Source organism: uncultured Oscillibacter sp., from assembly GCF_947654275.1.
In the GTDB taxonomy this organism is placed as follows: Bacteria; Bacillota; Clostridia; order Oscillospirales; family Oscillospiraceae; genus Oscillibacter.
The window spans coordinates 1-57671 of the sequence record NZ_CANTJS010000011.1; the positions used below are offsets into that span (position 1 = coordinate 1).

Genomic DNA, 57671 nt, shown 5'->3' on the forward strand with positions numbered 1-57671 from the left:
AGGAATTAGGAATGAGGAATTAGGAATGAGGAATTAGGAATGAGGAATTAGGAATCATTGGGGCCATTCCTCATTCCCCGTAAAATCCGGCCTGCGCCCTTGACCGCTCTCCCGGTTTATAGTACAATAAATTCATATTCCGGAGGATATTCCTAATAGTCAGTACTATCATTTCTTCACTTTCCGGCGGGAGAGGCCTACAATAAAAAGTAAAATAAAGGAACAGGCCGGGAAAGACCGGAAGAGATTTTCGGCGAATTTGAAAGGAGCGTTTTTTTATGTCGATTCTTGTGACCGGAGGCGCGGGCTACATCGGGAGCCATGCCTGTGTGGAGCTGATCCAGGCGGGCTATGACATCGTGGCGGCGGACAACCTCTGCAACGCCAGCGAGGAGGCCCTGCGCCGGGTGGAGACCATCACGGGGAAGAAGGTCCCCTTTGTCAAGGCGGAGCTCTGCGACGAGGCCCAGGTGGAGGACCTCTTCGTCCAGCACCCGGACATCGACGCGGTGATTCACTTTGCCGGTCTGAAGGCCGTGGGCGAGAGCGTGGCCAAGCCCCTGGAGTACTATTACAACAACCTCACCAGCACCCTGCTGCTGACGGCGGCCATGCGGCGTCACGGCGTGAAGAAGCTGGTCTTCTCCTCCTCCGCCACGGTTTACGGCGACCCCGCCACCGTGCCCATCCGGGAGGACTTCCCCACCGGCGGCACCACCAATCCCTACGGCACCACCAAGCTCTTCATCGAGCGCATCCTGACGGACATCTGCAAGGCGGACCCCAGCCTGAACGTGGCCCTGCTGCGCTACTTCAACCCCATCGGCGCCCACGAGTCCGGCCTCATTGGAGAGGACCCCAACGGCATCCCCAACAACCTGGTGCCCTACATCGCCCAGGTGGCCGTGGGCAAGCGGGAGAAGCTCCATGTCTTCGGAGACGACTACAAGACCCCCGACGGCACCGGCGTCCGGGACTACATCCACGTGGTGGACCTGGCGCGGGGCCACGTGGCGGCGCTGAAAAAGCTGGACACCAACTGCGGCCTCTTCGTCTGCAACCTGGGCACCGGCAAGGGCTACAGCGTGCTGGACGTGCTCCACGCCTATGAGAAGGCCTGCGGCAAGACGCTGCCCTACGCCATCGAGGCCCGCCGCCCCGGCGACATCGCCGTCTGCTACGCTGACCCCGCCAAGGCCCGGGACGAGCTGGGCTGGGAAGCTCAGTACGGCATCGAGGAGATGTGCGCCTCCTCCTGGAAGTGGCAGTCCATGAACCCCGACGGGTACAAGGGATAAAACCGTGAAGACCGTCCGGCAGTCCGGGCCGGCTCCGGCTTTGCCGCTGTGTGAACGATTGTGTGGAATCTATAGAAAGGGAGCAGCATCATGAACAAACCGGTTCTTGTCATCATGGCCGCCGGCATGGGCAGCCGGTACGGCGGACTCAAGCAGCTGGACCCCGTGGGGAATCACGGCCAGCTCATCATTGATTATTCCATTTACGACGCCCGCCGGGCGGGCTTTGAGACCGTGGTCTTCGTCATCAAGCCGGAAATCGAGGCGGATTTCAAGTCCGCCATCGGTGACCGGGTTTCCGGAGTGATGGACGTGAAATATGCCTATCAGCTGAAGGAGGACCTGCCGGAGGGCTATTCCGTTCCCCCGGAGCGGACAAAGCCCTGGGGCACCGCTCACGCGGCGCTGTCCGTGCGGGAGCTTGTGGACGGCCCCTTTGCCGTCATCAACGCCGACGACTACTATGGTCCCGAGGCCTTCCGGGAGATTTACACCTATCTCTCCCAGCATCCCGACGGGGCGCTGTACGAGTATGTCATGGTGGGTTACCTGCTGAAAAACACGGTGACGGAAAACGGCACCGTGGCCCGGGGCGTGTGCGAGGAGACGGCGGACTGCTTCCTCACCCAGGTCACCGAGCGCACCAAGATTGAAAAGGGGGAGCCCCCCCGCTTCACCGAGGACGACGGGAAGACCTGGACGGAGCTGCCCGGGGACACCATCGTATCCATGAATATGTGGGGCTTCAACCGCAGCTTCCTGGAGGAGGCCTGGAAGCGGTTCCCCGCCTTTCTGGACAAGGCCCTGGCCGAAAATCCCGCCAAGGCGGAGTATTTCCTGCCCACCGTGGTCAGCCAGCTGATTGACGAGGGCAGGGCCCGGGTGAAGGTTCTGCGGAGCGAGGACAAATGGTATGGCGTCACCTACCGGGAGGACAAGCCCGCCGTAGTGGCCGCCATCGCGGAGAAGACGGCCGCCGGACTGTATCCGGACAGTCTGTGGGGGGAGGCGTGACATGGGCGCAGCGGAGGAGAGACTGAGCGAGGTCCTGGAGGCCTTTGACTTCGGCGCGCCGGTGGTGGGCGCCATCCGGTACGGCCAGGGACATATCAACGACACCTTTTGCGTACACACCCAGCCGGAGGACGCCTGCTGCCGCCGCTTCATCCTCCAGCGGATGAGCGCCGCGGCCTTCAAGCGGCCGGACCAGCTGATGGAGAACATCATCGGCGTGACGGAGTACCTGGGGAAAAAGATTCAGGAGAACGGCGGCGACCGGAGCCGGGAAGCCATGGAGGTTCTGCGGCCCCGGAACGGCGGGGCCTTTTACACCGACGCCGCCGGCGGCGCCTGGCGGGTGTACCCCTTTGTGGAGGGGACCGTCTGCCATCAGTCGGCGGACACGCCGGAGCTGTTCGCCGCCTCGGGACGGGCCTTCGGACGCTTCCAGCGGCTGCTGGGGGACTATCCGGCGGAGACCCTTCACGAGACCATTCCCAATTTCCACAACACCGAAGACCGGCTGAACAAATTCAGAGCCGCCGTGGAAGCCGACGCCCTGGGCAGGGCGAAGGACTGCGGGCCGGAAATCCGCTTTGTCCTGGACCGGGCCCAGGACTGCTCCGCGGCTCTGGACGCCCAGCGGGCGGGAAAGCTGCCCCTGCGGGTGACCCACAACGACACGAAGCTGAACAATGTCCTGATGGACGGGACCACCGGCGAGGGCATCTGCGTCATCGACCTGGACACGGTGATGCCCGGCCTGGTGATTTACGACTTCGGGGATTCCATCCGCTTCGGAGCCAACCACAGCGCCGAGGACGAACGGGACCTCAGCCGGGTCAATTTGGACCTGGGTCTGTTCGAGGCCTATGCCGCCGCCTTTCTGGAGGGCGTGGGCGGCGCGCTGACGGAGGACGAGATTGCCTATCTCCCCTGGGGGGCCAAGCTGATGACGCTGGAGTGCGGCATGCGCTTCCTGACGGACTACCTGGAGGGGGACCACTATTTCCACACCAGCCGGCCGGGCCAGAATCTGGACCGATGCCGCACGCAGTTCAAGCTGGTGGAGGACATGGAACGCTGCTGGGCGGAGCTGGAGGCCATTGTGGCCCGCTGCCGGGCGTGACAAAATGACGCGGTTCATACGGGTCCCGTTCCGCGGGACCCCAGAGAGGGGGGCGGCGCTTTGCCTGAGATGAATACACTGTTTGACGAGGAGCGTCTGCGCAGGCTGATTGCCAACCTCAATTTCCTCACCGGCCTGCCTGCCAATATTCTGGACCCCAAGGGCAGGGACATCAACCTGTTCAGAGGACACCCGCCCTTCTGCCGGATGATGAACGATCTCCCGGAGGGACACCGGCGCTGTGTGGCCTGCGACGAGTGCAAAATCCGCCGCTACACCGCCGACAGGGGCTTTCAGTTCTATCGCTGCCACGTGGGCATCTGCGAGGCCGTGATGCCTCTGTTCGACAAAAAACGGCCCCTGGCCTATCTGGCCTTCGGCTGCTATCTGGACGAGACCCCCATAGAAGAGCAGTGGGAATACAGCCGGTCCCTGCTGGACTGGTATCCCGGCGGGCCGGATGCTCTGAAGGACGCCTTTTTCCAGTTCCGCCAGTATTCCCAAAAGGAGATTCAGGCCTACGCCGAGATTCTGGAGGCCCTTTCCGCCTACATCCAGATTCAGGGCATGATCCTGTCCACGGAGCAGACGGATCTTCAGCGCCTGGACCTCTATCTGGAACAGCACTATATGGAGCATCTCTCCCTGGCCTCCATCTCCCGGGAGCTGCACATGGGCCGGACGAAGCTCTGCACCCTGGCCAAGCAGCTTTCAGGGGGGCGCACGCTGTCCTATCTCATCGCCCAGCGGCGCATCACCGCAGCCAAGAAGCTGCTGCTTCAGACCAGCCTTCCCATCTCCGAGGTGGGCGAGGCGGTGGGCGTCAGCGACTATAATTACTTCTCCAAGGTTTTCCGTTCCGTGGCGGGGATGACGCCCAGCGCGTTCCGCAAGCAGGGGCAGAACGGCGGAGACGGGCGGGGACAGCGTCCCCGTGAGGCGGAGGAGGACTGAGCGCAGCACCGAAAAGAGTATACGGGGCCCCCGTTTGCAGGCGACTGGAAACGGGGGCCCCGGTCTGTCCTCCGGGGGTCCGGCGCCTCCGGAAAACGGGGCGGGAGGGAGCCCGTTCCCTCCGCCCCGGGGCCCCGGGAGGGGGGCGGAAAATTCTCCGGCCGAGGCCCCGGCATTTTTTGAGCAGGGCCTAGACGGGGACTTTGTTTTGTGCTAGAATCATGCCAGATATATCTGCCATGTGGGTCCGGGGCCCGAGAGCGGACGGAGCACAGGCGAAGGAGGATTCTGAGATGGAAACCCATTTTGAATGGCGGGACGAGTTCAACATCGGGGTAGACGTCATTGACCGGGAACACCAACGGCTGTTCAAGATCATCAACAAGATCGTGACCCTGAAGGAGGAGGAGGGCAACGGCCAGTGGGCCTGTCAGGAGGGCGTCAAGTTCTTCAAGGGCCACACCGTGAAGCACTTCGCGGATGAGGAGGCCTATATGGCGTCCATCCAGTACGGGGGGCTGGAGCAGCACCGGCAGATTCACAGGAGCTTTCGGGAACATACGCTGCCCGCCCTGGAACAGGAGCTGGAGCGGACCGATTATGCGCCTGACGCGGTGGACCACTTCCTTGGGGTCTGCGCCGGGTGGCTGATTGGCCACACGCTGACGGAGGACCAGGCCATCACCGGGGAGCAGGTGAGCAAATGGGAGCACCTTCTGCCCAGCGAGGAGGTGGCGGCCCTGAAAAAGGTCATCATTCAGCTGGTGTTTGACATGTTCCAGCTGGAGTCCCAGATGGTCAGCGACGCCTATGGCGGCGAGAAGTTCGGCAGGGGCGTCTACTGCCGCCTGGTCTATGGGGCCGGCGGGGAGAAGCGGCAGGAAATCCTGATGGTCTTCGAGGAAAAACTGCTGATTAACACCGTGGGCAAGGTCCTGGGTCTCCAGACCAACAAGCTGGACACCATGCTGGTCAATGCCGCCCGGTATACCGTCCGGCAGTTTGTGGGCCGGGTGATGGAGCACTATCCGGACGGGGAGGACTACGAGCTGAAGGAGGAAAACCTTCTGACCTACAGCCAGTTCCGGAAAATCTTCCAGCGGGAGAAGCCCCAGGTCAGCCTGCTGTTCAATACCGGCGGCGCGGGCTATTTCTCCTACTGCGTCATTGCCCCCCATCTGCTGGAGCAGGGGGAGAGCGCCACGCCTCTGGAGCCGGAGAACGCCATGGAGGAAGTGGAAAAATATCTGGCGAAGCGGGAGAAGAAGGAGGCCCAGGAGGAGGCCAACCCCAGAAAGAAGATTCTGGTGGTGGACGACTCCGCCACTATCCGCCAGGCCATGAAGAAGCTGCTGGGAGAGGAATACAGGGTTGACATGGCGGAGTCCGGCGTGGCGGCCATCCGGGCCATCACCTTGAACCGGCCGGACCTGGTGCTGCTGGACTATGAGATGCCGGTCTGCGACGGGAAACAGACCCTGGAAATGCTCCGCTCCGAGGAGGCCTTCGCGGATATCCCGGTGATTTTCCTCACGGGCCGGAGCGACCCGGAGCTGGTGCGGACGCTGCTGTCCCTGAAGCCGGCGGGCTACCTGCTGAAATACCTGAAGCCCGACGACATCAAGCAGAAAATCGGCCGGTTTTTTGAGACGGGCAGAATGACGGACCGGAGCTGAGAAATCATGGAGGACCGTGCGGGAGGGACCCATCCGGGCCCCTCCCGCATTGCCAAAAACCCCCTTCCGGACAAAGGCCCGGGGGAGCGGGGCCTGAGAGCCTGTTTAAAATCCATCGAAACGCCGTCACAGGGCATCTTTTTCCGCCGGTGCTGCGTTGGTTTGACTTGAAATCCGCCAGGATTCCTGCGTCAAACCGCCTTGCCCGACAATTGGATAGCCGTTGGCGGCTCTGCCGCCTTACGGATATCACATGCCCATTGGGTAAAAAATCTGCCCCACTCCGGCACTCCGCCGGATTTTAAACAGACTCTGAGAGAGACGTGCATCTTCCTGCCCGGCGGTGGAAAAAATTCCCGCCCCTCCGGCATCCCCAGGCGGTGAATATATAGCAGCCTTCATCATTGCTGCCGGCGGGCCGCCCAGGGCGGCGGCCCCTGCGGGGGTTGCAGGGGCCGGCCCGTTTGCCGGGAATTTTAATGCTTGCTATAGGTTCTTAGTTTTTTTATAGATTTTCCAAGAATTTTCTATCGTTTTTTCGGCCGTTCCCCGTTAAAATAGGAAACGGTGTGGGGCACAGACCTTTCCCGGCTCTTTCCCAGGCCTTTCCGCCCCACAAAAAGAATGAGGAGGAACTACGATGAAAAAGACTCTTGCCTTGCTTCTTGCCGCTGTGATGATGCTGGCTCTGCTGACCGCCTGCGGCGGCGGGGACAAGCCCGCCGACACCAACGGCGGCGACCAGCAGCAGACTCAGGAACCCGCCGGCACCCCCGAACCCGCCCCCGAGGCTCCCGCCGAGGCCGGCACCATCGGCGTGTGCATCTACCAGTTCACCGACGCCTTCATGACCACCTACCGCAACGCCCTCCAGGAGATTCTGGAAGGCAAGGGCTATAAGGTTACCACGGCGGACGGCGCCAATGACCAGGCCAAACAGAATGAGCAGATCAATACCTTTATCACCCAGGGTGTGGACGCTCTGATCATCAACCCGGTCATGACCTCCGCGGCGGACCAGATCATTGCCACCGTGCAGGCTGCCGGCATCCCCACCGTGCTCATCAACCGGGAGCCCACTCCCGAGCAGATGGCCGTCTATGACAAGCTGGTCTACGTGGGCTGCGATGCCCGCCAGTCCGGCACCATGCAGGGCGAGCTGATTCTGGACACCCCCAACAAGGGCGACATCAACGGCGACGGAAAAATCTCCTATATCATGGTTCAGGGCGACCCCGAGAACGTGGACGCTCAGTATCGTACCGAGTACTCCGTCAAGGCTCTGACCGACGCCGGCATGGAGGTTGAGGAGCTGAACCTGACCCGCGGCGACTGGATGCGCGAGCGCGGCCAGGAGATCGTGGCCAACGACCTGGCTCAGTTCTCCGATCAGATTGAGGTTGTCTTCTGCAACAACGACGACATGGCCATCGGCGCCCTCCAGTCCATCCAGGCCGCCGGCCGGAAGGTCAACGAGGACATCTACCTGGTGGGCGTGGACGCTCTGGACGCCGCTCTGAACGAGGTCAAGGCCGGCAACATGACCGGCACCGTGCTGAACGACGCCGTGGGCCAGGCCACCGCGGCTGTGGAGCAGATGGAACTGCTGCTGGGCGGCAAGACCTACGCCGCCGGCGAGCAGAGCGTGTATGTCGACTATGTGAAGGTGACTCCCGATAACGTGGGCGACTTCATGGGCTGATTTCCGGCAGACATCAAACCGAAATGAGAGTCCGGGGTGCGTGTGCGCAGGCGCACGCACCCCCTTTTCCATAGCTGACGGAGGGCGCGGCCCCGCCGCCGGTTATGGAAAAGGGATATAATACTAGAATCCATTCAAAAGCTTTTAAAAGCTTTTGATAGCGCTGAAAGCGCGTTGGATTCTTATGAGACGTGTTTTGCGCCATTCCGGCGCAAAACGGAAACGCAGAATACGGTTCTGTTTCAAATAAAACGAAATCGTTTTATTTGAAATGAGTATAACAATCAAGGGGGGAACAGTAAATTGTCAGAATATCGTTTGGAAATGACGGGCGTGGTGAAGACGTTCCCCGGCGTGAAAGCGCTGGACCACGCGCAGCTGAAGCTCCGGCCCGGCTCCGTCCACGCCTTGATGGGAGAGAACGGCGCGGGCAAGTCCACACTGATGAAGTGCATGTTCGGCATCTATCACATGGACGAGGGCGAGGTTGTCTATGAGGGGGAAAAGGTCCAGATCAAGGGCCCCCTGGATGCCCTGAACCGGGGCATCGCCATGGTGCACCAGGAGCTTCAGCCCATTCCGGAGCGGAGCATCGGAGAGAACATCTATGTGGGCCGCTATCCCATGAAGCACGGCATTATGGTGGACCACGAAAAAATGTACGCGGACGCCGCCAAGGTTCTGGAGGAGGTTCACCTGAACTACGACCCCAGGGCCAAGCTGGGCAGCCTCAGCGTGTCTCAGATGCAGCTGGTGGAGATTGCCAAGGCCGTGTCCGCCGACTGCAGGGTCCTGATTCTGGATGAGCCCACCAGCTCCCTCACCGCCGCCGAGGTGGAGGCCCTGTTCACCATCGTAAACGAGCTGCGGGAGAAAGGCGTCTCCATCGTCTACATCAGCCACAAAATGGACGAGATTCTCCGCATCAGCGACGAGGTCACCATCATGCGGGACGGCCAGTATATCGGCACCTGGGACGCCAAGGGCCTGACCACCGACTTCATCATCACCAAGATGGTGGGCCGGGAGCTCTCCAACCTCTTCCCCAAGCGGGAGAATGTCCCCGGCGAGGTGGTATTCGAGGTGGAGGACTTCACCTCCATCAACCCCAAGAGCTTCCGCCATGTGAATTTCCAGGTCCGCAAGGGCGAGATTCTGGGTGTGGCCGGTCTGGTGGGCGCCCAGCGGACAGAGCTGATGGAGGGCCTGTTCGGCCTCCGGAGCCACACCACAGGCAAGATTACCTATCAGGGCCGGGAGCTGAAAATCAGCCAGCCCAAGGACGCCATCAACGCCGGCATCGCCATGCTGACGGAGGACCGCCGGGCCACCGGCATCCTGGGCGTTCTCTCCATTGCGGACAATGTATCCATCGCCTCGCTGAACCAGTACCTCATCGGCGGAATTATGCTGGACGACGGGAAGATTGAGAAGCTGGTGCAGGACAATGTGGCCAAGCTCTCCATCAAAACCCCCTCCTCCAAGACGCAGATTCAGTCCCTCTCCGGCGGCAACCAGCAGAAGGTGCTGATCAGCCGGTGGCTGGCCAACGACCCGGATGTGTTCATTCTGGATGAGCCCACCCGGGGCATCGACGTGGGCGCGAAATATGAAATCTACTGCATCATCGCGGAGCTGGCCAAGCAGGGCAAGAGCGTCATCATGATTTCCTCGGAGATGAGCGAGCTCATCGGCATGTCCGACCGGGTCATGGTCATGTGCGACGGCCGGGTCACCGGCTTCATCGACGGGGCGGAGGCCAACCAGGAGAACATCATGGCTCTGGCCACCCAGTTTGAATAAGGAGGAGAGAACAACATGGGAGAAATTAAAGGAAGGACGCTGAACTCCAATAGCGCCGTCAAATTTGTTTCCGATCACGCCATTGTGTTCCTGATTATCCTGCTGGCCATCATCACTGCGGCCAACAGCCAGAACTTTATCAGCAAAGACAATGCGGGCAACCTGATTTCCAACGTGGCCCCCCGGTTCATCATTGCCTGCGGCGTGTCCGGGTGCCTGATTACCAAGGGCACGGACCTGTCTGCCGGCCGCCAGGTGGGTCTGGCCGCCTGCTTCGCCGCCATGATGCAGCAGACCCTGGACTACAGCGCCCGGGTCTTCCCCTGGATGCCCGACATGCACTGGGTATTCGCTCTGCTGATCACCGTGGCTATCATGGCCTGCTTCGGCGCGGTCAACGGCTGCGTCATCGCCTTTTTGAAGGTCCCCCCCTTCATCGCCACCCTGGGTATGCAGACCCTGGTCTACGGCATCTGCCAGATCATCACCGGCAACCAGCCCATCGGCGGCTTCAAGGAGAGCTACCGGGCCCTGGCCAGCGGCAACTTCTTCAGCGGCGTCCTGGGCAGCTGGAGCCGCCTCCTCCCCTATCTGCTGCTCCCCGCCCTGCTGGTAGGCCTGTTCATGTGGTTCCTGTACAACAAGACCCGCCACGGCAAATATATGTACGCCATCGGCGGAAATGAAAACGCCGCCCAGGTGGCGGGCGTCAACGTCCCCGCCACCCTGATCCGCATCTACGTGCTGGCCGCCGTCATGTACGCCCTGGCGGGCTTCCTGATCGGCTCCAAGGCCGGCGGCGCGTCTACGGCTACCGGCCAGGGCTATGAGCTGGAAGCCATCGCGGCCTGCACCATCGGCGGCGTGTCCGTCAACGGCGGCGTGGGCAAGGTCTCCGGCATCCTCATCGGCGTGCTGGTGTTCGAGGTTCTGAAAATCTGCCTCCAGTTCCTCCGCTTCGACCCCGCCTACACCTTCATCGCTCAGGGCCTGGTCATCATCGTGGCCGTCGCTCTGGACCTGCGGAAGTATCTGGCCAAGAAGTAAGAAGAGCATATCCGACAGATCGGGAAGAAGTAAGAAGAGCATATCCGACAGATCGGGAAAAGGGGCCGGCGCACGCCGGCCCCTCTTTTCAAACTGCGGAATTCCGGCTATACTGGAGAAAGGACCCGCCTGTTTCGCGGGCTGGAAGGAGGGCGTTTTCATGGGGACATACCGGGTGCTGCTGGCTGACGACGAGGCGGAAATCCGCACCGGCATCAGCCGGAAAATCGACTGGGCCTCTCTGGGCTTTTCCCTGGTGGGGGAGGCCGCCAACGGAGAGGAGGCCCTGGAGCTGGCGGAGCAGCTGCGGCCCGACGTGGTGCTGACCGACATCAAGATGCCCTTTATGGACGGTTTGGAGCTGTGCCGCCGGCTGCGGATGTCCCTGCCCGGGGCGGGGCTGGTGGTGTTCTCCGGCTTTGACGACTTTGAGTATGCCCGGCAGGCGGTGGGCATGGGGGTCTTCGAGTACATCCTCAAGCCCATCAACGCCCCGGAGCTGGGGGAGGTCCTTACCCGCCTCCGGGAGCACCTGGACCGCCAGCGCATGGAGCGGCGGGACATGGAGACCCTCCGCCGCCGCTATGAGGAGAGCCTGCCGGTTCTCCGGGAAATCTTCTATACCCGGCTTCTGAGCGGGCAGCTCCGGCCGGACCAGGTCCGGGAGAAGGCCGCCCGGTATGAGATCGACCTGCCGGAAGGCCTGTGGACCGCCGCCCTGGTCCATGTGGACATTCTGGGGCGGGACGAGCTGCTTTTGCTGTCGGTCCAGTCCTTCCTCAGCGAGCATTTCAGTCTGGAGGGCGGGCAGAGCCGGGTGGTGCTCTACGGGGACATGCCGGCCCTGCTGGTGCGCCTGGAGGGGGAGGACCGCCTCTACCACCTGCTGGAGGAGCTGGAGCGGCTGAGCTGGCTGTCCCAGAGCTATCTGGGCATCCCCCTGACCACCGGCGTGGGCCTGCCCTGCCGGGGGGCGGAGGAGCTCCACCGCAGCATGGAGGGAGCCCGGTCCGCCCTGGACTACCGGGTGCTGATGGGAAGCAGCCGGGTCATCTACATCGGGGACCTGGAGCCCAAGGCCACCGCCGCCCTGTCCTTTGGAGAGGAGGACCAGAGGACCCTGTCCTCCGCCGTCAAGATGGGGACCCCGGAGCAGGTGAGGCAGATGGTGCGGGTCCTGACGGGGCGCATCCCCCAGGCGGGTCTGGCGCTGCATCAGGGGCAGCTGTTTCTGCTGGAGCTGGTGACCTGCCTGCTGCGGCTGGCCCGGGCGGCAGGCGTGGAGGTGGACGAGGTGTTCGGCCCCGGCTTCACCGGCGCGGTGTCCATCAGCGACTTTTCCAATCTGGAGGAGCTGGAAGGCTGGCTGGAGGAGCGCTGCCTGCGGCTTCACGAGCAGCTGGGCCGCCGGAGAACGGACATGGCCTGGCGGCTGGTGGACCGGGCCAAGGACTACATCGCCGGGCACTACGCCGACGAGGACCTGAGCGTGGAGTCCCTCTGCGCCCACATTCACCTCTCGCCCACCTATTTCTCCACTCTGTTCAAGAGGGAGGTGGGCATCTCCTTCACCGCCTACGTGACCCAGGTCCGCATGGAGGAGGCGGCCCGCCTGCTCCGGGAGACCGGCGAGAAGACCTATCGGGTGGCGGAGCGGACGGGGTACTCCGACCCTAATTATTTCAGCTATGTCTTTAAGAAGAGCTTCGGCGTCTCCCCGTCAAAATTCCGGGCGGGACTGAAGCCGTGACAGACAGATAAAAGCAGAGAGGAGGGGACCTGATGAGATTTTTCCGCAGGCTGACGGCCCAGTGGGCCCAGCGGTACCGCAAAATGAGCATCCAGATGGTCCTCTCCCTGTCCTTCACAGCGGCGGCGGCCGTGGGCATCCTGCTGATGGGCGTCAGCTTCATCTGGCGCTTTTCCGCCGTCAACGAGCAGATTGTGGCGGAGAACAGCCAGAAAATTCTGGCCCAGGCCAACCTGAATCTGGACAGCTATCTCCGGCGGATGATGCGCATTGCCGACACGGTCTACTACCGGGTCATCAAAAATACTGACCTGGCCCAGGGCAGCTATACGGAGGCGCTGGGCCTGCTCTACGAGGAGAACCGGGACGATCTGGTGTCCCTCTCCGTGTTCGACAGTCATGGCGGCCTGGTGTCCTCCGTGCCCCTGGCGGGGCTGAAGGCCGGGGCCGACCCGGCGGGAAGCGAGTGGTTTCGGGCGGCCAGCCAGAACATGGAGAATCTGCACTTCTCCACGCCCCACGTTCAGAACATCTTTGAGGACCCGGAAACGCCCTACCGCTGGGTGGTCTCCCTGAGCCATCACGTGGAGCTGACCCGGGACGGCGTGACGGAGGCCGGGGTGCTGCTGGTGGACATGGGCTTCAGCGGCATCGAGCAGGTCTGCCGGGACGTGACCCTGGGCCGGGGCGGGTATCTCTACCTGATTGACGGGGACGGCGAGCTGATTTACCACCCCCGGCAGCAGCTGATTTACGCGGGACTGCTGGAGGAGAACAACCGGACCGCCGCCGGATACCGGGACGGCAGCCATAACGAGCGCTTTCAGGGCCAGTCCCGGCAGGTCACGGTGAAGACCGTGGGCTATACCGGCTGGAAGCTGGTGGGCGTGGCCCCGGCGGACAGCTGGGACACCTCCGTACAGCTGCCGGTGTTCGGGTGCTTCCTGCTGTGCTTCGCCATTTTCCTCATGGCCTTTCTGAACATCCTGATTTCCGCCCGCATCTCCGACCCCATCCGCCGTCTGGACCAGGCCGTCAAGGCCCTGGACCGGGGAGAGGCGGCGGAGATCGAGGTGGGGGGCTGCTATGAGCTCCAGCACCTCAGCCGGTCTGTGCGCTCCATGGTCTCCACCATGCGCCACCTGATGGACGACATCATCCGCCAGGAGGAGCAGAAGCGCCGCAACGAGCTGGAGGTCCTGCAGTCCCAGATCAACCCCCATTTTCTCTACAACACCCTGGACTCGGTGATCTGGATGACGGAGTCCGGCCAGCAGCAGGAGGCCATTCAGATGGTCACCTCCCTGGCCCGGTTCTTCCGCATCTCCCTGAGCAGGGGGAAGAACATCATCCCCCTGTCCGACGAGCTGGAGCACGCCCGGCACTACATGAACATCCAGCAGATTCGCTACAAGAACCAGTTCGACACCCGGATCGAGGCCCGGGAGGGCGCCGAAGGGCTGTACACCCTGAAGCTGATTGTCCAGCCCATTCTGGAAAACGCCATTTACCACGGCATGGCCGGGGGAGAGGACGACGGGCTCATCTCCGTCACCGCCTATCGGGAGGGGGAGGACCTGGTGATCGACGTGGAGGACAACGGACTGGGCATGCGGCCTGAGACGGCCGCGTCCCTCCTCAGCGGGGAGGGGGAGGTCCAGACCAGCGGCTCCGGCACCGGGGTCCGGAATGTCCACCAGCGCATCCGTCTGACCTTTGGGCAGAGCTACGGCCTGACCATTTTCAGCGAGCCCGACGAGGGCACCCTGGTCCGTATCCGCCTGCCGGCGCTGACGGAGGGGGAGGCCGCCCGGTTCCGGCAGGGGGAGGAATGAGAATGAAGAAAACAGGCCTTCCGGCCATTGCGGTGCTGAGCCTGCTGGGCCTTCTGGCGGTTCTCACGCTGCTGGCCCCCCAGCTGCTGCGGGAGCGGGAGGACGGCAGGCTGCTGGCCCTGTCCGTGCTGCTGCGGGACACGGACAGCTCCGGCTGGAACGCGGCCCGCCAGGGGATGGAGCAGGCGGCGGACGAGCTGGGGGCGGAGCTGCGCTGGCTCACCCTCACCGTGCCCAACGACACCAGGGAGCAGGAGGAGCTGCTGCGGCGTGAGGCGGAGGGCGGCGCAGACGCCGTGATTGCCGTCCCCGCCGACCCGGAGGCCCTGCGGTCCGCCTTGGACCGGCTGGCGGCTCCGTGCCCGGTGGTGACGCTGGAGTGCGCCATGGAGGGCTCCGCCGGTACGGCGGCGCCGGACAACGGCGAGGTGGGCCGCCGGCTGGCGGAAGCCCTGCTGGAGGACTGGAGCGGCGGAGACGTGCTGCTGCTGGACAACAGCGGAGACTGCCCCGAGACGGTCCCCCGGCTGGAGGCGGCTCTGGAGGCTTTGACGGCGGCAGGCGTCCCGGCGGTCCGGGGGACGGCCCTGCCGGAGGACGCGCCGCCGGCGTGGGTCATGACCTTTGAGGACGGGGCCACCCGGCGGGCCGCCGCCGGGAAGGAGGGGGCGGAGGGCTTTGCCCTCTACGGCGTGGGGGCCTCTACCGCCGTCACCGCCCAGCTGGAGCGGGGGGCCATTGCCGCCGTCGCCGCCTGGAGCGATTACGCCGCCGGGTATTTGGCCGTCCGGCAGGCGGTGCAGGCCCTTCGGGAGCGCTCCCGGCCGCTGGACCCGCTGCCCTTTTCCATTGTGCGAGGGGAGGATATCTATGCGCCTGAGAATCAAAAGCTGCTGTTTCCCGTCACGTCCTGAGGGGGTCCGCCGCTGGGCGGCGCTGGCGCTGGCGCTGGCGCTGCTGTCCGGCTGCGGAGGCGAAAAGAGCGAGGACAGCAGCCTGCGGCTGGGGGTGGCCCTGTACTCCCAGGACGACACCTTTATCTCCATCATGGCCAAGGACCTGGAGCAGCTGGTCCAGGAGGAGGAGAGCCGCATCGGCCAGAAAATTACCCTGCTGGTCTCCGACAGCCGCCACAACCAGACCACCCAGATGGGCCAGGTGGACCGCTTCCTGGCCCGGGGCTGCGACGTGCTGTGCATCAATATGGTGGACCGGACAGGGGCGGCGGTGATTGTGGACAAGGCGGAGGCCGAGGGCACGCCTGTGATTTTCTTCAACCGCCAGCCGGTGGACGAGGATATCCGGCGGTGGGAAAAGTCCTTCTATGTGGGGGCCAGCGCCCAGGAGAGCGGCGCCCTTCAGGGACAGCTGGTGCTGGACGCCTGGCAGGCGGACCCGGCCCGCTGGGACCGCAGCGGCGACGGCGTGCTCCAGTATGTCATGCTGGAGGGGGAGCCGGGGCATCAGGACTCCCTGCTGCGGACGGAGTACAGCGTCATGGCCATTACCAACGGCGGCGTGGAGGTGGAGCGCCTGGCCCGGGATACCGCCAATTGGAACCGGGCCCAGGCCGCCGCCCGGATGATGCAGTGGATAGAGACCTTCGGAGATCAGATTGAGGTCATCCTCTCCAACAATGACGACATGGCCCTGGGGGCCATCGACGCCCTCAGCGAGACGGGGCGGCCCCTGGAGGACTGGCCCATGATTGTGGGCATCGACGCCACCGCCCCGGCTCTGGAGGCGGTGGAGGCCGGGCAGCTGTACGGCACCGTCCTCAACGACAGCCGGGGCCAGGCCCAGGCCATTTTGAAGCTGGCATTGGCCCTGTACAACGGAGAGGACCCCGCCGGGGCGGTGGAGCTGGAGGAAAGCCATTATGTGTGGCTGCCCTACCGCCAGGTGACCCGGGAGAACCTCAGCGGCTTTCTGGAGACATCATGAAAAAAGAGCCCCGGATCCGGCGAGAAAGCGCCGGGCCCGGGGTTCCTTATTTTCCCTGCCGAAGTGCCGATAAAACTAATATGGAGCCGGCACTGCTGAAAATCGGTACATACCGGTTTTCAAACAGCGGCGGCTGGGAAAGAAAGCGGAAGTTCTGGCGAAGGGGGCGTGTTCAATGAGTGAGCTGAGGATACAGAGGAACCGGGGATTTGCCGTGGCCCGGCGGCAGACCGCCGGACGGACGGAGAAAACCGCCGGCAGCCAGCCGGTCCGGGAGAAGACGGGGCTGAACGTCTCGGAGACTCTGCGGCAGCTGCTGACCAGGGCCGGACAGGCGGAGCAGCAGATTCGGGAGAGCCGCCGGACGCTTCAGACTGGGGAGAGCGCCCTGGCGGCGGCGGGGGACAGTCTGGGGCGAATGGCCGAGACGGCCCGGCAGGCCGCCGCCGGAGGGGACCCCGACGCCCTTCAGACGGAGTTTCATCGGCTGGTGGAGGAGATCGACCGCATTTTGAGCAGCGCCGTGTCCGGCGGGACCCGGCTGTTTCTGGACGGCGAGGGGGACGGAGCCGACGGCCTTCTGGCCGCCATCGCGGAGGCGTCCTCCGGCGGACAGCCGGAAAAGCCCCTGCCGGACTGGCTGGCGGAGGCCCTGGGGCAGAAGGACCTGACCCCGGAGAAGATTTTGTCCGCCCTGGGGCTGGACCAGAGCGCCGGCGCGGCGGACATCCTGGCGGCGCTGATGGACCGGCCCCTGGAAAACGGCGGAGCCGCCGCCTATCTGGCGGCGCTGTATCTGGGGTCCGTCATCGCCGGAGCGCCGGAGGACCCGGCGGCGGCGCTGGAGGGCCTGGGGCAGCTGCTGGAGAAAATGGGCGAGGGCCTGTCGGTGGACGAAGCTGTGGAGGAGCTGACCCATGGGACCTTTACCAGTCTGGAGGACTTTCAGGCCCAGTTTACCGGCGGCACGGCGCCGGGGATGGAGACCTTTATGACGAATCTGCTGCTGACGGGGGAGACCGTGACCCTGATGGACCTGGAAGTCCTGCTGGCCCTCCTGTCCCAGATGGGACGCATGGACCTGGACATGGCCCTGCTGAGCCTGCTGGATCAGCTGGAGCTTCACCAGACACTCGGAGCCGGGCCGGAGCCGGAGCCCATGAACGGGCGGTCGAACCCGGCGGCGGCAGGGGAGGCCGCAGGCGGCGGAAAGACCGCCGTCCTGGACTGCGGCCCGGTCCGGGTGCTGGGCCGGGATCTCTCCGCCGTGTCCTGGGATGAGGGGACGGGAGTGCTGACCGTGAAGGGAACGGCGGTGCTGCTGGGAACCGGGGAGGAGCTGCCCGTCCTCCGGCTGGCGGGAGGCGGAACGGTGACCCTCCAGAACGTGCGGGCGGCGGTGCTGCATACGGATGGTCAGTCTCAGGCGGCGGTCTTCGGCAGGAATGTGCTGGGAGAAATCCGCATGGGGCCGGGGGCCGGCCTGACGCTGGAGGGCGGCGGCTTCGTCCGTATCGGCGGGCTGCGGGGCGGCGCCTCCAACACGCTGCGCCTGACCGGCGGCGGAGCGGTGCTGGCGGAGGACCCGGAGAAGGAAACGCCGCCGGTCCGCGTGATTCTGGAGGGCCCCGTGTCACTGGCGGCGGGAAGCGGGGCTGTTGTCAGCGGGCCCAAAGGGGCCGCGCTGAAGCCCTTTGACGTGATTTGGAAGACCCTGCTTCCGGGCTGGGCCGCGGTCACCTCCATGGAGGCCGGCGGGCGGCAGGTGAAAACGGCTCTGCTGAACGGCGACCCCGCGCGGCTGTGGCTGGACCGGGGAGACCGGGGCGCTCCGGTCCACGTTCTGGTTCTGCGGGGCAGGGACGCCAACGGGCAGCCGAAAACCCGGTATGCCTATCTGCACTGGAACCAGCACACCGGGTGCTTTGAGGAGTGCTCCATGTACCCCAACCCCTTCGCGGTGACCGGCGGCGAGGCGGGCCGGGACTGGACCTATGAGGAGCACACCCACACGCTGTGCATCCGCTCCAGCCGGGTGACGGGCATCTCCGGCGGACGGGGGACGGACAGCAATCAGACCCCCTTCAGCGGCAGAATTGCCCTGGACGACGGCATCGGGACCCTGGCGCTGGCCCTGGGGGGCGTGGTGTGCCGGGTGTCCCAGGGCCGGGCCTTCAGTCTGGGCCGGGGGAACGACGTGACGCTGACCCTGGAGAGCGGAAGCCGGAACCTCTTTGAGAGCGGCGAGGGCTGCGCGGGCCTGTCCCTGGGGGAGGGCACCTCCCTTCGGATTGACCGGGGCGAATCCGCCGGCGGCGGCAGAACGCCGGAGGGGAGCCTCACCGCCATCGGCAGGGGCGGCGGGGCCGGCATCGGACGGGACAGCGGCGGCAGCCGGGACCAGACCAGCCGGATTCTGATTCGGGGCGGCGCAGTGACCGCCGCCGGACACGGAGGCGGTGCGGGCATCGGCGCGGGAAAGAACGGAACCATGGGCCCGGTGACCATACTGGGGGGCACGGTGGAGTCTACCGGAGAGAAGGGCGGCGGGGCCGGCATCGGCGGCGGCCTGGGGGCCGCTGTGGGCAGCATCAGCATCCAGGGCGGAAAGATTACCGCCATGGCCGCCGGACACGCCGCCGCCATCGGCGCAGGCGTCCAGGGGGCCTGCGGCGACATCCGGATTGCCGGAACCGCCCGGATTGTCAAGGCTCTGGGAGGCGACCCCGGGGCGGACATCGGGGCCTGTCTGTTCGGCGGCTGCGGGACGGTGCAGGTGTCCGCCGACATCGGAAACGCCCGGCTGCGGACCCGGAGCGGCATTTCCCTGAAGGCAGGGGAGCACACCGTGACGCTGCCCCAGTTCCGCCTTTCCGCCGCGGCACTGGGGCTGGACCGGCTGTCCCTGGCTACCCGGGAAGAGGCCCGGGCCGCTCAGGCGGCCATTGACGCGGGACGCCGCTGGGTAGCCGGGGTGCAGTCCGCCTACGGCGCACTGTACGGCCAGCTGGGCGGCTCCGGCAGTCTCTGGCCCTCCGCCGGCGGCGGGCTGCTGCGGAACACGGTGGACGCCGGGGCGTTGCTGCGGGAGCTGAGAGAGGCCATTGCCCTCCAGACCCCCGGGCTGACAGGCGGGGAACGGGAGCAGGTGCGGCAGCTGCTGCGGTGACGGATTTCCGGGCCCTGTGTCCCGCTGGTGAACCGTAGAGAAAAAAGAACCCGGGTTTTCCCGGGAGAGCGGAAAAAGGGACGCGCCCCAGCGGGCGCGTCCTTCGTCTGGCCGGAGGGGATTTCCACCGGACCGGCTTCATATGGCGGCTTTCCGGATGCGCTCCAGGGCCTGGCTTACCGCCGGGAGCTTCAGCACCGCCACGGTGACGGCCCCCTCCGCCAGCAGATAGCTGTAGTTATAAACAATGGGATAGAGGTCCCGCAGGGCCTGGGGGAAGTTCTCCGGCATATAGTCCATCCAGTAGAGGTAACCGCCGATGGAGTGAAACACGCCCCGGGCCAGCACAGCCGCCAGATAGCCCGCCGGGAGGCTGTTTTTCCCCTTCCGGAACAGCCCCGCCAGCCCCAGCGCCGCGAAGGCCAGCACATAGTCGCAGCAGACCTGGAACAGGGACAGGAAATAGGGTTCCTGGAGGAATTGCAGGATGCCGTAGGCAAAGCCCACCAGAACGCCGGTCCTGACGCCGTACCAATGGGCAATCAGCACGATAAACAGCATGCTCATCAGGGTGACGGAACCGCCGTAGGGCAGTGTGAAGACCTTGATGTAGCTGGTCACATAGGCCAGAGCCAGAGCCATGGCGCAGTATGCCAGATGCTTGACGTCCCGTTTTTTTGCCCCCTGATTGTTTGCTCCCTGATTATTTGCCCCCTGGTTTTTTGCTCCCTGATTTTCCGCCAGGGCGAAGCCCGCCAGCAGGCAGAGAATCAGAATGCCCAGACACAGGGCGTAGCCCGCGGCGGTTAGGCCGCCCTCGCTGCTGACAAACAGGTTCCCCATAGGAAACTCCTCCTTTGACCGGATCGCGGACCCGGGTCTGCCTGATGCGGGAAACAAAAAACCTCCCGGGAACGGGAGGGCAGTCTCTGGACGCGCGGCGGCGCGCCGTGATCTGTGACGGCTCCCTACGTTGGCATTACCCAAATCAGGTTGCGGGTCGAAGCACTCCCGGCGCGGGGCTCTCTGAGCCTGCGCGGGTCCCTGCTTCCTCTCAGCCTGCCTGCGCAGGCTCCCCGGTTCACGACCTTATAAAATTGATGGATTCATCATAGCACGGCTTCAGGCGGAATGCAAGCTTTTTCTGCCGGGGCCCGCGCATGCTCCGTCTGGAGATTTTTTGCAGGGGCCGGGCTCTGGTCCGGCCCGTTTTCCGGGAGATTGGCGCTTCCAAAAAACGGGGCGGGCCGGAGTCCGCCCCTGCGCATCATCTCACTGATGAAATGCGGGAAGGGACAAGCCCCCCTGCGCCGGGGGCTTGCGGTTGTATCGCCGGGTATGGTAAGATAAAACAACAGTACAGGAAACCGGGAACGGAGGGCGGCATGAGAAAGCTTGTAAAACTACTGGTGGAAAACCGGACTTCCATTCCGGACTACACCGCTCAGCTCCACAGCGTCTTCGGTGACGCAGTCACCGTCCTGCCCTTTGACCTGGAGGGGTTCGACGCCGGGGCGGACGACGCCTGGAAGGAGGACGCTTTTCTGACCTCCGCCGCCTCTGCCGCCAGCTTTTCGGAACTGCGGCGGACCTGCCTCCGGGGCCGGGATCTGATTCCCATTGGATTGTGTCTCCAACGCAGGTCCCTGCTGGAGCTGAACGGCTGCCCCAGGGGGACCCGGGCGCTGCTGGTGAACGTCACCAGATTCATGGCCGAGGAGACCATCGCCCAGCTCTATCAGGCGGGCTACGGACACATCAGCTTCCTCCCCTGGTATCCCGGCTGCCGTTCCCCGGAGCTCCCCCTGGCGGTGACCCCCGGGGAACGGGGACTGGTGCCGGAGTTTGTGACCAGGTGCATTGATCTGGGGCCCCGGCAGATTGACATCGAGACCATCGTGGAGCTGGCGGCCAAGCTCCGCTGCGAATATGTGCTGCGGACCCGCCATTTCTTCGACTTCTTCGAGAAGCAGCACAGCGGTTCCGCCGGGCTCTCCATTCTGGTCCGGGAAAATCTGCTGCTGGAACAGCGGCTCTCCACCCTGATTCAGATGTCCGACGCCCTGCCGGGGACGGGGCTTTTGGGCGTGGACGGACAGGGGGAGATTTTCGACTGCGGCTTTCAGGCAGCGGAGCTGCTGGGGACTTCCAGGGCCTTGCTGCTGGGGACGCCGGCGGAGGCCCTTCTGCCCGGCGAGGCTCTGGAGCGCTGTCGTACCCTGGGTTTGCCGGTCTCCTGCCGCTGTGGGACAGGGGAGATGTCCGCCCGCATTGTCCCTATCACCCAGGGTATGGAGTACCAGGGGGCCTATGTCGCCCTGACGGCCTCCGGCGGGGAGGAGGAGCCGTCTCCCGCCGGAGACGGCAGGGGCCACACGGCCAAGTACTGCTTTTCCGATATCTGCGGAGTCAGCCCGTCCATCACCCGGACGGTGGAGCTGGCCCGGAAAATGGCCCGGACGGATGCCTCTGTACTCATCACCGGGGAGAGCGGCACCGGCAAGGAGCTGTTTGCCCACGCCATTCACAGCAGTTCCGCCAGAGCCGGCAAGCCCTTCGTGGCCGTCAACTGCGCCGCCCTGCCGGACAGTCTGCTGGAAAGTGAGCTCTTCGGCTATGAGGAAGGGGCTTTTACCGGCGCGCGGAAGGGGGGCAAGGCGGGGCTTTTTGAGCTGGCCGACACCGGCACCATCTTCCTGGACGAGATCGAGGGCACGCCTCCCAGCACCCAGCTCAAGCTGCTGCGGGTGATTCAGGAGCGGGAGATTATGCGTGTGGGCGGCGACCGGGTCATTCCCATTGACGTGCGGGTCATCAGCGCCTCCAATCAGAACCTGACGTCTCTGATGGAGGCCGGGCGGTTCCGCAGCGACCTCTTTTACCGCATCGGCACCCTGCCCCTGACCCTGCCGCCCCTCCGGCAGAGGCGGGAGGACATTCTGCTGATGCTGGAGGAATTCAAAAGCAGCCTGCGGCTGTCCTTCATGCTGACGGAGGAGGCCAAGGCGCTGCTGCTTCAGTACCACTGGCCCGGCAATATCCGGGAGCTGCGGAACTGCGCGGAATACCTGGGCTGTCAGGACCTGCCGGTGATTGAGCCGGAAAACCTCCCCGTCTCCCTTCGCCGCCGGGAGCTTGGGACGGACCGGGATTCCGCCCGGAGTCTGCGGCGGGAGCTTCTGCGCCTGCTGGCCCTGGAGCCCCGGGGACGGAAGCAGCTCCGCCAGGCCCTGGAGCGGGCGGGCTTCTCCGCCTCCGAGGGCCGCCTCCGCCGGGAGCTGGAGGAGCTGAAGGCCCTGGGCTGGGTGGACTCCGGCACGGGCCGGGGCGGCTCCCGGCTGACGGAGGAGGGCCTGGGGGAATACCGGAAGCTCTGGGGAGAGCTTTGAATAGTTTAGAAAATTTGCAGAGGCTGCCGAACCGTCCGGTTGGCAGCCTCTAACAGGCTGTAAACAGGCTGCAACCTGTTTTAGCCTGTTTATTTTTTGCCCGTTTTTGGAAAAGCGTCCTGATTGCAGGACATACAGGGCCCGGCTGGGTTGGCATGACAGTTGCTTTATAGTCTGCCGAAAGCATTCCCGAAAGGGATGTCAACTATTTCAGGAGGGATTCGATTTATGAGCAACATTGATTTTGACAGAGCGGGCTTTGATACAACGGCCATTCACGCCGGGGCCCGGCGGGACTCCGACTACGGTGCCCTGGCCACCCCCATCTACCAGACATCCACCTTTACCTTCACCAGCGCCGGCCATGCCATGGGCGTGTTCAGCGGCGAGCTCCCGGGCTATGACTACACCCGGGCCGGAAACCCCACCGTCCGGGTCTTCGAGGAGAAGATCGCCCGGCTGGAGGGGAGCGAGGACGCCGTGGCCGCCGCCTCCGGCATGGGGGCCATCAGCTCCGTACTGCTGGGCCTGCTGCGGGCGGGGGACCACGTGGTCTGCGGCGATACCGTGTATGGCTGCACAGACGTGGTCATGCGGGAAATTCTGCCCTCTCTGGGCGTTGACGCCTCCTTCGCGGACACCGCTGACGTCGCGGCGGTGGAGGCCGCCATCCGGCCCAACACGAAGATAATTTACTTCGAGACCCCCGCCAACCCCACCATGCACGTCACCGATATCGCCGCCGTGGCCGCGCTGAAGGAGAGGCACCCCGGCATCCGGGTGGTGGTGGACAACACCTTTGCCCCGCCTCCTATCCAGTACCCCCTGAAGCTGGGGGCCGACGTGGTGGTCCACTCCATCACCAAGTACATCAACGGCCACGGGGACGTCATCGGCGGCGTGGCGGCAGGCTCCAGAGAGGACATTGCCGAGATTCGGAGCCGGGCCATGGGCAAAATCTGCGGCGCGCCGCTGACGCCCTTCAGCGCCTATCTGGTGGTTCGGGGCATGAAGACCCTGGGGCTCCGGGTCCGCCGCCACTGCGAGAACGCCATGGCCGTGGCCCGGTATCTGGAGGCCTCCCCCTATGTAGAGAAGGTTTACTATCCTGGCCTGGAGTCCATGGGGAAGGACCACGAGGTGGCTAAACGGCAGATGAACGGCCTGTATACCGGCATGATCTCCTTCGTGCTGAAGGACCAGATTCACGGCATGTCCGCCTTTGACGCGGCGAAAAAGCTGATGGACAGCATGAAGATTCCCGCCATCGCCGTGTCCCTGGGAGATCCGGATACCCTGATTCAGCATCCCGCCTCCATGACCCACGTCAAGGTTCCAAGAGACGTGCGGGAGGCCGTGGGCATCACCGATGGTATGCTGAGATTTTCCGTGGGCCTGGAGGACGCGGAGGATCTGACCGCCGATTTTGACCAGGCCTTTGCCGCCCTCTGACCAGAAGGCGTGGAGAAGAGAGCCCTTCAACGGCTTCATCCCGCCTTTTTTGAGCGGCCCGGCGGAAGAGCTGCGAATACATCCCTCCGGCCCCCGTATTTCCGGAACCTATGAGAAAAAGGAGAGACCATTATGGTACAATCAAAGAAAGCCAACGGCCTTGCGCTGCTGCCCTTCGTACTGCTGCTGATCCTGTTCCTCGCGGGCTTCCCCATTGTCACCGCCACACTTTTTGCTGCGGTGATGTCCTTCTTCTACGGTAAGGGTAAAATTGTCGAAAAATTCGCCGTCTTCGCCAGGGGCGCAGGCAGCGAGGGCAATTTGACCATGCTGCTGATTTTCGCCCTCTCCGGCGCGTTCTCCAGCGTCGCCACCGCCATGGGCGGCCGGGACGCCGTGGTGAACCTGGGCCTGTCCCTGGTGCCGGTGCCCTTCCTGGTGGCGGGCTGCTTCATCATTGCCATGCTCATGAGCACCGCCTGCGGCACCTCCATGGGCACCATTGCCGCCATCATCCCCATTGCCGTAGGCGTGGGCCAGAAGGCGGGACTGGATATGATGATTCTGCTGGGGGCCGTGGTAGGCGGCGCCATGTTCGGTGACAACCTTTCCATGATTTCCGACACCACCATTGCCGCCGCCCGGGGCCAGGGGGTGGAGATGAAGGACAAATTCCGCCTGAACTTCCTCATTGCCCTGCCTGCGGCCCTGGTGACCCTGGTGCTGCTGTGCATCTTCGGCCGTCCCGACGCCAGCGCCACCATGGGCGATCTGACCTACAGCCTCATCAAGGTCATTCCCTACTTCCTGGTGCTGATTCTGGCGGTTACCGGCATGGACGTGATGCTAGTGATGGCCCTGGGCATCGGCACGGCGGGCCTGGTGGGCGTTGTCACCGGCTCCTTTACGGTTATTGAGTACTCCGAGCACATCTGGTCCGGCATCAAGGACATGGACCAGAGCTTCTATCTGGCGGTGCTGGTATCCGGCATGTCGGAGATTGTCAACGAGCAGGGAGGCATCCAGTGGCTGGTGGACAACATGCAAAAGATTATGAAAAGCAACAAGACCGCCCAGTTCAGCATTGCCGGTCTGGTGGGTCTGGCGGATGCCGCCACCACCAACAACACGGTGGCTATTATCGTGGCCAACCCCATTGCCAAAGACGTCAGCCGGCAGTACAACATCGACCCCCGCCGGACGGCCTCTCTGCTGGACCTCTTCTCCTGCGTGGTTCAGGGTATCATCCCCCACGGCGGACAGACCCTGCTGGCCTGCACCCTGGCAGCGGCCTACGGCATTACGGCCACGCCCATCACCGTCATTCCCTATCTGTGGTATCCCATGCTGCTGGGCGTTTTCGGCGTGATTTCCGTGTTCGTGCCCTATGCCGACGGGGCCTGCCGCAAGGACCCCTGGAACTGGGAGTATGACTGCCCCGCCTCCAAGGTGGAGGAGAGGAAGGCGATTCTGGCGGCGGAGCACGCCGGCTGAGCGCCGGTCTGCTTCAAAACCGGCGGTTTTCCGCCGCTCTGCCGGGGAACACGGCTCCGGCTGACCCTGAATAACTGCACCCCGCCGTTCCTGCCTGGGCAGGACCGGCGGGGTTTTTGCGGTGCGGGGCTCAAGAGGATTCCCGGACGCCACCGGCCTTGGGCGGCGGGCTGTCCTGAAGGGCCTCCCGGAGCTTTTCCAGGGCCCGTTTTTCGATGCGGGACACATAGCGGCCCGGGTATTGTAAACGATGCGGTGTGTGATTTTGTGCCGGTTTTAGTCGGTTTCCAGCTGTTTGAATCGGAATTTGATGATGATTTGTTTATCCGTGGTCAGCTCCACCCGTTCGATGAGGCTGACCAGCAGCTCCCGGTTGGCGGAGGCGGTTTCCAGGAACCGCTCCGTCAATTTCTTTGCCAGATCCATTTGCTCTGCCGGGGAGTAGTCCGGGTGGTCCAACTGGTTGAGCCGCTGCTCTAGAGCGGTCCGGTCGGCCTTGACCTTGGCGTAGATGCGCTGGAAGTCGGCCTCGTCCAGGACGCCGCCCAGCTTATCCATGTAGACCTTGTCCAGGTGGGCGGTCAGGCTGTCGATTTTGGCTTTGAGGGAGTTGATCTCCTTTTCGTTGTCTGCCTCGGCAATGGCTTTGGCCACCGCCCTCTGTGCCTGGGGCAGAAGCTGGTCCGCTTGCAGATAGGCCCCGCAGACCTCCCGTACTTTTTCGACTACCGCTTGGGTGACGGTTTCCTCCTTGATGGTGTGGCTGGTACAGACCCCCGCCTTGGTGAACCGCTGGTAGGTCCGACAAACAAAGTACAGCCGGTCCTCCCCTGCCGCATTCTTGCGGTTCAGCACCGCCAGCGGATAGCCGCACTCGTGGCAAAAGATCAGTCCCTTGAGCAGAAAGTCGTAAGTGCGACTGCGTGTATGCTTCCGGCTGTTAACCAGTGCCCGCACCTTGTCGAAAGTTTCCCGGTCAATGATGGGTTCGTGGGTACCCTCCACAACGATCCAGTCCCGTCTGTCCTGCTTGATGCACTTCTTGGATTTGTAATTGATCTTCCGAGTGCGGCCCTGCACCATGCTCCCGATATAGGTCTCATTTTGCAGCATATCGGAAATGCGTTCGCTGCTCCACAAGCCGGTGTAAGGGCCGGGATTGGCTACAGGCAGTCCGGCGTAGGTGGCGGGGGTGGGGACTCCCTCGTTGTTCAGCTGGGCAGCGATTTGGCGGCAGCTTATTCCCTCCAAGGCCATGCCAAAAATACGCCGGACCATTGGGGCTACGTCCTCGTCAATGACAATCCTGTTCTTCTCTGTGGGGTGCATCTTATAGCCATAGACCGGCTTGCCACCGATGAACAGGCCCTTGCGCTGCTTGTCGTGCTTGACGCTGGAAATCTTCTTGGAGATGTCCTTGGCGTACATATCGTTCATGATAGCGCGGAAGGGTGTGATGTCGTTGGCGGTGGAGTCCACCCCGGTGTCGATGCCGTCCAGTAGGGAGATGTAGCGTACCCGGTGCTCGGGGAAGTACCGCTCCATGTAGTGGCCGGTCAGGATGTAGTCACGACCCAGACGGCTCAGGTCCTTGGTAATGACCATGTTGACCTTCCGGGCCTCAATGTCGGCAATCATGCGCTGGAAATTCGGGCGGTCGAAGTTCGTACCGCTCCAGCCGTCATCGATGTATGTGTCATAAACGCTAAGCCGATGCTGCTGGACAAATTCATTGAGCAGGGATTGCTGGTTGTTGACGCTCTCGGATGGGCCCTCGTTCTCATCCTCCTTTGATAATCTGATGTATAATGCCGCATGGTAGTCCATGGGGTTGCTTATCTCTAAATACATATCGTACCTCCAGAGATAAGCGGCCATTCATCGTATGTATCATACAATATAGTCTGGGTGGTTTGCAACGTTGTGAAGCTCCTTTTTGAGAAAAAGTTCTAAGGAATTTAAGATGATTTGCTGGACATCCGGTGCATCTTTCGTACAGAGAGTGATCACAGTCAACTCTTGCGGTTTCACGGAAACACCTCCTGATCTGAGATGTTAAACTATATTCGCCGCCCCTGCGGAATAGCCTAAAGGTACGCCCGCAAATTCCTTTGCAGAGCAGTACAGTACTCGCGGAACAGTACCGGGTCAACCATGTGCTGAATGATTGCATAGGGCGGGAAGCACCTGTCCCATTCATACGCGGCATAAATCAAAGCCATCGTAGGGGTGTTTCCAACTTCATCTAAATTTTCTGCGATTATTTGAAGAAATGCCTGCTGGTATCTGGCTGAAACTCTCTTCCGTGACACATAATGGATCAACGATCGTGCTCCGGCACGGGCATTTGCTTCGGCGGCATCCGAGGTCCAGGCACCGCGCTCCAAATCAATGCCGCTCAAACTGAGCGAATCAACAAAATCAGCGTGGTTCTCACGCAGAACCTTTTGGACCCTCAGTTCCATTAAATTCATAAAATCATGTCCTTTCGTTAAGTTTTACTTGTATGAAAAAAGGCCCGCTCCTTGGAAGAGCAGACCTTTGAGAGCTATGCGTCGCAGCATATGGCTGATATTTTTTGTTTTTCCGTTTAGAAATATAATGAACGAGATGTATACACGCGACATCAGCAATTGTTTGCGCGTGTAACAAAGTTTTTGAAAAATTATTTTTGTGACTTTGGTGTAATAAACTTGATTTGTGAGCATAAATATGATATGCTTAACCTAAAAGAGGACGGTGATGATTATGCAAAAACCCATTCTGAAAAAGCGTGATCTTTATCTAAACCGTATGATAGCATTTCAAGACACTGAGATGATCAAAGTCATAACTGGAATTCGTCGTTGTGGAAAATCCAGTCTCATGAAACTGATGGCTCAGCACTTGCGTGAAAACGGCATAGCCCAGGATCAGATACTGGAAATGAACTTTGAGTCCATGAGCTTTCCTGATATGGATGTCAGAGGCTTTTACGAATATGTGAAAGCCCGTATCCTGCCTGAGCAACGAATGTACTTGTTTTTTGACGAAGTGCAGAGAATCGCAGGTTGGGAAAATGCTGTCAACTCCTTCCGTGTAGATTTTGACTGTGATATTTACATCACCGGTTCTAATGCCTATTTGCTTTCGTCTGAGTTGTCCACCTACCTTTCGGGTCGATATGTTGAGATCAAGGTACTCCCCCTTTCTTTTAAGGAGTTTTTAGATTTCCACGGCTACACCGTGACTGAAAAGAAATCGCCTACTGGAGCACTGAAGCGTCGGATCACAGACCAGGACGGCGATATTTACGATGAGCGGGAACTGTTCAATGAATATGCCCGGTTCGGTGGTATGCCTATGTTGGCAGATGTGGGTCTGGAAATTGACCGTGTAACAGCGGCGCTGGACGGAGTGTACTCCGCCGCTGTTGTCAACGATATTCTGGAGCGTGAAAAGCGGAAGGGTCGCCGTACCATCACTGACCCGATCCTGCTCCGGAAAATTATCATGTTTTTGGCGGACAATATTGGCAACAACGTGTCGGCGACCTCTATTGGCAACACGCTGGTCAATGAGGGCCTGTTAGAAGAAAAAGGCCGCAGGAAACCTGCGGTGCATACCATCCAGAGTTATATTGAGGCATTACTGGAGGCGTATATCTTCTATGAGATCAAGCGATTCGACATTAAGGGTAAAGAGTATCTGCGGACGCTGGGAAAATACTATATCGTGGACATGGGCCTGCGGAACTATTTGTTAGGTTATCGGGATGGGGACAGTGGCCACATTCTGGAAAACATTATCTATTTTGAGCTACTAAGGCAGGGATATGATGTGGCCATTGGGAAGATTGACAACCAGGAAGTAGACTTTATTGCCACAAAGGCGGATGAGAAGAAGTATATTCAGGTTACAGAGAACATGAACGCCCCAGAGACTAGGGATCGTGAACTTGCCCCATTGCGAAAAATCAGGGATAACTACGAAAAAATGGTGATTGCGTTGGATTGTGCTTTGACGCATACACAGGATGGGATTAAAATTATAAAAGCATTAGATTTCCTGTTATTTTAATCCATATAAATGAAATTAGATATATATACTTTCAACTCTAGAGTCTGTTTTAAAACCGTCAAAGTAACCAGATAAGGATACAGGCAAGACAGACAACAGCACGGAAATAAAGAGCTTTCTTCTCGTATCTGGTGGCGAAGCGGCGGTTGTTTTTCAGTTTGTGGAACAGATTTTCAACCAGATGGCGTTCTTTGTAAGTATACCAGTCAGTTTTTCTGGGATGCCTGGCGGTGATACGGCTTGGAATTACTGCAATTCCGCCCCGTTCCTCCAACCAACGCACAAACTTATCGCTGTCATAGCCTTTATCTGCCAATATGAGTTTGCCATTCAGATCAAAGGGCTCCAACAGCGCCTGTGCCATACAGATATCATTTCGGTTCCCACTGGAGAGCAAAAAGCGCAATGGATTCCCAAGCCTATCCGTCACCGCATGGACTTTCGTGGTTAAGCCCCCTCTGCTCCGTCCGGTTTCCTCGTGATATCCCCTTTTTTGCTCCCACTGGCGTGCTGGTGGACTTTGATCGTGGTGCTGTCCAGCATCAGCGTTGTTCCGTCCACCAAATCCTGCTCAATCAGGGCTGTGAGAATGTTTTCCCATACTCCGGATTTTGTCCATGCCCGAAACCGGCTGTATACGCTTTGCCATGGCCCGAACCGATCTGGTAAATACCGCCATGGTATTCCGGTGTTCAGCCAATACAGGATCCCGTTAAGCATTTCCCGGTTGCTTTTTCCTGGCCGCCCTCCTTGCGGTTTCTTTTCAGGCGGAAACTTATCCTTGATCCTATTCCATTGTTGTTCGCTTATTTCATGTCTTTTCATGTGCTTTATTTTATCATCTTTGTGCTTTGCACACAATATCTAAGTTTTAAAACAGACGCTAGCTATTAGAATATTTGCTATAGCTATTCAGAGTCTCTGTAAATAAGGTTATTTCGAATATTGACCGAATATGCCTTGAGATTCCTAACATGCTTACTAGGATGTGAATGGATGCAGCCCTTTTTAAAATGGCCAGGTGGGAAACGATGGTTTGTCGCCAATTATTGCCGAATATTTCCCCAAGAATATAACGCATATTTTGAGCCGTTTCTAGGTGGAGGTTCTGTGTTTTTCTATCTTATGCCACAACAAGCTACGATTTCGGATATAAATTCTGATTTAATAAATATATACTGTGTTATGGCTAATAATCCATTGCGGCTAAAAGTACTAATGAGCGCATATCAAGAAAATCATTGTAAGGAGTATTACTACAATGTGCGAAGTGCTATTCCGGATGATCCAGTAGTGCGTGCAGCTCGATTTTTATATTTGAATAGAACGTGCTTTAATGGTACGTATCGTGTAAATCAGCATGGTGACTTTAATGTACCAATAGGTACTCGAAAATATTTTGTAGATGATATAGAAATATTTGAAGAATATTCTCGGGTTCTTCAAAATGCACGTATCCGATCACAGGATTTTGTAAAAACTATCCGAGATGCAGGAGAGGGAGATTTGAGCTTTGCAGACCCTCCTTATACCATTGCGCATAATCAGAACAGCTTTGATTAAATACAATGAAAGATTGTTTTCATGGAGAGACCAAACTCGATTATTAAATGCACTTGTGAGGGCTAGAGCACGTGGAGCAATCATTGTTGCAACCAATGCACTATATCTACAATTGGAACAGATGTATTTTGATTATGGTTTTTATACATATACGCTAAATAGATTTAGTTCAATATCGGGAAATGCAAATGGGCGTAAACGTCAAGAGGAACTTTTAATTACTTCATTTCCTGTGGAATTGGAGTAGACACCATTGCTATAATTTACTTAAATAGAAAGCCTCTATGAGAGGAGTAACATATGACTCGAATTGCGTTGATTAGTGATATTCATTTTGGTCAATTTTCTCGCACATCAGAGTTTTCTGTTCCAGGAGAAAAAATTAGAGATGAAAATACTGGAGGGGAATCGATAAAAGAAAGCATGGTTTCGCTTCTTAAAGATAAAAGCATATCGTATCTCTGCATTGCCGGCGATTTAACTTCTTTAGGAAGCCCTCAGGAGTTTGTGTACTGTGAGAAAATGATTCTGGATATTGCTGAACAATTGGAAATCCCATTAAGTAATATTCTGCTGGGGTTGGGTAATCATGATATTGATTGGAACATATCAGAATTATTCAGCCAGTTTGATAAATCAGATCCTGACTTCCCATTAGACATGGTAAAAGAAAAGTACAGGAAAGTTGCGGCCAGCGCATCCCTAGTAAATCTTGATACAATTTCTGCCCCCTTAAAACCAGGCCCAGCCCCTTTCTCTGGGATAATTGAAACTAATGACTTTATTCTCTTTGTCCTTAACACAGGATGGTGCTGTACAAAGGAGCAGGCGAATAAACCTGGAAAACTTGCGGTGGAACAACTCGAATGGTTTGATAAGGAAGCAATCAATTACAGGGACACAAAGAAATGGAAAATTATTCTAATGCATCACCATCCTTTTAACTATAGTTATCATATCGTGTGTCCAGATTATTCTACGTTAGAGGAAGGTAGCAATTTTCTTGATATTGCAGGCAAAAATGGTTTCCATTTGGTAATTCACGGGCATAGACATCATCCTCGAGCACAAACAATTTGGGAAACTGGATGGGCCCATCCCATTACATTTATTTGTGCAGGAAGTTTTGCAGTCAATGCAATACATAGAAGTGGAGGTTCTATTCCGAACACTTTCCATATTATTGAATTAACTGATGAAGTAGGGGTGCTAGAACTTCGAAACTATCAATATTCGCCTGCCCAAGGATGGATTCCATTTTTGGAAAACATCCCAGAAACCCCTTTAGATAGTGTAATGATGTTCGGTAAGTTGTTTGATCCAAATACAATCGATAAGGCAATTGAATGTCTTCCAGATTCGGTAGAACTCCCATGGAATACCTTAGATGAGTGCCTGCGATTTATGCCATTTAGTGCACTAAACGAACAAATTAGGACGAAATTTGTTGCAACCCATAATATGATTGGGCAGTTTCCGAATAGTGTTTTCCTACTCAGAAAATGAGGTGAACTATGAAGAAGAGAATTGCAGATTTTATTAAAGGTTCCAGCCTACAGAATCCGTTTAGTGATAGCCAGGCACGCAATTTTTCGGACACAAAGCTCATCAATGAATTTTGCCCGATCTCTAATTATTGGTCCCTATTTAATGATCAACACGAAATACTTCTTGGAACACGAGGCAGTGGAAAAACATTCTTGTTGAAAATGATGCGGTACTCTATGTTGAAACGCATAGAAACTCCACAGGCACAGCAAATTGCAGAAAAAAAGGAATATATTGCACTATATGTCCCAATGTATCTCGAATTTGTCACCCATTTGACAAGTGCTGATACCTCTGAAGAAAAACAAATTCAATTATTCCAATTTGCGTTTAATTGTTTATTGGCACAATCGTTGCTTGTTGAATTGAAAGAGATTCTGTCTGAAGAAAAAGATAAAGTAAAATGGGCTAAAACTAATATGGATCTCGCACTTGCACTTAATGATAGTTGGTTTGATGGCCATACCCAAAATGTAACCGATCTTTTTTCGCTAATGAACAGACTTAGGAAACTTTTTTACAACTTTGATGTAATAACCGGTGATATGAGTGCGATTCCGCCTGTATTCAAAAGACAAATAGGTGCATCACTGCTGGCGGTTAAGGAGATGGTTGCAGAGCATCTAAGACTTAGCGAAGAACCAACATGGATAGTATGTATTGATGAGGCGGAATTTTTAAGTGAGCCATTACTGCGTTGTATAAATAGTGTATTTCGCTCTGACTCTAGGCGTATTGCATTGAAAGTCGCAACACTACCTTACTATCATCGGACACTTCAAACATTAGACCCTGATGTATCTGTATCTTCTGGAAATGATTTCAGCTATCGTGTTGTTGACATGAAGTATGATGATGTGGATTTTTATAATCTCACTAACACTCTAGTGTCCAATCGAATAAAAACTCGCTTTGACCCCTCTTTGCAAATTACAAAACTTGAAGATTTTTTAGGCGTATGTGGAGAAGATGCACAGATCGATTATTATCGAGAGGAAGTTGGTCCAGAGTCAGCTACCTATGATGCAATTTTGGAAGATATTATTGCGGAGTTATCTGATGAGCGTAAGAAAAGTGTTGATAATTATTGCAACCTTCGAAAGACTATATATGATAAATTTGCTCCCATTTTTTATGTACGTTGTATGTATCAACTGTCTAGGAAAGGAAATACAAAACCAGGCTGGTATGCAGGCAGCCAAATGGTTCGTAAAATAGCGCAAGGGAATCCGCGAGCTTTTATTCAGATAATGAATAAGCTGTTTGAAAAAGCTCGCACTTCGGAACTAAAACCGAAGGTTCAGCATGGAGTAATCATGGATTATGTTCACGCCTTTTGTGAATCGACACAAGCTCTGGAAAGTAATGGTCCGACTATATATCAGGAATTACATATAATTGCGTTAAAATTGCATGATCATGTACATGATCATGAGATTAGATCTACCGGATGTAATTTTATCTTAAGTTTTGATAGCAATCAATCTTTTGAGTATGCAAGAAAATGGCTGCAACAGGCAATCGCGTACTCTAGAGTAACTGTTGACGAGGATACATTAATAAATGGAATCTCAAAAACAACTGTATTTCTATTAGCCAACACATACGCTGCGAAATATTGGCTTCCTATGAGAGCAGATGTTTCCCCCAAAAATATTGTTATTAGAAACCAACAAGTGGGAACCTATATTGTAAAGATGCCTGGAAAAAAAGAGCCTCAAATCGAGCAGCTGTCACTTTTTGAGGAGGAATCTTAATGACTATAGCAAACGCAAAAAATTATACCGAATGTATGGGTGAAGAGGATCTATATATCCTGGCGATGGGTTATGAACATAGATCGTATTTCTTGTATGACCTATTGCAGAAACAATTTCCGAATGTTAAACCAATAGTTTTTGTATTTGATGATTACATGAACTATCCTGATACAGCAGAAAAGGTTCGCGAACTTGAACTTAAAAAGATACCTTTTTTTATTAATAATTATTGTGACGGTCACAAGGTACAAGAACAGATTCTCGCTTCAATAGCAGATAGTGTTGAGCATCTGGATTCAGCAATAATTCACATTGATTATTCATCGATGCCGAGAAGTTGGTATTGTAAGCTTCCAACCCTACTCAAAACAATCATCAAGCACACAGACAAGGTATATTTTTGGTATTCTGAAGGAGAGTATCCGTCATCCCATGAAGAATATCCTAGCTCCGGCATTGATTCCTTTTCATTTTTTTCTGGAAAGCCGTCTTTACAAATCGATAATAATAGAATTCATATTGTTGCTCTTAGCTACGATGTTATAAGAACCCAAGCCATTCTCTCTATCACAGACCCTAGCTATTTAGTGGCTTGTTATGCTTATAATGCAGAACGAGAGGGCTTTTTAGAGAATCTAAAACAAGTCAACGATCCTATTTTGTCGCGTGCAGCGATGTCTATAGCTCTGCATATAGAGGATTTTGAATTTATGGTCTCAAAACTATGCGATACTGCAAATGAATTACTACCGGCTGGTGATGTTATCCTGATACCAGATGGCCCTAAGCCTCTTATTTTTGCGATGTCGCTAGTTCCTGATTTGATAGAAAAACAGGGGATAACATGTTTACATATTAGAAGAAACAACGAACATTTTAAATCGGTTGATGCTACCCCCACTGGAATAGTGCATGGATTTATGGTTCAAGTTGATTAAGCATATTTTGAACAGTCAATTGCGTAGCGAGGATAGGAATTATTTTGATGAATGGTTGCTTATCTCCCTAAAATTTCCCACCATTTACAATAACCACGGCGCTACCAAAAACATCCAATGCCCGGACAAGCCCTTGTACTGCAAGGCTTTCCGGGCATCGTTTACATTAAGCGCGGCGGGATACATAGCTCCGGGAGATGCCGAAGGAGGCGGCGATTTCCCGCTGGGTCAGGGGCACCGTGCCCCCCAGCCCATAGCGGAGGCGAACGATCTCGGATTCCCGGGCGGAGAGGCAGTCCCGCACCAGCCGGCGCAGCCGCAGGGCGTTTTCGCGGTCGCTGATGTCGTCCAGCATGGTGTCGTCTACGCCTACCACGTCCATCAGCTGCAGGGCGTTGCCCTCCTTGTCCGTGTCAATGGAGTCGGAGAGGGAGACCTCGCCCTGCAATTTTTTCTGGCCGCGGAAATACATCAGGATTTCATTTTCAATGCACCGGGCTGCGTAAGTGGCCAGCCGCGCCCCCTTGGAGGGGTCGAAGCTGGAGATGCCTTTGATCAGGCCGATGGTCCCGATGGAGATGAGGTCCTCCTGGTCGCCGTTGGGGGTGTAATACTTTTTGGACGGGTGAAGCAAAGGGAGGAATCCGCCCGGCTGAAAGCGGCCTCCCACGGACCGCCGAATTTCAGGTGGATGTCCAGGTGGATTTCCTCCCTGGTACTGTCCTGTTTGACCACGATTTTGTCCAGAATGGTGGTGACCAGGGCGGAATTGACGCCGTTCCGAAAGTTCAGTTCCTCTTCCAGCGCGGTCCGGATTTCCTCCATCTGTGCCGCCGTCCGCCGCCCCGTTTCCGCCTCCGCATGGAGCCCCTTCAAACGTTCCTCCAGAGCCCGGGCCTGCTGGTTGAAGCCGTCGTTGCGCTGCTTGAACTCCGCTGTGGTGATGACGCCCTCAATGCTCAGTTCCAGCAGGCGGTCTTTTTTTGCCCGGAGAGCGGACAGGTCTTCTTCGATTCGCCGGATATCCTGGGTGTAGTCGTGCTCGTCGGGAACGGATTGCAGCACTGTCACCACTGCGTCAACAACAGCCTGTTTGTTTTCCACCAGCTTGCTGAAGATATCGGCCATCACCCGGTCCAGCTCTGCCGTTCGCAGCTGAGGCGCGGAGCAGGCCGCCCGGCCCTTGCTCCGGTAGACCCGGCACTGCCAGACCTCCTTGTCCCCCTTGACGCTTTTCAGCAGCTGCCGGTGAAAGCTGGTACCGTGGGCCTCACAGACGAGCTTGCCGCTGTAGGGATAGCGGTTGTGGAACGCCGCCCCGCTCCGGTGAGACATCATTTGCTGACTGCGCCGCCTGTAGAGGGCGTTGGCCCGGTCCCATAATTCTTCCGAGACGATAGCCGGAATGGACGGGTCCGGATACATCACCCATTCGCTCTCGTCCAGAAATACCTTCCGCTTGCTGCGGTAGTCCACCGTCTGGGATTTGTTGGCGCAGTACCAGCCCTTGTATTTGGGATTGCAGAGGATGTGCCGGATGGTCAGGACGTTGAAGGGACCTCCCTTGCGGCTGGTGAAGCCCTCATCATACAGCAGCTGTGAAATGCGGCGGATGCCCATTTGCTGGTTGGCGTAGAGGTCAAAAATCCGCCGCACCGCCCGGGCCTCCTCCTCGTTGACGGTCAGCATGCAGTCCTTTTTGTCGTAGCCCCACAGGTTGTCGCTGCCCAGCACATGGCCGTTTTTGATGGCCTGGCGGAAGCCGAACTTTAGCCGCTCCGAGAGCTTGCGCACCTCGTCCTGAGCCACCCCGGCCATGACCACCAGGCGAAACTCACTGTCGGAGTCCAGGGTGTTGATGTTGTCGTTCTGGAACAGGACTCCCACATCGTGTTCCAGCAGCTCTTGCGTATATTGGATGCTGTCCAGCGTAGAACGGGAAAAGCGGGAAATCTCCTTCGTGATGATGAAATCGAAGCGCCCGGCTTTGGCGTCGGCGATCATCCGTAAGAAGCTGTCCCGCTTTTTCGTGCTGGCGCCGGAAATGCCCTCGTCCACATAGCCCGGGACGTAGGTCCAATTCCGCTTTTCCTGAATGAACTGTGTGTAATATTGCACCTGATTTTCCAGACTGTTGAGCTGTTCGTCCTTGTCGGTGGAGACCCGGGCGTAGAAGGTCACCCGGAGGGGCAGGTCGAAGAGGGTCTTCCCGTTCCGCAGCTCACTGCGTATCCTGAGCACATTCATGCCCGCCCGCCTCCTTTGCCGGGCATACAGGATGCTGGAAGAATTCCGGGAGCTCTACCGCGGAATGTACCAAATCCATGGCCCTGGAACAGGTGAAATCCGATATCAGGCCGAGGGAACGGACATGGCCCAGCAGGACGCTGAGCAGCTCTCGCTGTGAACGTTCCAAATTGCATCACCTCGATCCATGGATATGCCGGAAGGAGCAAAAAATGCCGGGCGGATAAAATCCGTCCGGCATTTGCTGAAATATTATAGGACAGGCAGCCCGTTCACCGGCGGCAGGCAGCTGTGCCCCCGGCAGACGTGAAAGGTGGTCCTTCCGTTTTTCATCGGATATTCCTCCCCGGGTTCCCGGAGAATCACAGCGGCCTCCGCCGGGAGCTCCAGAGGCAGACGGGCCGTTTCGGCTTTGTCCAAACAGACCGCCGTTACCTTGGGCGGCGGGTCCCGGCGGTCCAGAAGGGCCAGCAGGAACATGGCGTAACCGGCGGGATACTGGCTTGCGTCTGCCGACAGGAAATCCAGCTGCCGTTCCGCCAATGGGCCATAGCGTTCCTCAGAGACGAGCTGGCTCATCCGCGCCAGATTCCAGGCCATCAGGGAATTTCCGCTGGGCATCGCTCCGTCGTAGGTCTCCTTGGGCCGTAGGATCAGGGTTTCGTGTTTCTCGCTGTAAAGATAGAAACCGCCATGTTCCCGGTCCTGGAATTGTTCACAGGCATTCCGGCAGAGTTCCTCCGCCCGACTCAGACAGACCCTCTCCAAAGTGGCTCCATACAGTGCTAGCTGGGCGAAGATACAGGCGGCGTAGTCGTCCAAAAAACCTTTTTCACCCCGCCGCCCGGCCTGGAAGCTGACATGGAAGGCTTCACCGTCCCAGAGGCTTTCCCACAGAAAACGGTCCGCCCGTTTCGCAGCGTCCAGATACGTTTGGTTTCCGCCGGCCTGATACAGACGGCACAGCGCCGCGATCATGAGACCGTTCCAGGCAGCGAGAATCTTGTCGTCCAGCCGGAGGGAACAGCGGCTTTTGCGGTACTGATAAACCGTTTCCAACAGACCGTCCAAGGTCCGGTTCTCCGGTTCGCTGTGGAGGAGATTGGGGATGCTCTTCCCTTCAAAGTTCCCGGCCTCTGTAATGTCGAAGTGCCGGTTGAACGCCCCGCCCCGCTCCGCACCCAGAAGGCGGACAAGCTCACCCGGCGTGAACAGATAGTATTTCCCTTCTTCGCCGTCGCTGTCGGCATCCTGGGCGCTGAAAAAACCGCCTTCCGGCGCAGTCATCTCCCGCAGGACGAAATCCGCTGTCCGCTCCGCGGTCAGCAGATACAGCCTCCTTTGGGTGATGCTGTACGCCTGGCAGTATGCCAAAATCAGCAGGGCGTTGTCGTACAGCATTTTTTCAAAGTGGGGGACCAGAAACCGTTCATCTGTAGAGTAGCGGCAAAAGCCCCCGCCGATGTGGTCGAACAGACCGCCTCGAACCATCTGCGTCAGTGTCCGCTCTGCCATCTCCAGACACGTCCGGTCTCCCCGCCGGCCGTAATACGCCAGCAAAAACAGCAGATTATGGGGAGAGGGAAATTTCGGCGCGCCGCCAAAGCCGCCGTTCTCACGGTCAAAGAGCCGCCGGTACAGCCCGACGGCCTCCTCCAGCAGCTCCGGATCCGCTTTGCCGTTCTCCGTCTTCGGCTGGCTGAGTAAAGATATCATTTCCTCAGCGGGGCCCAGCAGGGAGGCGCGGTCGTGTTCCCACCTTTCGTGAATCAACGTCAGCAGCTCCCCGAAGCCCGCCTGTCCGCCCTGACGGCGTTTGGGGAAATAGGTCCCGGCAAAGAAGGGCCGCTTCTCCGGCGTCAGGAAGATGCTGGCGGGCCAGCCTCCGCCGCCGGTGAACGCCTGACAGACGGCCATATAGACGCTGTCCAGGTCCGGCCGCTCCTCCCGGTCCACCTTGACGGAGATGAACCAGCGGTTCAGCAGCGCCGCCGTCTGCGGGTCCTCAAAGCTCTCGTGGGCCATGACGTGGCACCAGTGGCAGGCGCTGTAGCCGATGCTGAGGAAGACGGGCTTGTCCTCCTCCCTGGCCCGTTGAAAAGCCTCCTCGCTCCAGGGATACCAGTCCACGGGGTTCTCCGCGTGCTGGAGGAGGTAGGGGCTGGTTTCATGCTGCAAATGGTTGGGCATAGCATCACATCCTTTTTGGGAGTAGGATGACTGTGATTCCGTGGATTTATACCAGATTCACGGTAAACAGGAAAGGAGGCGTTATCCCAAAGTCAGCGCGAACACCAGCAGGACCGCCAGAAAGAACACGTTTGTAATGGTAAATTGCCGGAAATATGTACTCTTTATTCCGGTTGCCTCCCGCGCGACGAGCTTGTAGGAAATCAGGCTTGCCATGGATGCGATCAGCGTCCCCAGTCCGCCGAGATTGACGCCGATGATGAGGGGCGAAAGGCTGTCCGTAAACCCGGACAGCAGCAGCGCCGCCGGGACGTTGCTGATGACCTGGCTGGCCGCTGCGCCTGCCAGAAGCTCGTGGCCGGAGACAATTTTTTGCAGGAACTCGTAGAAGACCGGGAGCCTTCCCATGTTGCCGATGAACACGAAGAACCCCACAAAGGTCAGCAGCAGGCTGTAATCCACCTGGGCGAAGACCGAACGGTCCAGGATCAGCAGCCCAATGACTGTGATGAAGAGGGCCAGGCCGTAGGGAATCACCCTCGCCACCGCCAGCAGGTCCACTGCGAAGAGCGCAAGATACCCGGCAAGCCGCAGACCCTTTCCAGAGAGCCGGACCTGTTCATGGAATGCGACCTGGATGGGGATATTGTACGCTCTTGTCTGAAGGGTGCTTTGGATCAGAATCAGGAGAAACGAGACGCAGGTATAGGGCAGCATCAGCAGAAGGAAGGAGCCAAGAGACAGCCCCGCCCTGCCGTAGAGGTAGAGGTTCTGCGGGTTCCCGATGGGGGTCAGCATACTGCCCAGGTTGGCGGCGACGGTTTGCAGAACGACAATGGGGACCATCAAGCGCCTTCCGGTCTCCGGCCCGATGAGACGCAGGACCGTGAAGGTGAAGGGGACAAAGGTGATCAGCGCCACGTCGTTTGTGACGGCCATGCTGGAGAAAAAGCAGAGCAGGACCAGAATCCACACCAGCTGCCGCGTCTCTCGCACCCGGGCCAGGAGAGCCTGGGCAATCCACTGAAAGACGCCGGTCTTCTGCAGCCCGGCCATGGCGCCCATCAGGCAGAACAAAATGGCCAGGGTCCGAAAATCGATGTAGGCCAGATACGACCTGTCCGGGCGGACCAGGAGCATGGAGAATGCCGCCAGTGCCAGGGCGGCGCACAGGACCGTTTCCTGCTTGAAAAAGTGTATGAGTTTTTCTTTCATCTTGGGCCTCCTCGTCAGAGCTTCTTTTGCCGTGTCAAGATACACGCTTCCGCCCGGTCTGTGATGATGCCCCGGTCCCGCTGGGGGTGAATGTGCTGGAAGTGAGCACAAGAGTTCTTGATGTTCCTGAATGGGGCGGATATCACCGGGCTGAAACGCTTTTCCCAATACCTGATCCTGCTTTTGAGGCGGGGTCCGGCTCTGTAATGACGGCCGGCATGTGAATCATATTACAGCGATTGCGTAAGATGGTCAATACTGTTATGGGCCCATTTTTGACAACGGCATGGACCTGCGGTTCATCAGTCAATTGCCTTGGATGGACACTGCGATGCCCGGACGCTGTCACAGAATACCTGCGTTCCTCTGGGGCTGGTGCACAGGCGCATACTGCCGTTATCAGGGAAACGCTCCGCCGTTCCTTCGGTACGCGATGCCATTTCATCATAGGCAGTTTAGATTGGGGTCTTTTGGAAACGCGAAGGGACACAGCTGAAACGGACGGTAAACCCTCCCTGGTGCAGGAGCTCAGCCTGCACCAGGGAGGGTTTCGTTCAAAAGCAGAATGATTGGCGTACTGTGGCCCTGCTGGAAAAATCCCTAAAACTGGCGGAAGTGGTTTGGAAACGAGATGAGACCGCTCGATATGTTATCTCATGGCAAGGGTGACGTCTGCTTTGGCCGCCAGAACATCCCTGTTATAGATTTCGACAGCGCAGGTTGCAATTCCCTTTTCCTGGCGCTCCTTGAGAATGGCGGCGTGAAGCTCAATGGTGTCTCCAGGGAGTATTTTTTGAAGAAATGAAACATGATCGATACCAAGGAACAGGGGGATTTTTCCAGAGTATCGCTCCATAGAGAGCAGAAGGATATCCGCCGTCTGCGCGGCCGCCTCCACGGTATAAACGCCGGGCAGCACAGGTTCACCTGGGAAATGACCCTGGAAAATCTCTCTGCAGGGGTCTATGTAGAATTTGGCTGAGCACCGTTCCCCGGGAATCAATTCCGAAACTTCATCAATCAAAAGCATAGGGTCCCTGTGAGGGATGATTTCCATAATTTGCTGCCGGTTTAATGGAATGGATTTCATCGTACCTTCCTTATTTCTGGTCATACTCATAAAATCCTCTTCCACTCTTGCGGCCCAGTGTTCCGGAGTCCACGAACCGCTGCAGAACAGGGCTGGGACGGAAGCGCTCTCCATAAGCATCAAACAGAATCTGATCTACGCTGATGTTTAGGTCATGGCCCAGCTGATCCAGCAGTTTGCAGATTCCAACCGGGTGGCCGAGACCATAGACACAGCATTTGTCAATATCCTCCGGGGTGCAGACGCCTTCCTCCACCAAGCGCATCGCTTCACCATAAAAGATGTGGAACATGCGGTTCAGGGCAAATCCAACGACGTCTTTGACGCGTACCGGCTCTTTTCCTATAGAGGCCAAGAGCGCATACACGGCATCGGCGGTTTCCTTTGCAGTCTGGTTGCCGGAAATGACTTCCACCAGTTTCATGACGCTGGCGGGGGAGTTGAAATGAGTGCCAAGGAAGCCGCGCCCTTTTTTCACAGAGGAGGCCAGCTTTGTAATCGAAATTGCGGAGGTATTGCTGGCAAAAATGGTCTCCGGCTTGCAGATTTTATCCAGTTCTTTGAACACGGCCATTTTGATATCCGCGTTTTCCAAAACTGCTTCAAAGATGAGGTCGCAGTCCGCAAGGTCATGATTGTCTTCCGTGACCGTGACTCGGGAAAGAATTTCCGCAGCCTCGTCCTGGCTGAGCTTTCCCTTGGCAATCCGCTTGTTCAGGATGGCCTCTTGTTTCTTTTTGCCGTTTTCTGCGTACTCCAGTTTGATGTCCGCAAGGACGGTCTGATATCCCGCCATTTCAAAGCACAGTGCAATTTCTGCGCCCATCATACCTGCGCCAATGACGCCGATCTTCTTTATCTGCATAAATAAACCTCATTTCATAAAACTATCAGAGCGTATCATATCACCGTCTCAGGTTCTCAATGATAACGGTGGCGCCAAGACCGCCGCCGCAGCAAGCGGAAACGACACCGTATTTTCCGCCGCTCTTTTCCAGATACCGCATGGCGAAGATGGCAATTCGGGCGCCTGAGGCTCCGTTTGGATGACCCACAGCCAGAGCGCCGCCAAGAGGATTCCAAATCGCTTGATCAATCGCCATCCCTGTTTCCTGTTCCATTTGAGAGATGACTCCCAGGTTCTGGGCGGCAAACGCTTCGTTGCACTCAAAAACGTCTGCATCCTTCAGTGTCAGCCCGGCGTGCTTCAGTGCTTTCAAGTTGGAATAACAGGGCGCGATTCCCATTAAATCCTCATAGTATCCCACATGCGCGCAGGAGACCCAGCGGGCAACGGGCGTATACCCCAATTCCCGGGCCTTTTCATCTGTCATAACCAGCAGAAAGGCTGCGCCATCATTTAGCCCGGAGGCATTTCCAGCAGTAGTGACGCCGCCTGGATGTACCGGACGCAGGGATGAGAGCCCCTCTAAAGTAGTGTTTGGACGGGGGAATTCGTCCTGTGAAATGATCTTTTCCGGTGTTTTGCGTGTGGCGGGGATGACCAGAGGTAAAATTTCTGAACCGATGGTTCCGTCCCGATAGGCCTCCTGCAAGCGGCGCTGGCTCCGAAGTGCGAATTCATCGCACATGGTCCGGCTGATCTGGTATTCGGCGGCAATTTTATCGCTGACGGAGATCATGTCAATGTCCCGTTCCTTTATGGGAGTCAGCCCCTTTTCATAACAAACGGGAGCCATCTCCTTATAGGGCGGGGTGATTGTGGACATAAACGCCGGGTGCTGGGAGTGGCATTCTGTTCCGCCGCATATCACGATTTCCGCCATGCCGGACTGAATTTTCCAGGCGGCCTGGTTGAGCGCTAAAATGGAAGACCCACATTGCATTTCCACGAAGGTTGCCGAAACCTCGAAAGGAAGTCCGGCGTGCAAAGCGGAATACCGGGCGATTGCCTGCGTTTTGGAACAACCGTGGGCACAGCCGGCAATTACGCTGTCCACGGAAGCCCGTTTTTGGATTCCGGACTTTTCAGCCAACCCCTTGATCACGCTGCCTGCAAGTTCGCTGGCGGCGAACTCCCGCAGACCGCCGCCCAATCTGCCAAAGGCAGACCGTGCATAATCTACAATTACCACGTCGCGCGTATTCATGGTGTCCACCTCCCGTTTCAGCGCCGTAAATTTTCAATGATGGCAGTTGTGCCGTGTCCGCCGCCGCAGCAGGCGGAAAACAGCCCGTATTTCCCTCCGGTCCGCTCAAGCTGCTTGACAGCAAACCAGGCGATTCGAGCGCCGGAGGCTCCGTTTGGATGACCGATGGCAATTGCGCCGCCGTTGGGGTTCCAAATAGAAGGGTCAATCCGTTTCCCTGTCTGGTGTTCCAGTTCTGAAATTACACATAAATTTTGGGCTGCGAACGCTTCATTGCACTCAAAAACATCCAGATCATCCAGGGTGAGACCAGCCGCCTTTAATGCTTTCAAGCTCGAAAAAACCGGACCAATGCCCATGTATCTGGGTTCCACGCCCACATCTGCTCCGGTGACCCAGCGGGCGTAAGGAACATATCCCAGTTCTCGGGCCTTTTCGGCGGACATCAGCAAGACGAACGCGGCGCCGTCATTTTTTCCAGAGGCGTTGCCGGCGGTTGTGACGCCGCCTTCCAAAACAGGGCTAAGGGAGCGAAGACCCTCCATGGTGGCCTCAGGGCGGGGATGCTCGTCCCGGTCTGCTTTTTTCTCCGGTTCTTTTCGGCTGGCGGGCTGGGTATAGGGGATAATTTCCGCTCCGGTAATTCCCGTGCGGTAGGCGGTCTGAAGCCGCGACTGAGAACGCAGGGCAAATTCATCACATTGTTCACGGCTGATCTTCCATTTAGCGGCCATTTGATCGGAAACCTGGAGCATGGAAATGTCTTGCTCCGGCGTGGGAGCCAGGTGCATGACCAGCGGACGAGGGCCGATCTGCCGGTAGGGCGGAATGGTGGTATCAAAATAAACCGCCGATGTCGAGTGGGACTCCATGCCTCCGGCAAGGATAACATCCGCGTATCCCAATGCAATCTGCGCCGCTGCGTGATTGATGGAGGTAATGGCTGACCCGCATTGCATCTCCATATAATGGCACTCTGTTTGAACGGGAAGTCCCGCGCCCAGCGCAGCGTATCTTGCCGGATTGAATGCTTTGATATCGCCTTGAGCACTGCCGCATACAACGGCGTCCACGTCCTCTGCGGCCATATGGGTTTTGTTGCGCTCCAGAAGGCCCTTCATTACCAGGGAGGCGATGTCTGAACAGCAAAGCTGCTTTAATCCGCCTCCTTGCCGTCCAAAGATGGAACGAGCGCCATCTACGAATACGACTTCTCTCATATAGGCTCCTCTCTTGTTTGTCCGGGTATGTGATTTCCGTTTTGAGGCACGGGAATGATGCGATTGCTGAGAACCGGTTTTCGCCGCGGGTGTCAGCGGCCTTTCTTTTCACATACCGCATGGGAAGGGCTGCTTATATATGTCCTGCATAGTTTTTTAATTGGATACCGGCTACCAGGCCGCGAAGAATGTCATTGCTCCCGTCATAGATGGGCGTGGTGCGGATATCGCGGTAAAAACGTTCCATCCCAGTCTCTGTCAGGTACCCATAGCCTCCGAAGAAATCCAATGCCTGGTCAACGATTTGTTTCGCAGCTTCTGTTCCCGCAATTTTTGCCATGGCAGAGATGGACGTCTGTGCGGGCCCATGCGCGTCCAAGTTCCGGCCGGCACGCTCCACCAGGAGCCAGGCGGCGTCCCAGGCCATGGACATCCCGGCGAATTTCCCTTGCAGAACGGCGTTTTTATTCAACGGCTTGCCAAAGCAGATTCGGTGCTGCCCAAAGGCTGCCGCACGCTCCATAGCTGTCCGGGCCGCCCCCAGGGCTGCCGCGCCGACGCCGGGGCGGGTGTGGTTCAAAACGGACATCACCAGCTTCCAGCCGTTTCCCTCACCGCCGACGGCCCGGTCCTTGGGCAAGAACATATTATGGAAGATCACGGGGTTAATGGGAACGCCTGTCACGCCGCAGGTCGGCGTATGGGGGAGAACTTCAAGCCCTTCGGTTTGGCGGTCGGCAAGGAAAAGTGTAAATCCATCGTATCCCTCCACATCGGAAAGACGGGCCAGGATAAGAAAATAGTCAGCGAATCCGGCATTCATAATCATGCATTTTTCGCCATTGATGCAGTAACCGCCTTTAACGCGGGAGGCGCTGGCCGACAGGTTTGCTGCATCTGACCCGCCGCTTGGTTCCGTCATGCAAAAACAGGCGGCTTTTTCCAGAGAGATCATATTCCACAGCTGCTGGCGCAGGCGTTCGGTCTCACCTGCCAGCTGCAAGGCATAGATCGGCATGGACTGCGTCGTCATGATATGTACGCTGGTGTTGTCAAGGGCACCGACCTCCCGAAGAGCAACCAGCCATCGGCCGATGTCGTGCACACCCTGTTTCTTTTCATCCGGCGCAAGGTTCTGAAAGACACCGGAGTCCTTTAGAAAGTCAAATAATTCATGCGGAAGAGGCTGCCCATCGGCATAATCCGTCAGACCGATTTCATGGATGCGCCGTTGCTGTCCTAGCTCCCGAAGTTTCTGCGCATATATGTGTTCCTCGTACATAAAGCTTACACCTCCAGCCTGTTCCGTCAGCGGTTTTGAAATTTGGGCTTTCGTTTTTCGATAAATGCGGCCATCCCCTCTTTTTGATCATAGGAGTCAAAAAGAGACGCCCAAATCTCAGCTTCCCGGTCAATCGCGGTGACATAATCTGTGTCGCGTATGCCGTTTTCGATGGATTCTTTTGCTGCGCGCAGTGCAACAGCGCTCCGGGTTTTCAGCTTTTCGGCCCATTTCGCGCCGGTTTCCAGTAATTCCTCCGGCTCTACTGCGGCATTGACCAGTCCGATTTGTTTGGCCTCCTCTCCGGAAACGGTGCGGCTCATGAAAATCATTTCCTTCGCCTTGGCCTCTCCAACCAGTCTGGGAAGGCGGACGGTTCCGCCGGCGCCGGGAATAATCCCAAGATTTAGCTCTGTCAGCCCTAAAGTCGCCTTTTTACTGGCGATTCGAAGGTCGCAGGTCAGCGCCAGTTCCAGACCTCCTCCAAAGGCATATCCGTCTATAACTGCAATGGAGGGAATTCCAAGGGCTTCAATTTTGTTGTAAGTGCTGGAGAATACAAAGGCTTTGGCTCCGGCGGGGTCGCAGACGGACATTTCTTTGATATCGGCTCCGGCGGCAAAGTTTTTCTCGCTGTAGAACACCAGTACCCGGACCTCCGGATTGGCCTTGATCTCATCCAGCATGATGTCCATTTCGTCAATCAGGTCCTTGGAGAGGGCGTTCAGCACCTCCGGACGGCGAATACTGATGGTAGCGATTCCATCTTCGATACGCATTACAATTTGACTGCTCATAAATACCTCCTGCAAGTTTAAATGCTCCCCGAATTTTCAAATAACGCCCTCAACCTTCAGCTGCTCTATCTCCATAGAACTGATGCCCAGAAAATCCTGGTAAACCTGCACATTGTCCTCTCCCAGAGCCGGAGGAAGCTTTCGCACGCTGGTGGGTGTGTCGGAAAGCTTCAGATGGCTTCCTGTAATTCGCATGTCGCCTAATACCGGATGGTGGATGCGGGGGAACATCTCCCTTGCCCCCGCAATATGCGGGTCCGCTGCCACCTGGTCGATGGTGTTGATGGGCCCGGCGGGAATTCCAGCGTCCAGGAACAAACCGACAGCTTCCGCCGCAGTTTTTTCCGCCAGCCAGTTTTCCAGAATTTCCTGCAGCTCATCATTATGCGCCATGCGGGCTTCGTTGGTGACAAAACGTGGATTACCGGCCATATCCGGCTGTCCTATGACGGCACACAGCTGGCCGAAAAGGCGGTCATTGCCGCAGGCCAAGATGATGCTGCCGTCTTTGCATTGATAGGAGGCGAAAGGGGACAGAACGCCGTCGCGGTTTCCGGTCAAACCTGGGACAACACCGGTGGAGAGATAAATGTGGTTGATTGTGCACAGAGCGGCTACGCCGGAATCTACCAGCGAGACGTCTACGTGCTGACCTGCGCCGGTCTTCACAGCGTTGGAATAGGCTCCCAGAACGCCCACTGCGAGGCTCAAACCGCTTAGAATATCGCAAAGCGCGGTATTGACACGGGTCGGCTTGCCGCCGGGCCATCCGGTAACACTCATGATGCCGCTCATAGCCTGGCCGAGAATATCATAACCGGGCCGGCCGGCATAGGGGCCGTTTTGACCAAAACCTGAAATGGAACCGAGGACAATCTGGGGCTTTGCCTTTTTTAATGCCTCATATCCAAAGCCAAGCCGGTCCAGCACGCCGGGACGGAAGTTCTCGATCACGATATCGGCTTTCTCAACCAGCTTCCAGAGGATGTCTTTGCCTTTTTGTGTTTTCAGGTTTAACGTAATGCTCTCCTTGTTACGGTTCAGAGTCATGAAATAGGGACTTTCCCCCTGGATCAGCGGGCCGAACAAGCGAGTGTCATCACCGCTTCCGGGCATTTCCACTTTAATGACCCTGGCGCCCATATCGGCCATCAGCATCGAGGCAAAGGGGCCGGAGACGACTCGCGACAGGTCCAGCACAACGACGCCGTCCATTGCGATGTTGTGCATTTAAACAACTCCTTTCTTTGTCAGTAGAGAAGCCAGTTAACTACACATGTGCTGATTTGCGGGAAGAAGATGACAACGAGACAGGCGATGGACAAAACAGCGATAAAGGGAAGGGCTCCTTTGATAACCGTTTCGATCTTCTCCCGGAAGGTGCCTGTCATGGCAAACAGAACCACTCCAAAGGGGGGAGATACCTGGGCCACCATGGTCATGACGATTGTCATAATCATAAAGTGGAGGGTGTGGATTCCCAGCGCCAGGGTTACCGGGTAAAAGATAGGCACAGTGAGGTAAAGAATGGGAATCACATCTATGAACATGCCGAAGATCAGGTAGATTACGGCACATCCGATCATGAACAGGGTGGGGGACAAATTCATATCTACCACGAAGGAACTGATGCTCTGAGGCAGCTTCATGTAGGTGATGGCCACAGAGAACGCTGTCACAGCGCCCAGAATCAGGTACACCTGCGATGTAGTCTTGCAGGCATCCCTGGTGGCCTGCATAAAGGACTTCAGGTTAAATTTTCCCCGATAGAAAATGGGACAGACAATGATGCAGTAGAGAATGGAGAGAGCGGCGGATTCTGTGGCGGTGAAAATGCCTGTATAGATAGATCCCATTACCACAATGGGCATTCCCAACGCAGGCATCGCATGTTTTAAAGAGACCCAGCGTTCCGCCCAGGAGTACTTGGGGCGCACTTCCTTAGGAGACTTTATGACGGCGATAAAAATCATCATTGCGGCAATCATAATTCCGGGAAGGTACCCGGCGGTAAAGTACTCCACAACCGAACCGCTTACCATGCCCGCAAAGATGATCATGTAAATGCTGGGAGGAATGATCAGCCCCAGGGTTCCTGAAACCGCCACCAAGCCATAGGTCATTTTCTTGTCATATCCGGCCTTTAGCATCTCGGGAACCGCCATGCTGCCAATAGCCACGGCCGTAGCGATGCCGGACCCGGTAATAGCCCCGAAAAACGCGCAGGCAACAACCACCGCAATTGCCAGTCCGCCCCGAATATGCCCCAAGAACTTTTCACACATGTCAAACAGCGCCGTTGCAGGGCCGCACTTTCCCATAATAGCGCCGGAGAGCAGGAAAAAGGGTGTGCACAGAAGTGGCCAGCTGTCTACGGAGCTGAAGAAACCCTGCGGCATACAAGTGCCGGGCAAGTTCAGCATCCCCACTTCGCCAGCCATGCCGGCGATCCCTAAAGCGGTCATGATGGGCGCGCCGATGACCGCTAAAACCACAAAGATTCCAAATACGGCGGCAGCCATCATTTTTCCTCCTCTGCTTCAAGTTTATGGACATCTATTTGCTCCAGCTGGTTGGTGTCCAGGATTTCCGCAATTTCTTCCTTCAGGGATTCATCAGCGGCATCCTCTTTTCGGAATTCTGCAATTTCACGGATGATGAGTGCGATACAGAAAAGAGTCGCGAAAAGAAAACCAATGGGAATTACCACCGTAGGCATCCACTGTTCGAATTTTGTGGAAAAGGTAAGAATACCGGTTGCCTTCAGAGAGAGGACATAGGGAATGCTCATATAGAAGGTATAGCCAACCAGCACCAGCGTGACGATCTCCCCAAGGATGCGCACGATTTTTCGGGGAGCTCCTTTCAGCTTCAGCAAGAGCAGATCCATAGAGATGTGGCCGCCGCTCCAAAGCAGAGGGCCGCACAGGAGAATAACGACGCTGATGTGTAAATAGCGGGCCACCTCTTCCGTCCATTGAAAGGACAGGTGGAACAGATACCTTAAAAAAACGGCGATGTTTACAAATGCGGCACAGCTCAGCAACAGGATGCAGGAAATCTGTATCAGAAAGTTGCTGAGACCGTCGAAAAAGCCTTTAAATTTTTTCAAAAAATCTCCGCCTTTCCCAGCCGGACGAGATCATGCCCATACGGCTGCTGATTGGTTTTGCGGGCAGCTGCGCCTGAACAGGACGGCTTATTCCGTATAGGTGCCGTCAACAATTTCGCTGGCCAGCTGAATCAATTTTGACCCGTTGGGAATCTGCTCTTCATAAGCAGCCCAAACGGTTTTCGCCAGCTCTGCTGCCCTGGCATAATCCTCCTCGCTCAAGGTGTAGATTTCACATCCCATATCCTCCTTGATCATTTTATAAGAGTCATCCAGCAGTTCTGTCGTATACTGAACAGAATAGTCGAACAGCTCCACGCCCACATCGTCCATCAGCTGCTGCAGTTCGGCGGGCAGGCTGTTATAAAAGGAGGCCGAGACGTTAATGGGATCCACTGCGGTATAGTCGAAGGGAATAATGGTGTAGTATTTCACCGGAGATTTTACCTGATAGACATACACAGGGTTCATCATCTGCCCATCTACGGTGCCCTGCATCAAGGCCGTGGGCAGCTCGGCAGCGGCAATAGCCATTGTGTTGAATCCATAGGTCTGTCCGGTCAGTTCGGAAAAGCGGCCGCCTGTGGAGCGGAGCTTCAGTCCCTTCAGGTCGTCCAGGCTCTTTACGGGGGTCTTCGTGGTGCTGATTTCCCGAGCTCCGTCCAGATAGGTGGGATACACTTTGATTCCCTTTGCCTCCACAGGAGCGGCAATCAGCTCTTTAAATTCGGGTGTGCGGCAGAATACTGCCAGGTTTTTCATGGATTCATAAGAGTCGCCAAAAAGGAACGGCATTTCGAAGATGCAGAAACTCTCGTCAAAACTGGCCAGCAGGGCGGAATTACAGGTGTTGGCCTGGATACGTCCGTCCAGCATGGCGGTAAATTCCTGATCTGCGGGCATCAGCTGGGCAGACGGAAAAATTTCAACTTGAATCTGCCCGCCGGACCGGGTTTCCAGTTGTTCCTCCCACCAGATGCACATTTCATGGAATGCAGTAGTTGTGGCGTATTGATGGGAGAGTGTAATGGTGTAGACATCTTTTTCTGTGGTGGGATTGGAGGCGGTTCCAGAAGAGGACGGAGGACTTTCGCTTCCGCCGCAGGCTGCCAGCGAAAGAAGCATGGTGAGAGCGAAAAGAAGGGAAAGTAGCTTTTTCATGATGATCGTCTCCTTTTTTAGATGTTGTGAACTTACTGTATTCCACTCTATTTTGTCGAAATTAAAAGATTTATTGGTATTTTCTTAGTTCTCTTAGTTTTTCCTTAATATTTGATTTTTTATCGAAAAAAAAGAAATTTTTGCCTGCAAGAACTGCAAATGTGAGAATAGAGCTGCGGGACCTGGACGCGAAGCGAAAAAAGCAGCCCCTGCGGCATCTTTTGGATGCTCGCGAGGGCTGTATCATGCAGGCTTATACTAGAATCCATGAAAGAGCGTTTGATAGCGCTGAAGGCGCGTCGGATTCTTATGAGACGTGTTTTGCGCCATTCTGGTGCAAAACGGAAACGCAGAATGCGGTTCTATTTCAAATAAAACGAAATCGTTTTATTTGAAATGAGTATTACAGCAGTTTTTGCAGGATGGATTTGGAATCTTTCCCGTTTTTAATATCTTCGTAGATCTGGCGGCTGAGGACATGGGGCGCTACATCCATCTCCGCCATTAGAACTTTTTCCAATTCCTGGTACAGTTTTAGCGCTTCGCCTCTTGCGCCCAGCATATAATGAGCAATCATCAGCAGGCGTAGAAGGTCTTCCTGGGCAAATTCGTTCCGAGTAATTTTTTGCAGGACCTCGATCCCCTTGCGGCTGTTATCGTTCCGCAGCAGCAAAGCGCCGTAATCCATGCAGAAATAGTATACGTCCCGCTCAACTGCGCGGCGCTCTGCGTCCAGACTGTCCTCCAGTTCTTCCTCAGCTAAAAGCTCCCCGCGGTAAAGGGCGACGGCGTTGTCGAAACAAGCGGCGCAGGTCTCCCAATCGCCTTGTTCATAGGCAGCCTGGCCCCGTTTCTTCCATTGTGAGAACTCCTGAACATCCGTGGAATAATAATCGGAATCCAGCCAGCACCGCTTCTGCTCATAGCGCACAAAGTCCTTTTTTCCAAGGGCCTTGCGGATTTGATGCAGGGTAAAATAAAAATTGTTCATGGCCTTCTTCTGGCTTTGGTTGGGCCAAAGCTCCTCAATGATTTTGGCAATGCCGAGGGGCTCATTGGAAATGGCCAGCAGCTCCAGTAAATACCTTGCTTTCTGCGGAATGCCGATTGCGAGGTCCTTCTTTTTCCAATAGCAGTGAAATCCGCCGAACAGCTGGATGCTAAGTTCCTTTTTGCCGTTCTTTCTGTAGAGAATGGAGGGCTGTGTCAGCATGGCGCTGTTCAGCGCACAGAGATTTTGAATAAAACGCTGATCAAAGTCAAGCCCCGCTTCCTGGATGTATCGCGGCAGATCCCAAGGAGCTGTGAAGTTGAAATGGGCAATCTCTGCCTGCCGGGCCTGCTCTAAAACCGGCTGAAGCTCTAATTTCAGCTGCGCGCTGTCACCGTGGTCTTCATAATGAATCAGGGCTTCCTGGTATAGGGCGGACAGGCGGTAAAAGAAATATTTTCCCGATTTCGTGATGGAGAGGCATTCCCCAATGCACTCGCCGGCCTGCTGCAGGTTCCCCTGCCTCAGCTGGATGCTGCACATAACCAGAAGAGCCCGGGCCAGGTAAGAGTTCCGCTTGCTTCGCCGGCTGTAGCTGATTCCGTTGTCTGCTGCATAAAACGCGGCCTGCCAATCGCCTTTTAAATAGTAGTGATAGGCCTGTCCAATCATATAGTAGGCCCAAAGATGTTCGTTGCGGATATTTAAGATATTCCGCGCGGTATTTTCTGTTTCCAGAATGATCTGCTCGGCTAAGTCAAATTCCCGCAGGCAGTCCAGGGCATAGGTGTAAATCAGATTGATATACACCAAATAGCTGGTAGCGCCAATGGTATATGCCAAAATACGGGCTTCTTCGCAGTGGTTTCGCGCTTGTTCGTAAAGTCCGCTTTTAATGAAGTAAATAAACGCAGAGGTCTGATATAGATACATTTTCAGCTCCAGCTGGACATCTCCCGTCTCCGCAAGCTCCAGCGCCTTGGTGACATAAAAACGCAGCTGCTGGGAATCCGGGCGGTTGGCATAGTACAAAATCCGGACAAAATCCACCCATAGACGCAGGTTTTTGTTTTGAAGTACAACGCTGGTCTGTTCTGCATCCTTCAGCCACGCAGAGGCAAGGCCGATATCCTTTCCCAGTTGGATATACGCGTATGCCAGAAAGACTTTTCTATAGCAGTCCAGGACAGTGTCTTCGCACAGGGGCGCATTGGGCTCTGTATAAAATTTTGTGAGCATCTCCTGATTCAAAAACACGCTTTTATGCGCTTCGGAAAAGAAGCCGAGACTTACAGTCTGGCAGAAAGAGAGAATCTCCCCCTCAATATCGTTGTTCTCAGCGAACAGGCCCATTGCTTTTTGGAAATATTGCAGGGAAATATCGGGATACTGGTATTTTACAGCAATTGCGTAGGCAAACTGAACCCAGGGGTCCCTCTCCAGAATGGACATGTGGGATCTTCGTACGAGTTCCTTAAAATCTTCACTTTGGTAGTGGCTGCTTACGTCAAACGCGAGGTAACGAAAGGTGTATGCGGCGTCGTGCAGATTGCCCAGCAGCAGGTTGTGGGATAATATCCGTTTCCAGTCTTTTTGCCGCGTGAAATATGCGGCAGCGGCAGTGTGGAGACGTTCCATTTCCGCCTCCCCATATTTTTGCTTTGCGGTGTGGTATAAAAAGGACTGTACCACGGGGTTGATGGAATAGACCTGCTCGAAGAAATTCAGACAAGTGATGTACGGACACTTTTCCGCGATTTCGGAAACGCTGGCGGCGCCGGTGCCAATTCCCAAATATCTGCAGTAAGGATCGCTTAATTGATTGTCAACAGAGCATTTCAGTAAGAGCTCCGTTTCTTCGCCGGTCATTTGGGTGAATAATGTGTTTTGGAAAAATGAGTACAGCTCCGGAAGATATAAAATCGTATTAATTGGACTTTTGCGTACGTCGTCTAAAATGTTGGGGTCCCGCTTTGCCTTGTAAAAGAGCAGGTTGGCAGGCAGAGCCCAGCCTGCGGTCGCAAGCCAGATAGTCCTCAGCTCGCTGTCATCGACAGAGTTTCCGGCCTTCTCCAGACACAGTTTCGCCTCTTTCATCGTCATCAGAAAATTGTTAAAGGAAATGCGGTATGCCTGTTGGAAAAGAGGCGCCGCCATGCTGCCTGGCAGAGGGGCGTTCATTAAAAAGATAAAATGTAGCCACCGCCCGGTATACCGCTCCAGCTTCCAGAGGAAATGATTGAAGAGGTCGTTGTCAGGGCAGAAGCGTTCCAGAATAATGTACATGTTGGGGGCCCGGTCGGCTTTGGCGCACTGCCGCAGGAATTGGTTCCAGATTTCCCGCTCAGAATAGCCGCTGATGGCGGGACGCTGAATAAAGATGCCATTTTCTGCACAAAAAGAGGTCAAATTTTCGATAAATTCATCAATATTGTATGTAGAGGGGGACGTAGTAAGCTCCTGCACGTCCATGTAAAAATAGTATTCTCCTCTTTCGCAGAAAAAGTTTTCAATAGCCTTCAGTCTGCCGCATCCGGTTTGAACGTCAATTATAACCGGACAGTAGGCAATCCCCTCACGCAGCGATTTTTCCAGGCAGGAATATTCCAAATCGCCCTGAGAGCTTGACTGTGCTCCCATTAAATCTGTACGCCAGAATTCTGCCATTTTGTCGTCCTTTCCCCGATATTTCCGTGAGCTATCCCTTGTATTTCTCCGTAAGTTTATTTGCCATAGACGAAATTTTTGAAAAGATTATACCATGAAAGACGAATTTTGTCACTGGATTTTATTCCATACACCCTTATAGGCCGTTTCCTTCCGCTTCACCCCTTCTTAATAATATGCGCCACCAGCCGCAGGTTCCGTTCAATCAGCACCTGCCGGGCCTCCGGGTCTCCCTCCGCGTATTTTGACAGCCACTCCCGTTCCTCGGCGGCGGAGAGGGGTTTTGGAAAGGACCCGCCGCCGGAGAGGCGCAGGGAGAACAGCAGCGTATTGGCGAAAATCAGCAGGGCGGCAGAGAGCATAGATTCCTCCCGGTGAGCCGGGGACGGAGAAGCCGCCCCGGCCGCCGCTCTTGCGGCCAGCGGCAGGCCGGACTGGAGGACGGCGGAGCCGCCCTCTCTATGTACTCTATGAGGGACGGGGACGTCCAAAGACTTGCGCCGGAGGCGGGAATGTGCTATGCTGAATCCGAATATCACCATTGGGAGGGAAGGCGCTTGATTCGGAAACCACACGCTTCGGAGCTTCCGGAAATCGCGGAAATCTGGCTGGCCGCCAATCTGGACGCCCACAGCTTCATTGCCCCGTCCTACTGGAAGGGGCATTTTGCCGGTCTGGTTCCCCAGCTGGCGCAGGCGGAGCTGCTGGTCTATGAGGACTCCGGAGGGCTTCAGGGCTTTCTGGGTCTGGATGGGGACCTGATTGCCGGGCTGTTCGTCCGGCGGGAGGCCCGGGGCCGGGGAATTGGCCGCGCCCTGATGGATGAGGCCAAGGGCCGCCGGGAGCGGCTGCGGTTGCATGTCTATCGGAAAAACGCCGGTGCGCTCCGGTTTTACCGGCGGGAGGGCTTTTCCGTTCTGGAGGAACAGACGGACCCGGGAACCGGCGAGGCGGAGTCTGTCATGGTCTGGCATGTCTGAGGGACCGGCAAAGCGCCGCTGGACGGTTTACATCCTCCGCTGCGGCGACGGCACCCTCTACACCGGCTGCACCAACGACCTGCCCCGGCGGCTGGAGGCCCACCGGAGAGGCAGGGGGGCCAAATACACCCGGAGCCGCCTGCCGGTGGCGCTGGTCTATCAGGAGGCGGCGGCGGACAAAAGCGCCGCCCTGCGGCGGGAGATGGCCGTCAAGGCCCTGACCCGCACCCAAAAGCTGGCGCTGATTGAAAAAAGAAGGGAGGAGACAGCCCATGGAGATCCGTCCGCTGAGGGAGACGGACAGCCGGCTGTCTGTCAGCCGCATTTATGAGGAGAGCTGGAGGGCCGCCTGCCGGGGCATGGTGTCCCAGGCGTATCTGGACGGCATCCCCGCCGGACACTGGGCGGAGGCCCTGGACCGGGCGGACCGGACCGCTCTGGTGATGCTTGACGGCGGGAAGCCGGTGGGCACATCCAGCGTCGGACCCTCCCGCTGGCCGGAGCATCCGGAGTTCGGGGAGGTGGTGGCATTGTACCTGCTGCCGGAGTACATGGGCCGGGGCTATGGAAGGCCGCTGCTGGAGGCGGCGGTCCGGGAGCTGGCGGACCGGGGATTCCGGGATATCCTGCTGTGGGTGCTGGAAAAGAACCGCCGGGCCCGGCGCTTCTATGAGAAAAACGGCTTCCGCTTCGGCGGGACCCGCATGGAGAGCGCCGTGGGCGGGAAGCAGAACTGCTGTACTGCCGCCGTCCGGAGACCGGCGGGGCCCTTTAGAAGGACCGCGGCTGGAGAGGTCCGCCCCGGCGGAGCCGGCCGGGAGGGGCGGAAGGGGCGAAAAAAATGCTCCGGCGGACCGGAGGGAAATTCCGGTCTTTTCGCGGGGCCCGCATGGGTCCGGAATTTTACGAAAAGTTCATAAATATTCCGGCGGCGGCCCTTGCGGAAGTGCGGGAAAGCAGATATAATCATTGCTGCACTCTGGAAAATATGGCAAAAATATGGAAAGGGAGGCAGCCATGAAGATTTTAGTTCTGTCAGATTCCCATGGGAACATGGACAACATGGTTCAGGCGGTGGAGCGGGAACAGCCCGCCATGA

44 protein-coding genes, 1 pseudogene and 1 riboswitch (1 of these 46 running past the window's edge) are annotated in these 57671 nt (G+C 57.0%); of the genes and pseudogenes, 25 read left to right on the forward strand and 20 right to left on the reverse strand.

All coding sequences use genetic code 11. From position 1 onward, the window contains the following. The first annotated feature begins 278 nt into the window (after positions 1–278). The 13 genes from galE to Q0063_RS04525 all read left to right on the forward strand — a co-directional run bounded on the left by galE (position 279) and on the right by Q0063_RS04525 (position 19306). Positions 279–1298, forward strand: a complete 1020-nt coding sequence (gene galE / locus Q0063_RS04465) for a UDP-glucose 4-epimerase GalE (RefSeq protein WP_297870779.1) — start codon at positions 279–281, stop codon at positions 1296–1298. Positions 1299–1388: 90 nt separating this feature from the next. Further along, the gene (locus Q0063_RS04470) at positions 1389–2312 is read left to right on the forward strand and encodes a sugar phosphate nucleotidyltransferase (protein ID WP_297870780.1); all 924 of its coding nucleotides are present in this window, start codon (positions 1389–1391) and stop codon (positions 2310–2312) included. Between the two features lies 1 nt (position 2313). Continuing rightward, entirely contained in the window at positions 2314–3426 is a 1113-nt protein-coding gene (locus tag Q0063_RS04475; protein ID WP_297870781.1) for a phosphotransferase enzyme family protein, read from the forward strand. 69 nt (positions 3427–3495) lie between these two features. After that, on the forward strand, positions 3496–4380 hold the full coding sequence (locus Q0063_RS04480; protein ID WP_297870829.1) for a PocR ligand-binding domain-containing protein: 885 nt from the start codon (positions 3496–3498) through the stop codon (positions 4378–4380). A 293-nt stretch (positions 4381–4673) separates the two neighbouring features. Beyond that, positions 4674–6056: a hemerythrin domain-containing protein gene (locus Q0063_RS04485; protein ID WP_297870782.1), complete on the forward strand. Its 1383-nt coding sequence runs from the start codon at positions 4674–4676 to the stop codon at positions 6054–6056. 640 nt (positions 6057–6696) lie between these two features. Continuing rightward, positions 6697–7758, forward strand: coding sequence for a galactose ABC transporter substrate-binding protein (locus Q0063_RS04490; RefSeq protein WP_297870783.1), 1062 nt, complete (start codon positions 6697–6699; stop codon positions 7756–7758). A 303-nt stretch (positions 7759–8061) separates the two neighbouring features. After that, complete coding sequence (locus tag Q0063_RS04495; RefSeq protein WP_297870784.1) at positions 8062–9561, forward strand: sugar ABC transporter ATP-binding protein; 1500 nt, start codon at positions 8062–8064, stop codon at positions 9559–9561. A gap of 15 nt (positions 9562–9576) precedes the next feature. Then, positions 9577–10608 (forward strand): ABC transporter permease subunit, encoded by a 1032-nt coding sequence (locus Q0063_RS04500; protein WP_297870785.1) that lies wholly within the window; start codon positions 9577–9579, stop codon positions 10606–10608. 160 nt (positions 10609–10768) lie between these two features. Then, entirely contained in the window at positions 10769–12358 is a 1590-nt protein-coding gene (locus tag Q0063_RS04505) for a helix-turn-helix domain-containing protein (protein ID WP_297870786.1), read from the forward strand. A 32-nt stretch (positions 12359–12390) separates the two neighbouring features. Next, a complete protein-coding gene (locus tag Q0063_RS04510) occupies positions 12391–14193 on the forward strand; it encodes a sensor histidine kinase (RefSeq protein ID WP_297870787.1) in 1803 nt (600 codons plus the stop codon). A gap of 2 nt (positions 14194–14195) precedes the next feature. Beyond that, a complete protein-coding gene (locus Q0063_RS04515) occupies positions 14196–15107 on the forward strand; it encodes a substrate-binding domain-containing protein (protein ID WP_297870788.1) in 912 nt (303 codons plus the stop codon). Next, positions 15064–16137: a galactose ABC transporter substrate-binding protein gene (locus tag Q0063_RS04520; RefSeq protein ID WP_297870789.1), complete on the forward strand. Its 1074-nt coding sequence runs from the start codon at positions 15064–15066 to the stop codon at positions 16135–16137. The genes Q0063_RS04515 and Q0063_RS04520 overlap by 44 nt, the downstream gene beginning before the upstream one ends. A 175-nt stretch (positions 16138–16312) precedes the next feature. Beyond that, positions 16313–19306 carry a flagellin gene (locus Q0063_RS04525; RefSeq protein WP_297870790.1) on the forward strand — a complete coding sequence of 998 codons (2994 nt, stop codon included), beginning with the start codon at positions 16313–16315 and terminating at the stop codon, positions 19304–19306. A 138-nt stretch (positions 19307–19444) separates the two neighbouring features. Here Q0063_RS04525 and Q0063_RS04530 read toward each other — a convergent pair whose 3' ends face one another. Then, on the reverse strand, positions 19445–20149 hold the full coding sequence (locus Q0063_RS04530; RefSeq protein WP_297870791.1) for an energy-coupled thiamine transporter ThiT: 705 nt from the start codon (positions 20147–20149) through the stop codon (positions 19445–19447). 105 nt (positions 20150–20254) lie between these two features. Beyond that, positions 20255–20395, reverse strand: a riboswitch (TPP riboswitch). 296 nt (positions 20396–20691) lie between these two features. Between Q0063_RS04530 and Q0063_RS04535 the strand changes: the two genes are divergently transcribed. The 3 genes from Q0063_RS04535 (at position 20692) to Q0063_RS04545 (ending at position 25641) form a co-directional block, all read left to right on the forward strand. After that, positions 20692–22695, forward strand: coding sequence for a sigma-54-dependent Fis family transcriptional regulator (locus Q0063_RS04535; protein ID WP_297870792.1), 2004 nt, complete (start codon positions 20692–20694; stop codon positions 22693–22695). Positions 22696–22923: 228 nt separating this feature from the next. Next, positions 22924–24147 carry a PLP-dependent aspartate aminotransferase family protein gene (locus Q0063_RS04540; RefSeq protein ID WP_297870793.1) on the forward strand — a complete coding sequence of 408 codons (1224 nt, stop codon included), beginning with the start codon at positions 22924–22926 and terminating at the stop codon, positions 24145–24147. A 132-nt stretch (positions 24148–24279) separates the two neighbouring features. Beyond that, on the forward strand, positions 24280–25641 hold the full coding sequence (locus Q0063_RS04545) for a Na+/H+ antiporter NhaC family protein (protein ID WP_297870794.1): 1362 nt from the start codon (positions 24280–24282) through the stop codon (positions 25639–25641). 276 nt (positions 25642–25917) lie between these two features. On the opposite strand, the gene Q0063_RS04550 is transcribed toward Q0063_RS04545, so the two are convergent. Continuing rightward, positions 25918–27492, reverse strand: a complete 1575-nt coding sequence (locus Q0063_RS04550; protein WP_297870795.1) for a recombinase family protein — start codon at positions 27490–27492, stop codon at positions 25918–25920. Positions 27493–27728: 236 nt separating this feature from the next. Next, positions 27729–28115: a hypothetical protein gene (locus tag Q0063_RS04555; RefSeq protein WP_297870796.1), complete on the reverse strand. Its 387-nt coding sequence runs from the start codon at positions 28113–28115 to the stop codon at positions 27729–27731. Positions 28116–28383: 268 nt separating this feature from the next. Between Q0063_RS04555 and Q0063_RS04560 the strand changes: the two genes are divergently transcribed. Next, complete coding sequence (locus Q0063_RS04560; RefSeq protein WP_367180327.1) at positions 28384–29700, forward strand: ATP-binding protein; 1317 nt, start codon at positions 28384–28386, stop codon at positions 29698–29700. A 61-nt stretch (positions 29701–29761) separates the two neighbouring features. Here Q0063_RS04560 and Q0063_RS14690 read toward each other — a convergent pair. Next, positions 29762–30498: pseudogene (locus tag Q0063_RS14690) on the reverse strand (IS5 family transposase); the annotation flags it as partial. Between the two features lie 198 nt (positions 30499–30696). Here Q0063_RS14690 and Q0063_RS04575 point away from each other — a divergent pair. From Q0063_RS04575 to Q0063_RS04590, 4 genes are all read left to right on the forward strand, one after another. Then, a complete protein-coding gene (locus Q0063_RS04575; protein ID WP_297870798.1) occupies positions 30697–31263 on the forward strand; it encodes a Dam family site-specific DNA-(adenine-N6)-methyltransferase in 567 nt (188 codons plus the stop codon). A 300-nt stretch (positions 31264–31563) separates the two neighbouring features. Beyond that, the gene (locus Q0063_RS04580) at positions 31564–32769 is read left to right on the forward strand and encodes a metallophosphoesterase (RefSeq protein WP_297870799.1); all 1206 of its coding nucleotides are present in this window, start codon (positions 31564–31566) and stop codon (positions 32767–32769) included. An 8-nt stretch (positions 32770–32777) separates the two neighbouring features. Further along, complete coding sequence (locus tag Q0063_RS04585; protein ID WP_297870800.1) at positions 32778–34568, forward strand: hypothetical protein; 1791 nt, start codon at positions 32778–32780, stop codon at positions 34566–34568. Next, a complete protein-coding gene (locus Q0063_RS04590) occupies positions 34568–35509 on the forward strand; it encodes a hypothetical protein (RefSeq protein WP_297870801.1) in 942 nt (313 codons plus the stop codon). Before Q0063_RS04585 ends, Q0063_RS04590 begins: the two co-directional genes overlap by 1 nt. A gap of 166 nt (positions 35510–35675) precedes the next feature. Here the strand turns inward: Q0063_RS04590 and Q0063_RS04595 are convergent, their stop codons facing one another. The 16 genes from Q0063_RS04595 to Q0063_RS04670 all read right to left on the reverse strand — a co-directional run bounded on the left by Q0063_RS04595 (position 35676) and on the right by Q0063_RS04670 (position 55954). Further along, on the reverse strand, positions 35676–36143 hold the full coding sequence (locus Q0063_RS04595) for a sigma-70 family RNA polymerase sigma factor (RefSeq protein WP_297870802.1): 468 nt from the start codon (positions 36141–36143) through the stop codon (positions 35676–35678). Next, positions 36065–37756: a recombinase family protein gene (locus Q0063_RS04600; RefSeq protein WP_297870803.1), complete on the reverse strand. Its 1692-nt coding sequence runs from the start codon at positions 37754–37756 to the stop codon at positions 36065–36067. The genes Q0063_RS04595 and Q0063_RS04600 overlap by 79 nt, the downstream gene beginning before the upstream one ends. Before the next feature lie 252 nt (positions 37757–38008). Then, the gene (locus tag Q0063_RS04605; protein ID WP_297870804.1) at positions 38009–39946 is read right to left on the reverse strand and encodes a thioredoxin domain-containing protein; all 1938 of its coding nucleotides are present in this window, start codon (positions 39944–39946) and stop codon (positions 38009–38011) included. Positions 39947–40027: 81 nt separating this feature from the next. Further along, positions 40028–41161, reverse strand: a complete 1134-nt coding sequence (locus Q0063_RS04610) for an SLC13 family permease (protein WP_297870805.1) — start codon at positions 41159–41161, stop codon at positions 40028–40030. Between the two features lie 649 nt (positions 41162–41810). Further along, positions 41811–42281 carry a 3-hydroxyacyl-ACP dehydratase FabZ gene (gene fabZ, locus Q0063_RS04615; RefSeq protein ID WP_297870806.1) on the reverse strand — a complete coding sequence of 157 codons (471 nt, stop codon included), beginning with the start codon at positions 42279–42281 and terminating at the stop codon, positions 41811–41813. Beyond that, complete coding sequence (locus tag Q0063_RS04620; protein WP_297870807.1) at positions 42262–43116, reverse strand: 3-hydroxyacyl-CoA dehydrogenase family protein; 855 nt, start codon at positions 43114–43116, stop codon at positions 42262–42264. The genes fabZ and Q0063_RS04620 overlap by 20 nt, the downstream gene beginning before the upstream one ends. A gap of 40 nt (positions 43117–43156) precedes the next feature. Then, the gene (locus Q0063_RS04625; RefSeq protein ID WP_297870808.1) at positions 43157–44362 is read right to left on the reverse strand and encodes a thiolase family protein; all 1206 of its coding nucleotides are present in this window, start codon (positions 44360–44362) and stop codon (positions 43157–43159) included. Positions 44363–44379: 17 nt separating this feature from the next. Continuing rightward, positions 44380–45582 (reverse strand): thiolase family protein, encoded by a 1203-nt coding sequence (locus Q0063_RS04630; RefSeq protein WP_297870809.1) that lies wholly within the window; start codon positions 45580–45582, stop codon positions 44380–44382. Between the two features lie 133 nt (positions 45583–45715). Continuing rightward, positions 45716–46864 carry an acyl-CoA dehydrogenase family protein gene (locus Q0063_RS04635; RefSeq protein ID WP_297870810.1) on the reverse strand — a complete coding sequence of 383 codons (1149 nt, stop codon included), beginning with the start codon at positions 46862–46864 and terminating at the stop codon, positions 45716–45718. 26 nt (positions 46865–46890) lie between these two features. After that, positions 46891–47661: an enoyl-CoA hydratase/isomerase family protein gene (locus tag Q0063_RS04640; RefSeq protein WP_367180328.1), complete on the reverse strand. Its 771-nt coding sequence runs from the start codon at positions 47659–47661 to the stop codon at positions 46891–46893. A 36-nt stretch (positions 47662–47697) separates the two neighbouring features. After that, positions 47698–48891, reverse strand: a complete 1194-nt coding sequence (locus tag Q0063_RS04645) for a CaiB/BaiF CoA-transferase family protein (RefSeq protein WP_297870811.1) — start codon at positions 48889–48891, stop codon at positions 47698–47700. Positions 48892–48911: 20 nt separating this feature from the next. Beyond that, complete coding sequence (locus tag Q0063_RS04650) at positions 48912–50186, reverse strand: TRAP transporter large permease (RefSeq protein WP_297870812.1); 1275 nt, start codon at positions 50184–50186, stop codon at positions 48912–48914. After that, positions 50183–50773: a TRAP transporter small permease gene (locus tag Q0063_RS04655; RefSeq protein WP_297870813.1), complete on the reverse strand. Its 591-nt coding sequence runs from the start codon at positions 50771–50773 to the stop codon at positions 50183–50185. Before Q0063_RS04655 ends, Q0063_RS04650 begins: the two co-directional genes overlap by 4 nt. Positions 50774–50860: 87 nt before the next feature. Next, complete coding sequence (locus Q0063_RS04660; RefSeq protein ID WP_297870814.1) at positions 50861–51934, reverse strand: TRAP transporter substrate-binding protein; 1074 nt, start codon at positions 51932–51934, stop codon at positions 50861–50863. A gap of 403 nt (positions 51935–52337) precedes the next feature. Further along, entirely contained in the window at positions 52338–55592 is a 3255-nt protein-coding gene (locus Q0063_RS04665) for a BTAD domain-containing putative transcriptional regulator (protein ID WP_297870815.1), read from the reverse strand. Positions 55593–55750: 158 nt separating this feature from the next. Then, the gene (locus tag Q0063_RS04670) at positions 55751–55954 is read right to left on the reverse strand and encodes a sporulation sigma factor SigK (protein WP_367180329.1); all 204 of its coding nucleotides are present in this window, start codon (positions 55952–55954) and stop codon (positions 55751–55753) included. Positions 55955–56149: 195 nt separating this feature from the next. Here Q0063_RS04670 and Q0063_RS04675 point away from each other — a divergent pair, with 195 nt between their 5' ends. The 4 genes from Q0063_RS04675 to Q0063_RS04690 all read left to right on the forward strand — a co-directional run. Then, on the forward strand, positions 56150–56572 hold the full coding sequence (locus Q0063_RS04675) for a GNAT family N-acetyltransferase (RefSeq protein ID WP_297870816.1): 423 nt from the start codon (positions 56150–56152) through the stop codon (positions 56570–56572). Beyond that, complete coding sequence (locus Q0063_RS04680; RefSeq protein WP_297870817.1) at positions 56565–56903, forward strand: GIY-YIG nuclease family protein; 339 nt, start codon at positions 56565–56567, stop codon at positions 56901–56903. Before Q0063_RS04675 ends, Q0063_RS04680 begins: the two co-directional genes overlap by 8 nt. Continuing rightward, positions 56845–57492, forward strand: coding sequence for a GNAT family N-acetyltransferase (locus tag Q0063_RS04685; RefSeq protein ID WP_297870818.1), 648 nt, complete (start codon positions 56845–56847; stop codon positions 57490–57492). Before Q0063_RS04680 ends, Q0063_RS04685 begins: the two co-directional genes overlap by 59 nt. Positions 57493–57589: 97 nt before the next feature. Further along, positions 57590–57671: the start of a metallophosphoesterase family protein gene (locus tag Q0063_RS04690; protein ID WP_297870819.1), read on the forward strand. It continues 383 nt past the right edge of the window; the window shows 82 of its 465 coding nt (coding positions 1–82); the start codon lies at positions 57590–57592; its stop codon lies off the right edge, out of view.

Bases quoted from the DNA above. Each gene is read 5' to 3' on its own strand.
- galE (WP_297870779.1), top strand. From the start codon at position 279: ATGTCGATTCTTGTGACCGGAGGCGCGGGCTACATCGGGAGCCATGCC.
- Q0063_RS04470 (WP_297870780.1), top strand. From the start codon at position 1,389: ATGAACAAACCGGTTCTTGTCATCATGGCCGCCGGCATGGGCAGCCGG.
- Q0063_RS04475 (WP_297870781.1), top strand. From the start codon at position 2,314: ATGGGCGCAGCGGAGGAGAGACTGAGCGAGGTCCTGGAGGCCTTTGAC.
- Q0063_RS04480 (WP_297870829.1), top strand. From the start codon at position 3,496: ATGAATACACTGTTTGACGAGGAGCGTCTGCGCAGGCTGATTGCCAAC.
- Q0063_RS04485 (WP_297870782.1), top strand. From the start codon at position 4,674: ATGGAAACCCATTTTGAATGGCGGGACGAGTTCAACATCGGGGTAGAC.
- Q0063_RS04490 (WP_297870783.1), top strand. From the start codon at position 6,697: ATGAAAAAGACTCTTGCCTTGCTTCTTGCCGCTGTGATGATGCTGGCT.
- Q0063_RS04500 (WP_297870785.1), top strand. From the start codon at position 9,577: ATGGGAGAAATTAAAGGAAGGACGCTGAACTCCAATAGCGCCGTCAAA.
- Q0063_RS04505 (WP_297870786.1), top strand. From the start codon at position 10,769: ATGGGGACATACCGGGTGCTGCTGGCTGACGACGAGGCGGAAATCCGC.
- Q0063_RS04510 (WP_297870787.1), top strand. From the start codon at position 12,391: ATGAGATTTTTCCGCAGGCTGACGGCCCAGTGGGCCCAGCGGTACCGC.
- Q0063_RS04515 (WP_297870788.1), top strand. From the start codon at position 14,196: ATGAAGAAAACAGGCCTTCCGGCCATTGCGGTGCTGAGCCTGCTGGGC.
- Q0063_RS04520 (WP_297870789.1), top strand. From the start codon at position 15,064: ATGCGCCTGAGAATCAAAAGCTGCTGTTTCCCGTCACGTCCTGAGGGG.
- Q0063_RS04525 (WP_297870790.1), top strand. From the start codon at position 16,313: ATGAGTGAGCTGAGGATACAGAGGAACCGGGGATTTGCCGTGGCCCGG.
- Q0063_RS04530 (WP_297870791.1), bottom strand. From the start codon at position 20,149: ATGGGGAACCTGTTTGTCAGCAGCGAGGGCGGCCTAACCGCCGCGGGC.
- Q0063_RS04535 (WP_297870792.1), top strand. From the start codon at position 20,692: ATGAGAAAGCTTGTAAAACTACTGGTGGAAAACCGGACTTCCATTCCG.
- Q0063_RS04540 (WP_297870793.1), top strand. From the start codon at position 22,924: ATGAGCAACATTGATTTTGACAGAGCGGGCTTTGATACAACGGCCATT.
- Q0063_RS04545 (WP_297870794.1), top strand. From the start codon at position 24,280: ATGGTACAATCAAAGAAAGCCAACGGCCTTGCGCTGCTGCCCTTCGTA.
- Q0063_RS04550 (WP_297870795.1), bottom strand. From the start codon at position 27,492: ATGTATTTAGAGATAAGCAACCCCATGGACTACCATGCGGCATTATAC.
- Q0063_RS04555 (WP_297870796.1), bottom strand. From the start codon at position 28,115: ATGAATTTAATGGAACTGAGGGTCCAAAAGGTTCTGCGTGAGAACCAC.
- Q0063_RS04560 (WP_367180327.1), top strand. From the start codon at position 28,384: ATGATTATGCAAAAACCCATTCTGAAAAAGCGTGATCTTTATCTAAAC.
- Q0063_RS04575 (WP_297870798.1), top strand. From the start codon at position 30,697: ATGCAGCCCTTTTTAAAATGGCCAGGTGGGAAACGATGGTTTGTCGCC.
- Q0063_RS04580 (WP_297870799.1), top strand. From the start codon at position 31,564: ATGACTCGAATTGCGTTGATTAGTGATATTCATTTTGGTCAATTTTCT.
- Q0063_RS04585 (WP_297870800.1), top strand. From the start codon at position 32,778: ATGAAGAAGAGAATTGCAGATTTTATTAAAGGTTCCAGCCTACAGAAT.
- Q0063_RS04590 (WP_297870801.1), top strand. From the start codon at position 34,568: ATGACTATAGCAAACGCAAAAAATTATACCGAATGTATGGGTGAAGAG.
- Q0063_RS04600 (WP_297870803.1), bottom strand. From the start codon at position 37,756: ATGAATGTGCTCAGGATACGCAGTGAGCTGCGGAACGGGAAGACCCTC.
- Q0063_RS04605 (WP_297870804.1), bottom strand. From the start codon at position 39,946: ATGCCCAACCATTTGCAGCATGAAACCAGCCCCTACCTCCTCCAGCAC.
- Q0063_RS04610 (WP_297870805.1), bottom strand. From the start codon at position 41,161: ATGAAAGAAAAACTCATACACTTTTTCAAGCAGGAAACGGTCCTGTGC.
- fabZ (WP_297870806.1), bottom strand. From the start codon at position 42,281: ATGAGTATGACCAGAAATAAGGAAGGTACGATGAAATCCATTCCATTA.
- Q0063_RS04620 (WP_297870807.1), bottom strand. From the start codon at position 43,116: ATGCAGATAAAGAAGATCGGCGTCATTGGCGCAGGTATGATGGGCGCA.
- Q0063_RS04625 (WP_297870808.1), bottom strand. From the start codon at position 44,362: ATGAATACGCGCGACGTGGTAATTGTAGATTATGCACGGTCTGCCTTT.
- Q0063_RS04630 (WP_297870809.1), bottom strand. From the start codon at position 45,582: ATGAGAGAAGTCGTATTCGTAGATGGCGCTCGTTCCATCTTTGGACGG.
- Q0063_RS04635 (WP_297870810.1), bottom strand. From the start codon at position 46,864: ATGTACGAGGAACACATATATGCGCAGAAACTTCGGGAGCTAGGACAG.
- Q0063_RS04640 (WP_367180328.1), bottom strand. From the start codon at position 47,661: ATGAGCAGTCAAATTGTAATGCGTATCGAAGATGGAATCGCTACCATC.
- Q0063_RS04645 (WP_297870811.1), bottom strand. From the start codon at position 48,891: ATGCACAACATCGCAATGGACGGCGTCGTTGTGCTGGACCTGTCGCGA.
- Q0063_RS04650 (WP_297870812.1), bottom strand. From the start codon at position 50,186: ATGATGGCTGCCGCCGTATTTGGAATCTTTGTGGTTTTAGCGGTCATC.
- Q0063_RS04660 (WP_297870814.1), bottom strand. From the start codon at position 51,934: ATGAAAAAGCTACTTTCCCTTCTTTTCGCTCTCACCATGCTTCTTTCG.
- Q0063_RS04665 (WP_297870815.1), bottom strand. From the start codon at position 55,592: ATGGCAGAATTCTGGCGTACAGATTTAATGGGAGCACAGTCAAGCTCT.
- Q0063_RS04670 (WP_367180329.1), bottom strand. From the start codon at position 55,954: ATGCTCTCTGCCGCCCTGCTGATTTTCGCCAATACGCTGCTGTTCTCC.
- Q0063_RS04680 (WP_297870817.1), top strand. From the start codon at position 56,565: ATGTCTGAGGGACCGGCAAAGCGCCGCTGGACGGTTTACATCCTCCGC.
- Q0063_RS04685 (WP_297870818.1), top strand. From the start codon at position 56,845: ATGGAGATCCGTCCGCTGAGGGAGACGGACAGCCGGCTGTCTGTCAGC.